This window comes from Robiginitalea aurantiaca, from assembly GCF_030380815.1.
GTDB lineage: Bacteria > Bacteroidota > Bacteroidia > Flavobacteriales > Flavobacteriaceae > Robiginitalea > Robiginitalea aurantiaca.
Genome location: NZ_JAUDUY010000001.1, coordinates 1 through 57,671, shown reverse-complemented (window position 1 = coordinate 57,671; position 57,671 = coordinate 1). Strand labels below are relative to the sequence as shown.

Sequence of the window (57,671 nt, the reverse complement as noted above, 5' to 3'; positions counted from 1 at the left end):
TGCGTGTGCGCAGCACAAGCCCGGCAAACACCAGCCCGGTCTCCGCTGCCTACCCCATGTACTTTCTCGATGTTAATTCAGCCCTAACGATACGTCCGCAAGGACAAGCAGACTTCGGAGACGGAACGGCCCAGGTATGTAACGGAAATGCCATTACCCTTGAGGTATACGGATTGCCAAACGCAAATACCTATCAGTATAATTGGTACCGAAGTGGCACTTTACTATCTCAGAAAACCCCTTCGATCAGCGTTACTCAGGGAGGGATGTACAATGTTGAGATCGATTACGGGTCTTGTTCCGGTTCGGGGAATACGCTTTCAAACCTCCTCGACGTAACAACGGGTTCCAGCCTTGGTGTTGCCATAAACCCCCCTGCATCCACAGCCCTTTGTGCCGGCGAAACTGCTTTATTGGAAGCGAATATTACCGGACAAGGGTTAACATACACCTGGTTTAAGGATGGAACAGCAGTTTCCACGCCTGCTGTAGACGACTCCAGCTTTCTGGTTGATGCCAGCAGTGCAGGATTTGAAGGGGATTACCAGGTAGAAATATTTGGTGCATCCGCTTGTATTGAAAGATCCGCAGCCATTACCATAACAAACGCAGGTAATTTTACAGTGTCCCGTAACAATCCTGCGAATTTGGTTGTGCTTCCAGGTCAAACGGTAACGATGACGGCCTCTTCATCGGCTTCAGGCGTCACCTACCAGTGGTACAAAGATGGTACAGCCGTGCCTGGGGCAACATCGGCTTCACTTACAGTAAATGAATCTGAAACAGGCGTGTATTTCGCGCGCGTAAGCCTTAGTGGTGGTAGCTGCGCTTCCTCTTCAAAAGATACAGAAAGCACGTCCGTTTCTGCGCCTGCGTCACTGGAGCTGGAAATAGCCTTTGGTTCCGGTTACCTGCCATGTGAAGCCACAAGTACGGTCTTGGAAGTAGCTGAGGTCCGAGCCATTGATGCTGGAGGTAATCGTACAGTAGTTACGAGTCAGATCCTCGGCGATATGAATTTCCAATGGATGAAAGACGGAAGCCCGATTTCAGGTGCCACAGGGTCCAGCATTAGTCTCACGGACACCTCTGAAAATGGAGCCTATTCCCTTGAGGGGAGTATATCAGGTTACCTCCCAGTGTCCAATATCCTAGATGCGCTGCTCAGGCCTAACGAAACCATTGCGATTACCAGTACAGACCTCACGGTATGCGGGCCATCTGAACCCGTAACCCTAACGACAACAAGGGACCTTACCGGAGAAACCTATGATTGGTATCGCAACGGCAGTCCTTTAAATGAAAACACTCCTGCTATTGATGTAGGGCTGCCAGGGTCCTACCAATTGATCCTGGAGCGAGACGGATGCCAGGTGCAATCCAATGCCATCGTTTTAAGTCCACTGGACGAAGACCTGATCAGCCTGGTGCCCGGGGACGATATCCGATTGCCTGAGGGAACTTCACAGTCGGTATCGGCCACTGGAGGAGATAGCTACCGATGGTTCGACGAAAACAACAATGAAATTGGTGCCTCAGCAACCATTACCCTGAGTGAGGCCGGGGAATATGTTGTCATGGCTTCGATTGGAAATTGCCAGGTCTTCAGAACCCTTACGGTTTCCTATCTGGATACATTCCGCGTTCCAAATGTTATCTCGGTAAACGGAGACGGCATCAATGAGCAGTGGATTTTACCCAATTACTATTCCGGCAAAACGGATGTATTCGTAACCATTTACAACGATAAAGGGGAGGAGGTTCTGAATCAGAACAATTACCAGAACAACTGGCCCTCTTCCTCTGCTGCTTTCAGCAGACAGAATATGATCTTCTATTACCGGATCAGAAATGCGGAGAAGACTCTAAAACAAGGTACAATAACAGTCATTCGATAGATTAAAAAATGAAAAGCAGATTGGTTCTCTTTTTGGCGCTTATAGGGTTCATTTCCTTTTCGGGATATGCCCAGGAGGATAGTCCCTTCATTGTATACGACGTGCCTTCACAGAATTTATTGAAATTCAATAGGTTCCTTATCAACCCGACCTTTTCAACGGCCCGGGAGGATAAATCATATATCAACCTGCTTCACAGAAACCAGTCGGTATCTTTTGACGATAACAACCAGAGCTACTTCCTGAGTTACAGCGGTAGGATCGGCGACAGGTCAGGTGCGGGACTTAGCATATATACGCAGAGAGAAGGAACGCTGAGTAACTATGGCCTGCTTGCAAATTACGCCTATGGTGTAAAACTGAGCGATAAAAGCAACTTTACTTTTGGAGCAAACCTTTCATACTACAATAGTGGCTTCGATGAAAGCCGGGCGAATCCCATTGAGGATGATCCTTTTTTAAGCGGCTTTCAGGATAGTTCCCTTCTGACGTTCCAACCCGGATTCAACATTTCTTACGACAAGTTTGATTTTGGGGTTTATGCAGAAAATCTGCTAGACTACAACCTTAAAACCAGCGAGTCTATAACCAGTTTTAGTGAAAAGACATTTTCCGGCCATTTACAATATACCCATCAGTTTGGGGCCAACAGAGGTGTTCTTGAAGGAGGGCGTTTGATGCCCCTGGCCCGGGTAAGAAGGGTAGGAGCAGATGAATTGATTTTAGGGGGTAACCTGATTATGGATCTTCCTAAAATCGGATGGCTGCAGGGAGGCTATGATAGTTTTTACGGTGCCTCCGCCGGAATCGGATTCAATCTGAATGAAAGGCTTTCTATTGGGTATACCATGGAAAAGGGAATGTCGAACAACTTCGACAACTTCGGGTTGACCCATGAAATCTCCTTTGCGTATTCCTTCACTCCAAACCTTACAGAAGACCGGGTTATGCTGGAAGATGGTAATGAGCCTACGGACAGTTATGTGGATGCCACTGAAGTCCCTGCAGCTGATAAAACGGAGAAAGATCAGGAAATCGCTGAGCTCAGACGACGTCTTGCCGAAAACGACGCGATTCTTGCTGAATTGATGTTCAGGCAAGATTCCATGGAACAGTCCCGTCAGAGTGACCTGGAAACCCGATTCGAAAGGGTAATGCGTATGGTCCGTCAGGAAACCAGCGGATCGAGACCAGATCTGGAAGAAAGGGCAGAAACCCTCTACTTCCTGAACAATCAAAATCCCGTAGCCGATAATTCGCACGAGCCGGAAGTAAAACAGGTAAACGAAACCATCACCTCTACGCCTGAGGCCTCATCCATTGCAGAGGCTCCGAAAACCGCGCCGGTTCAAAAGGTTCAGGATTTAATCCAGAAGGTGGACAGGCCATCTCAAAACACCCCAACAGTCAAGAGCAGGAAATTCCGGGATCTTCCGGGTGTAGCCGATGGCTACTACCTGGTTGCCAATGTCTATGGCGGGACAAAGTATATGGACAAATTCATGCAGGACCTCGAATCACGGGGTTTTGAACCCGAATTCATCGACAACAAGGGCAATGGGATGAAGTACGTATACCTCAAGCGATACGAAAACTGGACTCAGGCAGAAAACGCTGCACTTACGGGTATGGAAGGAAATTATGAGGGCGCCCTTTGGGTGATGAATGTCGCCAATCGATACACAAATGAGGCCTACGCCGCAACTTCAGAAAAAATACAGACCAAGGCCGCCCAATATGACGATGGTGTACTTCGCAAGAACGTCATTGAACGCGACCAGTTGACTTCCATCGAAAGTACTGAAAAAGAATTGGCGGTTTACGGGAAGGGATCTTCTTACTATATAATCGCAAACGTCTTTTCCAATCCAAAAAATGCCAATCGGTTTGTGAGGTATCTAAACTCTAAAGGCTTAAATGCCAGCTACTTCATAAATCCGGAGAACAATTATCGCTACGTGTATCTGAAGCGACATGAAAACTGGAACAGCGCACTGATCTCTTATTACTCCAAGCTAAACGACAGTTACGATGAGAAAATGTGGATTATGCGCGTTTCCCCCGGCCTGTTAACCTAACTGAGAATACACCATTGAGACATACTTATACTTCAAATAGAGTCCTTTTTGCGTTTTTGTGCCTTTTCGGGTTTTTCTCCCTATCGGCTCAGGAGGCAGTTCCCTTTACCCCCCGCCTAAACGGAGGAAATGTTGAGATCAGGGGAGATATCCTTTTTGTGGGGAACAACATTTTGAACCGTGCGTCAGAATCCAATCCCACACAGGCGAATACCCCCTACAATGGCACAGAGAATAACAATTCCCTGTGGATGGAGTATATCGACATCGATGGGGACCCCTCTACCTTTAGTTCGAGTAGCGCGGAGCTGTCCGTACCTGATGCGAATTGCTCCCTGGTCCGATATGCAGGCCTTTACTGGGCTTCTACCTACCCCAATGAGCGGAGCACCAATGGATCTGCAGCGTTCGATGGAACACCACGGTTTGAGGACTGGAATGAAATAAAATTCAGGGTGCCCGGAGGGTCGTATGTAGACCTGGTCGCAGACAACAATCCAGATCCTGCGGGTGAAGAAGACGATATTATTTTTGACGGGTACGACCCGGTAAACATCAACAATTCCTTTAAGGATTCCCCGATTATCTGTTATAAAAACGTTACCACCCTCGTACAGGGACTGGCCGATCCAAATGGGGAATACACCGTGGCAAATATTCGGGCCACAAAGGGCAGAAGACGAGGTTCCAGTTCCGCAGGATGGGTGCTGGTCATCATCTATGAAAATCCAAATGAGACCGGAAAATTTATCTCAACCTTTGATGGATACGCGGGAGTTCAGGGAAGTGTGCCTGCCGTAGATGTAAACATCAATGGCTTTCGAACCCTCCCTCCCGGATTTCCGGTACGCGCACGGATCGGGGTTGCCGCATTGGAAGGAGACAGAAGAATTACAAATGACCGCTTCCGGATTCGGGCAAACTCCGTTGCCGGGTTCACGGACCTTACCACAGGGCTTAACCCCGCGAATAACTTCTTTAACTCTACCATTACCACCAATGGGGCCGAGGTTCCTGCCCGGACTCCATTCGGAACCAACACTCTTGGGCTTGATCTGGATGTCTTTAATCTGGATAACCCTTTCAATTCCATACTTCCCAATGATGAAACGGGGGCAACACTTCAGTTTACCTCATCAGGAGACGGATATGGTTCTTTTCTGGCCACTTTTATGGTCGAAATCATCGAGCCGGACATCGCGCTTGAAAAGCGTGTGGAAGACATCGCCGGAAACGATATCACAGGACTTGGCGTAAATCTGGGACAGACCATTGAATATGTCCTGTCCTTCCAGAATATTGGGAATGACGATGCCACAGGCTACAGCATTCGGGATGTACTACCCTTAAATGTGACCCTGGACGAGAGCAGCATGAACCTGCCTGCCGGGGTGACCTATACTTATGACCCAGTCCTGAGAGAGGTGACGTTCAGCATTCCGGATAACCTGGTTGAAGAAAATGACCCTGCTTATGATATTCGGATGCGTGTGCGCGTTGCAGAAAATTGCTTTGATTTTGTAAATGCCTGTTCAGACGAAATTCAAAACCAGGCGTATTCCACATATCGGGGCTTCCTGAACAGCGCCGAAATCACGGATGACCCCAGTGTTTCGGATTTTGACAATTGCGGATTCGCTACACCGGGTGCCACCAATTTCCTATTAGACGACCTGGCCGCCTGCGACTTCAACCGGACCGTAGAGCTTTGCGGTAATGATGTTCTTCTTATAGCAGGAACCGGTTTTGATGACTATATCTGGTATGCCGACAACAACGGGGATGGCCTGATCGATGGCGGAGATACCCTCCTTAACGACGGGGATCCTGACGGTGACCCAGGTACTTTGAGGGTGACAGATGTAGGAATTTATATTGTCGATAAGATTGTGGCTGACCCCTGTAAAGGTTTTCAGGAGATTATCACCGTTGTATTGCCAGGTGTCACCCAGACCAATCCAATCGCTGATCTTATAAATGACCCTACAAACACGGTTGAGGGGGAAATTGTAATCTGTCCAAATGACGGGGAGCCCCTTCCCAAAGTTTTCCTTTGTGGGGTAAACGATAGCGAATTGATCGAGATCAATATCCCTGATGCAACCAGCATTGTCTGGGAGCGACTGGATGAAACCAGCTGTATGGATGCCGGGGATGACTGTGCAAATAAAAATTCAGCCTGTACCTGGAACACTGTAGACTCTGGCTTTGATTTTCTGGCTTCAAGTGCCGGTAAATACCGGGTCGTGATCAACTACCAAAATGGTTGCTTCACAAGGTTCTATTTTGATGTCTTTCAAAACCTTTTAGATCCACAACATACAGTAACCGACATTGTTTGTAATACCCCTGGGAATATTACCGTTACCAACATCCCGGCCAATTACGAATTCCAGTTGCTGGATGCCACCAACGGCAGCGTCCTAGTTCCGTATTCCGCAGGGAATGGGCCGAGTTTTGATATCGCTTCAAACGGAGCTTATACCGTCGAATTCCGCCAGTCAGGTGTTGTAGACGGATGTGTGTTCCGGATTGAAGACATCGGGGTTCGCCAGCGAAATTTCCAGGTTGATCTCGCAGCAAGCGATGCGAGTTGTAACACTCTTGGAGAAATCTCTGTATCTGTTCTGGATGTGAACCCCCAGTACTATTATGAAGTTTCTCAGGGAGGCAGTCCAATAGACACTTTTGGGCCCTCCACCGATAACAATTACACCTTTGAAAACCTTGGCGCCGGCGTTTACGATATAAACGTAAGGACGGATGACGGGTGCCTCTTTAACGACCAGATCGAAATCCTCGATTCCTCCGATCTGGAGGTAACCGCTCGTGTTTCACAGAATATTACTTGCAAGGAAGGAAACATCCTCATGGATTACTCTGGAGGAAAACCCCCTGTGAGCTATGCCATTTATGAGTTTGTCGATGAGTCCGGGGTGACGCAAATCTCTTATCCCTCTCCAACGGATATTCCGGCTTCCGAGTTTCAGACCAGTGTGATTTTTGATGTCTGGGATCCGGGAACCTACACTTTTGTAGTCGTAGACCGCAACAACTGTTTTGACCTTTCGAACCCGGTTGTAATCTATTTTGAGCCGCCGGTAGAATTTGCCCCTACTACAGTCATTGATGAGCAGTGTTTTGGAGATTCCAGCGGAACCATTCAGTTTAATGTCATTGATCGAAACGGATACCAGCTAACTTATTTCCTGATAGACGAGAGCGGGGTTGAGATTGACACAAACACCTCGGGGGTGTTTACAGGATTACCACAAGGGGATTACACGGTTCGCCTGAATTTCCGAAAAGGGAGTGCTTCTTGCGAATACTTCGAATACTACTCTATTTCAGGGCCTGCTAATGCGTTAACTTTTGACGCAAACATCCTGCAGGATTACAGTTGTATTCAGGATGGGATCATCGAAGCACAAAACGTTACAGGTGGAACTGCTCCATATGAATTTAGCATTGATGGTGTCAATTTTGTAAGCGGGGCAGGGGCAGAGACATTTTCAGGGCTCGCACCCGGCACCTACACCATTACGGTAAGGGATGCCAGTGGGTGTGCTACGGTTGCGCCTCCATTGACCATCGATCCGGTTGTTCCTCCAAGTGATCTGGCATTTACGGCCACAAACCCGACCTGTCCGGCCCTGGTGTCTGATATAACAACTACTGTTACCGGTGGGGAAGCGCCGTTTTCTTTTGAGATCATTGCTCCCGGAGGTCAGGTAGCCTCCAGCACCTCAGGCAATAGCGCAACCTTTGATAATCTCGCTCCCGACACCTATACCTTCCAGGTTACTGATGCAAACGGATGTGTTTACCAGGAAAATTACACAATAGCCCCTGTTGTCCCCATTCAGGTTTCCGGGACATTAGTGAGTAATGTCAGTTGCATAGCCGGAGCAGACGGGGAGGCTCGGTTTAATGTGGGTGGATTCAGCAATTCTTACGATTACAGCATTGCCGGGCCTACAACTTTTTCCGGAACCGGCGAAACAAACACCTCCATTGACCTGACCAGCCTGACCGCAGGAACCTATGATATTACCGTAACGGATACGGATACCAATTGTTCGGACACGGCTTCCATAATCATTGAGGCCCCTGTCGCGGCCCTGACTCTGACTTTAAGTGCCACTCAGCCCAGTTGTACGGCTGGTGGAAGTATTACCCTGACAGCCAATGATGGCTGGGGGGGCTATACTTATACGCTTACCCTTCCGGATGCCAGTACCCAAACCAACAGTTCTGGGGTTTTCACCGGACTCTCCCTTGACGGAACCTACAACGCGGAAGTGACAGACGCTAATGGATGCGTCGCACCAGCCACTATAGACCTCTTGCCGGCAATACCTCCGGTCCTCGATCTCTCCGCCAATGACATCTGTTACGATGACGCTACGGGTCTAACCCTTACGGCAAACGTAACCTCCGGAGGAGATGGAAACTACCTGTATCGCCTGAATGGCGGAGCATATGGTACTGCCAATGTGTTCAGTGGCCTCGGCCCTGGAACCTATGCCGTAGACGTTAGCGACGGGAATAATTGCGTTGATTCCGCCGTGATTACCATAGATCCTGAGCTAAGCCTGACTGCAACGGCAGACCCCATCACGGCCTGTGCCACGGATACCAATGTGGTCATTTCGGCCGGTGGAGGTGATGGCAATTTTGTCTTCGCAGTTGTGGCAGACGGGACGAGCCCGGTTGCCGGGGATTTTGGAGCTTCCAATATCATTGCAGTCAATGGCGCAGGCGACTATGACGTCTATGTGCGCGACAATAATGGAGGTGCGGATTTCTGTGAAGCAAGTGTAGACCTGTTGATCACACAGGACCCGCCCCTGGTAATTACCCCAACAGCAACTGATATTCTTTGCTTTGGCGACACTACAGGTGCCCTCTCGATTGTTGCCTCTGGCGGAAACGCCCCATATCTCTTTAGTATTGATGACGGCGCTACCTACCAAACGGGGTCGGATTTCGTCAACCTGCCTGCCGGGACATACAATATTCGGGTACAGGATGCCGAAGGCTGCGAGGCCACTGACCTTATCGCCCTTACGGAGCCTGCCGCACTGGCTGCGGAAGCTGCCGTTACCCAGCAATACACCTGTCTGCAACTTGGTGAAATCACCGTAGGAAGCATCACGCCCACAAGCGGAGGTTCGGGATCCTATCAATACCGACTCAGCGGAAGCTCGTGGAGCGCCGCAACCCCTGGTGGATTTGTCTTTACGGGCCTTGCCGAGGGCGCCTACATTGTCGAGGTGCGGGACGCCAATGCAATCGGTTGTGTGCTCAGCCTCCCGGCAATGATCATTGATCCACTGCCCACAGAACCTGCTTTAAGCACAAATATTTCTTACAATTGCAGTGGAACCGGCGATATCACGGTCTCCCCATCTGATCCCTCCTACACCTATTCTCTGGACGGAGGGGCTTTCCAGGCCTCCAATAGCTTTACGGGCGTTACTCCTGGAAATCACACCATTTCCGTGAACTACGGTAGTGATTGTACCGTGGATACCACGGTTATCGTGGAGGCCGGACTGGCGTTCGAGGCTGCAGTCCTCAGCCAGACCAACCTCCTTTGTAATGGGGATGCTTCTGGTGAGATCATTTTTGAAGTAGAAAATTTCGACCTGGTCAATGGGTTTGAATACCAGGTGAACGGAGGCGGATTCTCCGCACCCCAAACCAGCAGCCCGATCACACTGAGTGGCCTGCCTGCAAACGCCTACACCCTTGAAGTGCGGGATGTACTGGACCCAAGTTGTACCGTTACACTCAATGTAACCCTTACCGAACCTACCCCGGTCGATGCCAGTGCGGTAGTGACTCAGGAAGCGACCTGTACCAATACAGGCGCCACCATTACGGCCAGTGCGACTGGTGGCACCCCAGCATACCAATACCAGCTGGAGGATTCCCTGGGCGGTATTATTGCCCCGTACCAGAACGCTCCGGTGTTCAGCGCGGTTACCGCAGGGGATTATAACATAAGAGTCCGGGATGCCAATGGTTGTGAAGATGCTGCGAATAATACAATCACAATAATCCCTCCGGAGGTTATCGCCTTTACCGTGGCGCCGACTGTCTGCTACAGCGGAAACAACGACGCCAGTATTCTGGTTACCGCGACATCCGGTAATGGAAGCTACCAGTTTAACATCAATGGAGGGCCCTGGATCTCGCCCACCCCATCTGCGGACGCATTTTACACATTTGAAAACCTTTCGGCCGGAACCTACGACATCAATGTGCGCGATGGCTATGGGTGTGTGGGTGTTCCCCAAACTATCACCATCAACCCCGAGCTTCGGGCCTCAGCCCTCCTGACGGCAGACCTGACCTGTATTGCTCCGGCAACGATTGACATTTCAGCGACAGGAGGCTCCGGAACCTATTCCTACCAATGGTCGGACAATGGAGGAGCTACATTTGCGAGCACTGGTTTTACAGGAAGTACTTTTACGACCAATTCCGCAGGAACCTATGTTTTTCTGATTACGGATACGTCTGCACCCACAGCCTGTACCGCCCTGACCAACCCTGTGGTGGTAACACCCGCCGACACACCGGTGATCACCTCTGTAACACCCGCCGACATCCTTTGTTTCGGAGACCTTACAGGTTCCCTGGACATCGTGATAGACACAAGTGTCGGGCTGCCCCCATATACCATAAATGTTTTCGAAACCAACACTTCCACAGATTACGGGACCCAGACCTCCGGCCTGCCGGCAGGCGATTATGAAGTGACGATCACCGATAGCAAGGGCTGTGTTTCTCTCCCTTTCCCGGTGAGCATTATCCAGCCTAATGCGATCTCTTACAACATTAATTTACAGCCGATTACTTGTAGTTCTTTGACAGGAACAAACCCTGGATCCATTACAGTGGAAAACCTCAGCGGAGGAACCCCGGAATACACCTACTCCCTCACGGGCAACAACGGATATTCGGCTCAGTATAACACTACCTCCGGAGGTGAAGACCATACTTTTGCCATTTTGGAATTTGGAATTTATGAGGTGGATGTAGTGGATGCCAGCGGGTGTTCCGTACTGACTACGAATATTATCGCATCCCCACCGGACGATCTCGATATCGATGTGTCTTCACTTACCGCAGACTGTTCGGTAGGTGGAACCGCTATTGTGACTGTATCTTCCGTTGTGGGCAGCGGAAACTATGAATTCGCTATCCTGGAAACTTATTCGTCTCCCTATTCCAGCGCCTACCAGTTAGCAGATACTGCGGGAGGGGACACCGCCACCTTTACAGGTCTTATCCCCGGGATCACCTACACATTCGTGGTTCATGATCTCACCACAGATTGTTACTATTTCGAAACAGCAGACACCCCGATCAACAGTCCGTCCAATATGACCGTCAGCTCCATGCTGCCGAGAAATATCACCTGTACGGGAGCTGCAGATGGTAGCATTACTTTTGATATCGCCAATTTCGATGCCGGGGCTACCCAAGTACAGTATGAAGTATATAATTTCCAATCCAATGACCCGCTTACCCCAGCCATTTCGGGAAGTGTTTCGGTAAATCCCCCAGCCGGACCGGTGACAATTCCAAGCCTCGGGCCGCTGGACCAGGGAATCTATTATGTGCTACTGACAGAAGTAGGAGGCGCGTTCAACGGATGTTCCATTGCAACCCCTGAGTTTACGATCAGCCAGTCTACGAATTTGCTGGCGGTTACTGCGGATTCTCCTCAAAACGACAATTGTGCCCCGAATGCCGGGGTGATTACGGCAATAGCCCAATTTGGGACCCCTCCGTATGAATTCCAGTATCTGCCGGATACCGATCCGGCCCCAACAGCTTCTTCCGCCGGTTGGACCAGCGCAACCATAGCTAACGTGGAGGCAGGGGACTACATTGTTTACGTGAAAGACGCCAATGGATGTATTCAGAACGACCCGGTTACGGTTATTCTTGACCCGTCACCTGTAGTTTCTTTGGCTATTGTTGACGAGTGTGTTTCTGAAGGAAATTTCGAAGTGCTTATCTCCCTTACAAACCCTGGGGTAGGCCCATACCAGCTTAGTGTGAATGGGAGCGCGTATCAGAATATCACCTTTGACGTCAGCGGTCAGTACACGGCAAGCGGACTGAGCTCAGGGCCCGGACAGGCTTTTTCAGTTCGGGATGTAAATGGCTGTATCGACACACAGTCCATCGACATCCAACCCCCTCTGCAATTTAACGCATTCCTTTCGGCCTTACTGGACTGTGAGCCCGCACCCGCGAATAATGCAGAAATTACGATAGAGGTTACCTCCGGCTCGGGGAATTATGAGTATGAGATCAGCGGGCCGGTGTCTCAGGTTCGAACCAACCTGCCTTCCCTCTCGTTTGTCTGGGATTTGGCCAGTGCTGCCGGCACTTATACCATTACTGTTTATGATGCCGGAACCTCTGTTCCCAACTGTCTTGGCTCCTTCGATGTTGAAGTGCCTCCGGCTGTATTGCCTGAGTTTACGGAAACCCACCAGGATGTAAGTTGTTTCGGTGCATCTGATGGAAGCATCACCCTTTATCCCGTGGATAACGGTGTCACTCCGATTACCTTCAGTATCAGTCCGTCCGTAGGAACCTTCAATGCTGCCACAAATACTTTTGAAAATCTTCCCGCTGGGACTTACGACATTACAGGGACTGGCACCAATAATTGTCCGTTTATACTCCCGGGCATCGTCATTGGAGAGCCCTTGGCCATAGCTGTTCCGGCCCCAACTGTCATTCCTTTTGGATGCGTTACCGGGAACAATCCCGAGAATGCCTCCATTTCTGTGGATATGGCTTCAGTAACAGGCGGCAGCGGCATTTATCCCATCATTGAATTTGTGAACGATCAGGGCACTCCCTCCACGGCTGATGATGTGGTCGTGCAGTCAGGTAATACCTGGGTGTATACCGAGTCTAATCCTGCAGGAGGAAGTTATCTCGTGTATGTTTATGACACCAACGGATGTGTTGGAACCTCTGCTGCGGTAATCCCTCCGTACGATGAACTCCAAGACCTTTCGGCTGCCATTACAAACCTGCTGACTTGTGTGCCGGGAAGCGACGGGGAAATCACCCTTACGATTACTTCCACGCTGGGTGACCTTACGCGTTTCCAATACAGCATAGACAATGGCGCAACCTACCAGGTATCCAACGTTTTCAGTGGCCTTGATGCAGGAACGTACACTTTTCTGGCCCGCCATATAGACACGGGCTGCTCCTTGTCTGTGATCGAAACCCTGTTAGATCCAAACACCTTTGACGTGGTGGCCGATGTAGTGCAAAACGCAGTATGTTTAGGCACACAGAGCGGGCAAGTTACCCTTGAGCTTGTGGATGCAACGTATTCCGGGCCTTTCGACTGGGTGATCTACGATGTGAACGGGACACCTTTAAATACCGCCGACGACATATTGGTAGACTCGGGGCTCAGTCCATCCAATGGACCTACGCCTCCAATCGCCCTTTTTGCAGGAGAGTACAGGGCAGAAGTGTCACAAACCAACGCTCCCGAATGCGTCAATTCAACACGCTTCAATATTGCCGGTCCGGACGCGGCCATTACGGCTAATGTTCTTGTGACCGACATCACCTGTCTGGGCAATGACGGCATTATTGAGATCTACAACGTCCAGGGTGGATGGGGTGGATACTCCTATTATATCGGAACCAGCGCTCCTTCGTCACCTGGGGACTATAACCCGACCAGTGCGAGGTTTGAGAACCTTTCAGCCGGCACATACCAGGCATGGGTGGTCGATCAGGAAGGGTGTGAGCAACTGATCCAGGACAACATCATCCTGACCGATCCGGATCCGATAACTGCCACAATGCAAGTTAATCAGGAAAACTGTACCAGCTTCGAGGGAGAAATCGAAGTCGTCGGCACTGCCGGCGGACAGGGCGGTAACTATACCTATCAGCTCATCCTGAATGGGTCCGATTTCGGACCGCCTCAGGCCAGCCCGATTTTTAGCGGCCTTGGCACAGGAACTTATGAAATCCGTATCTCTGACCAGTGGTCATGTACCACAGTGGTAGGCCCAGAAACCCTGTACGAGCCAATTACCCTTACAGGTACAGTAGTAAAACCCCTTGATTGTACTGCCAGCCCGGAAGGGGAAATCACTGTCAATGTGGCCGGTGGTTCTTCAAACCTGGAATTCACTGTTGTTTATCCCGACGGCATCACCACTGACACTAATAATGACGGCATTTTCACAGGGCTAGACCAGGCGGGGACATACAATTTCACGGTAACCGACCTGGACACAAATCCGGTGTGTTTGAGCACGCTAGAAATAGCTCTGGACAACCCGACCCCGGTCACCCTGGATCCCGCCACTATAGTGAATGTAAGCTGTAACGGCGGAAGCGATGGAAGTGTAAGAGTAAACCTGACTCCTACCGCTCCAGGGGTAAATGACAATCCTCCCTATACCTACATATTATATCAGGGCGGTGTGCCTATTTCGGGTCCACAGGCAGACCCCCTGTTTGATGGTCTTTCAGCAGGAACCTACGTTGTCGAGGCGATCTCAGGCCTGAATTGCAGCCTTACCCAGAATATTGATATTACAGAGCCTGCTCCGCTTTCCATAACCGCCACAGCAACCGCTTTTGCATGTGCTCCCGACAACACCGTTAACACAGCTACCATCACGGCCATTGTGCCTGGGGGGGCCGGAACAGCGCCGTACCTATATAGTATAGACGGAGTGAATTATCAGAGCGGCAATACTTTTGATGTAGTGGATAACGGATTCGCTCAAAGCATTGACGTGTTTGTCAGAGACGCCAATAACTGTCTGGCCAGCACTACGCTGACTATAGATCCTCTGAACACATTTGATGCTGGTGTTTCTCAGAATATAGCGATTAGTTGCCTCAATCCGGAAGAAGTCCTGATATCGGTAGTCGATAATGGGAATCCGGCCAACACCTATACGTTTGAGTTGTTACCCCTCGGAAACCCGAATGGAATACTGACGGCGACACCGACCAATACCTCTGCGGTGTTTGAACTTTCGGCACCCGGAAACTACGTATTCCGTGTGACGGATACTTCTACAGGCTGCTATTTCGATACTGCACCGTATAATATTGCTCCTTTTGATCTCATCTCGGTAACGGCTACTCCGGCTAGTCCTGTAATCTGTTTCGGAGACTCGAATGGAGCGGTTTCCCTGGACATTAGCGGGTATAGTGGCGCTTATTCCTTTGAGGTGTATACCGATGCAGGAGTTGCCACCGGAATCACCGGTAACAACTCCACGTCCACCAACCCGTTCACAGTGACAGGTCTTTCCGGAGGAAATTACTTTGTCCGGATTCTCCAGACAGATGCGCCTTTCTGCCAGGAAGATTCGAATGTATTTACCATTGTATCACCAGATATGGCGCTTGCGGCGGCGGTTACGGAAGTTGCGAATGTAACCTGTACCAATGACCAGGGTGAAATTCTCGTTTCGGCAGATGGGGGTTACGCCCCGTACGATATCGTCCTTGTCAATACGACAACGGGCGACACATACAGCGCCAACGATGTGATTTCCAATGTTTTTACAGGCCTGTCTGCCGGATCATTTACCGTGCAGGTGACCGACTCAGAGGGGTGTGTTGTCAACGATGCCATCGTACTTTCGGAGCCTTTGCCGATAACTGCAGACATCACTGCAACTCCTACAACACTTGCGTGTTATGGAGATGAAAACGCTATCGTTTCCGCTATTAATGTGAGTGGGGGAGAAGGCAGTTATTCCTATCAATTAAATGTGTACGACGCCTCTGGGAGCACCATTGTTTTCACCTCGGGCACCCAGCCCAGCCAAGATTTTATGAACCTTGGGGCCGGAATCTACAGCATCACAGTTACAGACGGGTGGGCGTGTGCCGTTGAAACCGCTCAAGTAGTTATTTCTGAGCCGACAGATGTAATGAGTACACTTATTCAGACAGTTCAGATGACCTGTACGGGCAACGCTGAACTATTGCTGACGGCTTCAGGAGGAAACGGACCCTACCAATACAGTACAGACGGGATTACATACTTTGCAATGTCCGGTGGGAACTCCCACACGTTTAGTGTATCCGATGGAATCTATCAGTACTACGTAAGTGATTCTAACGGGTGTGAAGCCTCAATATCGAACCAGGTAAGCGTTGAGCCCATTCCTCCTATGGTACTGGATATTGACCAAAGCGCTGCCACCATAAATTGTGCGGGCGAATCCACGGCCATGATGGTTGCTGTGGCTACGGGCGGACTTGGGAATTATCAATATGAGCTCTATGGCGACAGCGCCCTGACTGCTTTGCTGGCTGGTCCTCAGAATACAGGTGATTTTTCCGGGCTGCCTCAGGGAAGCTACTGGATACGTGCTACCAGCCTCGATTGTGAAGTGGTTTCTGACGAAATCATAATAACCGAACCAGCGCCATTGCAGATTGACCGTGAGGAGTTTACTAATGTTACTTGTTCGGGAGAGGATAACGGAACCATTACTGTGGAGGTTTCCGGAGGAACAGGAGAGATTCTCTACGCGATCAGTCCAAATTTAAACCAGTTCGATACCACAAATCAATTCTTCGATTTGGAAGCAGGCGTATACGACGTAATAGCCCAGGACGAGAATGGATGCTTTATAACCTTTGAGTTTACGATCGCGGCTCCTGAACCTGTTGTGGTTAGCGCAACTACCTTACCCGAGCTTTGCTCTGGTAGCGAAGATGGATCTGTTGAACTCACAATTTCCGGAGGAACAGCTCCATACAGCACCGCCTTTAACTCGAATAATCCTGCAGACTACGTTCTGGGACAAACATCATTCAGCGGGCTTGCCTCTGGCACCTATGTGATTTTTGTTCTCGATGCGCAGGGGTGTGAAACCAATACCATTGTGGAAATTGGAGAAGGAGTCAACCTGAACGCTGTTGTAACACCAATTTATGAGTGTACAGAAGCGCTTCCGGAGAATCGTTTAGAAGTGCTGCTGGAAGACCCATCAGTCTCTGATGAGGTAATGTACGCCCTGGACTCTACAGACCCGGCCGACATGCAACTCGATCCGGATTTTGTAAACATCGCCCCCGGGCCGCATTATCTGGCCATTTCCCACACCAATGGTTGTGTGCTGACCATTGACTTCGAGATCGAGGCGTATGAGCCCCTGGAGCTTATCCTGGAGCAGCGTAACCTGAATGAAATAACCGCTATTGCAACCGGAGGCGTTCCTGAGTATACCTTCTACTTCAACGGGGCCGATAATGGAAGTGATAATACGTATTACATAAACGAAACCGGAACTTATACCGTTATGGTAATCGACCAGAGCGGATGTATGGTAGAGGCGCAAATATTCATGGAGTTTATTGACATTGAAATCCCGAATTTCTTTACGCCAGATGGGGACGGCATGAATGATTTCTGGATTCCGGAAAACATTGAAGGCTTCCCGCAAATACTAATCAAAATTTATGATCGTTATGGTAGAGTGGTAGACGAAATTTCTTACAATTATCAGGGGTGGGATGGAAACTACAACGGAAAGGAATTGCCCACGGGGGATTACTGGTATACCATGCAACTCAATGGGGAGAATGACCCCCGGGAGTTTGTAGGACATTTTACTCTCTATCGCTAAAGAATTAAATCATATTGCATAAATGCGTCTTAAACTAGTCATATTATTACTCTTAGGGGGTGTTCTGACGTCCTTCGGACAAGAGCTGAATTCTCCCCAGCTTTCCCAGTATCTGGCGGACAATCCGTTTGTGCTTGCACCTACCTATGCCGGTATTGGTGACCACGTAAAGATCAGGGTAAACGGGCTTAGCCAGTGGGTGGGTATTCAGGACGCACCCCAGACGCAATCCCTGGCCGCAGATGCCAGGATTGGAAATCGATCTGGAGGAGGTATTTTTCTCTACAATGACAGTAATGGATATACGCGCCAACAAGGGGCGCGGCTTTCCTTTGCTCACCACCTGACACTGGATCGGTACGAAGATGAATTTCTGTCCTTCGGAATTTCCTATAATTTCAACCAGTTTCGAATCGATATTGAGGAATTTGAGAACATCACCGGAGATCCTTCGATAACAGATGACCGGTCCACGTCCAATCACAACTTTGATGTGGGGCTGATGTACCGGAAAAATAAATTTTACGCCAGCATAAACGCCTCAAACCTCCTGAATAAAGATCTCACGAGCTTTAATCCTGTTTTTGAGCCTAACCAATTGAGGAATTACTACGTGTATACCGGGTTTCGCTATTCGAAAAACAAGAATAGTCGTCTGGAAATTGAGCCCTCTGTGTTGTATAAAATATTTGAAAGTGATGGGCGGTCAGAAACCGATTTGAATATGAAGTTCCGGTTTTATGACTTTGAGGACTATTATTACACCGGCGTCAACTACCGTTTTCTCAACGACCAAATTGGAAAACCCCTTTATATAGCCCCTTTTGTAGGTCTTAAAAAAGGAAATTTCTACTTTGCCTATTCCGTGCAGATCATCTTGAATGATATCCTTGCCTATAGTTACGGTACCCACGTAATCACGATTGGTGTAGACTTGTTCCAGGGTCTTAGTAATTGTCGTTGTACTTACTAATACGGGGCTGCTACAGAAAGAGGTCGGTTGTAACGCAAAGGAAGTCTGCGGTTTTTCTCTAGATTTGCAAAAAACAAGCTCTTGGGAAAAGTACGCCTGGACAACATCAGATTATTCGCCTTCCATGGCTGTCTTAAAGAAGAAGGTGTTATTGGCTCTGACTACAGGGTAGACCTGGAAATCAGTGCGGATTTAGATAAAGCATCCCAATCGGATCGCCTTTCAGATACCGTAGATTACGTGGTTCTCCATGCGATTGTACAAGAAGAAATGGCCATTAGAAGCCACCTGTTGGAAACCGTAGGGGCCCGGATTCTGGATCGGATATTTCAGCAGGTTGACACTGTTCGTTCTGCCGAAGTTTCAATCTCTAAAATTAACCCTCCAATAGGAGGAGATGTGCAGCAAGTTACAGTGGTTCTAAGTAAATCGAGGTGAAAGTTGTTTACAATGACAGGGAAAAACACTAAATTTGCTGCTTGAAAATACTGGCATCGTGGCCGAGTGGCTAGGCACAGCTCTGCAAAAGCTTGTACAGCGGTTCGAATCCGCTCGATGCCTCACAATTTAAATAAGAACCCCGGAAAACCCGGGGTTTTTTTATTCGCGGATAAGTTCAATTCCCTGCTCGATACTTAACTGATCTTTAGGAAGAAATCCCTTGATAATCAGCACTATCCCGCATATTATCAATATGATGCCCAATACTTTTTTCACGATCAATATACGATCCCGTGTCAGCTTTCGCCTCAGTTGTTTCGCCAGGAGAATCTTAAAAAGGTCGGTGAGTAAATAGGCTCCCAGCATTGCTGAGAAAAACGTGATGATCCGATTTGGTTGGTTATCCAGGCTGGGGCCTACGATTATAATGACTCCAAGCCAAAATACAAGCACACCAATATTGATGAAATTCAATAGAAACCCTTTGACAAACAGCCCGAGATAATCGCTTTTCCGGGTTACAATCCTGGGTTTTTTTTCCTTAAAGTCGGATCTGAAAAATGTAGTTAGTCCGTAAACCAGAAGAATAACCCCTCCAAACACATACAATCCCGGTTGGTTACTCAGGTTTTCCAAAAGCTGGAAACTACTGAAATAAGCAATAACCAGGAAAAGAATATCGGCCACTACCACTCCCATGTCCAGGGCTAAACCTGCCCGAAACCCCTTGGTAGCGCTCGTTTCCAACAATACAAAGAATACAGGGCCTACCATGAAGCTCAGTAAGAAGCCAAGGGGAATAGCTGCCTGAATATCCTCAATCATCGAAGTTTACATTCGTTTTATACTGCCTCCAAAAACAGTTTTTTCATCCATTTTTGACGGGTCTCCATAAACCAGTACTTCTCCACCCGCTTTCACTGTAGCTTTTACATAATCAGAGGCAAAAATTTCAGCCAGGGAGCCGGCATTGACATTTACCGTACAAAATCCTGTTTTAAATGCCTTTCCTCTATAACTGCCACCGGTATTTATCTGAACATCCTGGTTTTTTGAGTTGCCTTCTGCCTTAATGACGCCTCCTGTGACCGCTTTTACCAGGAATTGAGTTACCTCTGCACGAACCTGTATTTCTCCTCCTTCCTGGGCTTTAACCTCAAGGACTTCCTGTTTAATCGTCCCTTCGGAGATTATCCTTGCATCTTCATTAACATCGATAACCGCAATGGGTTGCTTGTAGTACACGTCCACAAAAGTCCGGTAACCGCTAAAAATCTTTGTTACTTTCATTCTGATTTTCAAACTGCCGTCTGTAACCAGGATAGCTACATCATTCACGTTAGCCCCTCGGATTACCGCTTCATTTTTATCACTGGAGATCAAATTCACAGAGACTCCGTCAAATGCCTTTATTTCTGAAAACGAGGTAAGGGTCTGATTTACGGTTTTATCCTGAGCCCTTGCATTTTGCTGCAACAGTCCAAGTAAAGAAAGCCATAATATGAACACATTCCGGTGCATCAGTGCGTTCGCTTTGATTAGTTATGCTTTTCCAATAAGGGAGAAATCCAGGTGTCTTTTCACAAGATCGGTATTCTTAACCGTCACCTCAACCTCATCACCTAATTGATATACCTTGCCCCTTCGCTCGCCTACAAGGGCGTATTGACGATCATCAAAGGTATAATAATCATCTTTTATATCCCGAATCCGCACCATACCTTCACATTTATTCTCGATGATTTCCACGTATATACCCCATTCTGTAACCCCGGAAATCACACCTCTGAAAACCTGATCCCGATGATCTTCCATGAATTTGATCTGCATATACTTTATCGAATCCCTTTCAGCACTAACCGCGAGATACTCTCTTTGTGAAGCGTGCTTGGCCTGTTCCTCGTATTTACCCGACTCCGGTGATTTTCCCCCATCCAGATAGTGTTGTAACAGTCGATGGACCATTACATCCGGATAACGGCGAATAGGGGAAGTAAAGTGTGTGTAATACTCAAAAGCAAGGCCGTAATGTCCAATATTGTCCGTACTGTAGACCGCTTTACTCATGCTTCGAATGGTGAGGGTGTCTACCATATTTTGTTCCTTTTTACCCTTAACATTTTCGAGAAGCTGATTCAGAGAACTATTCAGCGCTTTCTTATCACGGAAATTCAGTTGGTAGCCAAAACGTTTTATCAGCCCATTGAGTGCAATTAGTTTATCCTCATTGGGTTGGTCGTGGATGCGATATACAAAAGTCTTTTCGGGTCGTTGCTTCCCGATAAACTCCGCTACTTTCCGATTGGCGAGAAGCATAAATTCTTCAATGAGCTTGTTTGCGTCCTTACTCTCTTTAAAAAAAACGCCAACAGGTTCATTTTCGGTATTCAGATTGAATTTAACCTCAACTTTATCAAAAGAAATCGCACCATGATCCATTCTTTTTTGCCTCAGTTTTTTAGCCAGGACATCAAGTCTGCAAATAGCATCCACCACCTCACCCGGTAAGGTGTACCCCTTTTCCCGTATTGAAATCGAATCGGGAATCTCACCTGACTTGCTTTCAATCACCTGCTGCGCTTCTTCATAGGCAAGGCGCTCATCTGAATGCGTTACGGTCCTGCCAAACCACTGTTTTTGTATCCTTCCCTCTGAATCCAACTCAAAAACAGCAGAAAAGGTTAGTTTATCTTCCAGGGGGCGAAGGGAACATGCATTATTGGAAAGTACCTCTGGCAACATCGGAACCACACGGTCCACCAGATAAATACTCGTCCCCCTATCATAGGCCTCCTCTTCCAGAATCGTATCGGGTTGTACATAATGGGACACATCAGCGATATGGATCCCTATCTCAATATTCCCATTTTCCAATATTCTGAAGGAAATGGCATCATCGAAATCCTTGGCATCTTTAGGGTCAATAGTAAATGTGAGAATATCCCGCATGTCCCTGCGTTTCTCAATTTCCTCTTGATGAATGCGGGTATCCAGGCTGTTCGCGTAGTGTTCCACTTCCAGGGGAAAAGAATACGGTAAACCGTATTCTGCTAAGATGGAATGCATCTCAGTATTGTGCTCTCCCGGAACTCCAAGTACTTCGGTGATACGGCCATATGGGCTATCCGCATCTTCAGGCCAGCTTTCAAATGCAACAAGCACTTTTTCTTTGTGCTGTGCGTTCGACATTTGATCCAGTGGTACAAAAAAATCCGTATACATACGTGAATCTGAAGGCCTTACAAAGGCAAAGGCCTTGTAGAGATCGACAATACCTACAAACGATGTTTTATGGCGTTCGAGAACCCGGGTGATTTTTCCTTCAGGCCGGCTACCCCTCTTTTTTTGAAACAATTGAACTTCCACAAGATCCTTATGGAAGGCTTTATTCAGATTCGGAAAACTCACAAAAATATCCTCATCGAGTTCTTCTGTGGTTATATACGCATTCCCCTGGGTGTTAACATCCACGGTCCCTACATACACTTCTGGCACAAACAATGCTTTGTATTTTCCTTTAGCAACCTCTTGAATTCGCTTTTTTTGAGCAAGCTCGGATAGCCTTCTAATCAATAGGTTTCGTCCTTCGGTATCGGTAATTTCCTGTTTGGATGCAATTTGCTTATAGTTAAACGCTTTTTTGGGCTCTGATTCCAGAACAGTAAATATTCCTTTGGTTATTTCGTTTTTAATGTGGTTTTTAGCTCTCTTATTCTTCTTCGACATCAACACTTTTGTTTGCAGCGAAATTACGAATTATTCTTGCGGCATTACTCAAACCTCTCAAATCCACAGTTATTAACTAATTGACAATCCATATAATTACATTTCGTTTTTTTTAAATTCTAAAAAGAATATTTATTATAATGATGGCTTGTGAATAGCAGGTATAAAAAATCAGCCATAAAGTTGGAATTGTAGTTATAAAGGAAGTATTGACATTGTTTAAAGAACGAAACGATCAAGTCTTCAGTCTTTTACTATCCTTATCAACAGCTATTGGAAAGTGAAATAAACAGCTTAAACTGTATAAATAAAATTGGTTTATCGGTTCATTACTGTAGTTGTGGATGTCAGTAACCCGTGAAGTCAATTTCATAAATTCTACTTGTAAAGTATTGCGGTGAATCGTAATGAAGTATTTAATTGGAGTGTGCAAGTCTAAAGCTTCATTTCTTGTTGATGATTTATAAACAATTACCCAAAGCAAAAAAACCTTGTAAGCCCCGTGTTTGGGTTTTGGATAGTTTGAAATGTTAATTACATTTTATAAAGAGGTTTCTTTCCTGGTTTGTACCTTTATATCAATTATTTAAACGAGAGAAGATGAATATTTCTATAGGGAATGACCATGCAGGTACAGAGTATAAGCTGGCCATTGTTGGATTATTGAAGTCCTTGGGACACGAGGTGATCAACCACGGAACGGATAGTTCCGACAGTGTTGATTATCCCGATTTCGTCCATCCGGTTTCAGAGGATGTGGCGAATGGAACTGCTGAGTTTGGAATCATTATTTGCGGCAGTGGCAACGGCGCAGCAATGACCGCGAATAAACACCAGGAAGTTCGGGCTGCCCTTTGCTGGAACAAGGAACTCGTTTATTTGGCAAGAACCCATAACGACGCAAACATCCTGAGTTTACCCGCTCGCTATATCGCCATTCCACAGGCGTTGGAAATGGTCAAAACATTTATGGATACGCCCTTCGAAGGAGGAAGGCACGCCAGAAGGGTAGAGAAGATACCCTGCCGTTAGATTCCATGTAAGGGCACTACGCGTAATGAAATAGCAGATGGCGCATTCACATCATCATCACAACCACCACAGCCATGATTTAAAGGGGAGAAATCTGCTTATTTCAATAATTTTGAATGTTGTCATTACCGTCGCACAGGTTATCGGCGGAATTATCTCTGGGAGCCTTGCACTTTTGTCCGATGCGCTCCACAACCTTAGTGATGTTATATCCTTGGTCATTAGCTATGTAGCCAATGCACTTTCCCGTAAACAAGCCTCTACAAATAAAACCTTTGGATACAAAAGAGCAGAAATAATTGCGGCTTTCGTCAATTCGGCAACTTTGATTATCGTCGCTGTTTTTTTGATTATTGAGGCCATTGAAAGGTTTTTTAGTCCACAGGACATTGGGACTGGGATCGTAATTGCGTTATCTGTTCTCGGGATTTTGGCAAATGGTTTCAGTGTGTTACTCTTAAAATCAGACTCGGATAAGAATATGAATATGCGTTCTGCGTATTTGCATTTGCTCACCGATATGATGGCTTCTGTTGCCGTTCTGGCGGGCGGAATCCTGATGTATTATTTTCAGTGGTACTGGATAGATCCTCTCTTGACATTGGTTATTGCCCTTTACCTTATCTACATGGGATTACAGCTGCTCAGAACCTCCACCAAGGTTTTGATGTTGTTTACTCCGGATACCATAGAGGTACAGCAAATTGTTGCGGCCATTTGTAAACTAGGACCTATTGAGAATGTACACCACGTCCATATTTGGCAGCTCAATGAAGACGAATTGCACATGGAAGCTCATATCGATTTCAAAGAGGACATAGCCTTATCGGAGTTCGATAAAATACTGGTTGAAATAGAAGCTATGGTTTTCAGTGAATTCGGAATCAACCATATCAACATTCAGCCTGAGTTTGAAAAGTGCGATAGTAAAAATTTAATTGTACAGGATTGAGATGCGATTAGAGATAAAACCTTTTGAGGCCCTTACAGTCCCTGAGCTCTACGCTTTATTGCGTCTTCGCTCTGAAATATTTGTCGTCGAACAGGAATGCGTATATCTGGACCTGGATGGCAAGGACGATCGCGCCCTGCATGTTTTGGCATGGGAAGGCGAGGACCTGGTTGGGTATTGCAGGGTATTTCGGCCTGGCGATTACTTTGAAGAAGCGAGTTTTGGAAGAGTAGCGGTTTCAACGGAGTACAGGGGCAGGGGATACGGCGTTCGCATCATGGATTTTACAATAGATCGCATAAATAAGGAAATGGGCCCAATACCTATTGCGATTTCCGCTCAGGCGTACTTAAAACGCTTCTACGAAGAACTTGGATTCGAGCCAGAAGGGGAATTGTATACTGAAGACGGCATTCCGCATCTGCGCATGGTCCTCAAACCCCACAAAAAATAAAATCCTCCTACTTCTAAGTGATTTTGATCGGCTCCTTACTCCCCAGGTTTAATTCATTCAGCATGGTGTCGGTAAACTTGTAGTGTCCGCGAAATGTGATGATCCTGAATCGGTTGGATCTCATCCTGCTCAAGGTATCCAGGAAGAGCCATTTTGATTTAAGAAGGGTAGGCTTTTCAGATTTCAGACTGAGATCAAAAAAATAAGTGATGCCGTTCTTAGAAGCAGTAATGTCAGGGGTTACAGAGTTCCCTGAACTTTTCTTAAGGTAGGATTTGGGGCTTTCATATCCCGTCATATCCGCCTTGATATTGTCAAACCCCCGGGTCTGCAGGTGCTCTATTGATTTTTTTAGGAGATCGAGATTCTCCTTTTTTTCCGTTTGTATCATGGCTTAAGATATGAAAAAAGATGACAAGATCAAAGCCGGAATACGGATTAACAAATAATTAATTATTTAAAAATCAGTCGTTTATTTCGATTATTACTGTTTTTCCCTGCCGCACAGAGGCGTCTGCAGCAAGCACGATCTTAAGGCTGTTAACAGCACTTGCAAGATGTTTCGAAAGATCCTGTTTCTCCGTGATAGCCCTTAGGAACAACTCCTGTTCTAAAAGACAGAGTCCATCGTGGTCCGGCTCATTTTCGACTTCAATAAAGGCGTCCGGATGAAGAAACCGGCCCTCCCCATCGACGATATTATAGTGTCTTTGCAGCACACCTGACTTTGTATGCCCTTCAATATCACCGGAGGCTTCTTCGGGTAAATCCGAGATAGAAACAGAACCACCGGGCCCGATAACATCTTTAATAAAAAAGGCGGTTTCACTCATCATAGGACCCCATCCGGCTTCATACCAGCCAACAGAACCATCTTCGAAGCGCACTTGCAACTGACCGTAGTTATACATCCCCTCTGGGATTTCATCCGTTAGGCGGGCACCAATGGCACTGACACTTATCGGTCGGGATTCGGTCATCAGACACATGATGTCTACATAGTGTACCCCACAATCTACAATGGGCGACATGCTTTTCATAAGTTGCTTGTGCGTGTACCACTGCAAACCCGTACTCTGTTGGTTCAGGTTCATCCGCATAACAAGGGGTTTCCCAAGTTTTTTGGCGATCTGAACAAACCGCACCCATGCAGGGTGAACCCTAAGAATATAACCTACAAGGAGTATTTTCCCCTTTTCTTTTGAAAGGGCGACCAGGGCCTCGGCTTCGGCTACAGTTGTAGCCAGAGGCTTTTCTACAAAAACATGGCAATCGGCATTCAGCGCCTCCCGAATAAGGGCCGCATGGGAGTCGGGATAGGTGTTAATGGAAACAGCGCTAGCCTCAGAATCTGCCAGAGCCTCTGTAAGGGACGAATAGGTTGGATAGCCTCCGAGTTCTTCAGACAAACGCTCTCTGCTGTCCGAATGCCTGCTGACCAGACCGACGATTTCAAACCCCTTCATTTGTTTGTAGGCGCGGGCATGACTGCTACCCATATTCCCGCAACCGACGACGATAATACCAATAGGTTCTTTCATGGTTTGAGTGCAAAGGCGATTATTTTATTCCCCTTGGGTGTTCCCAATTTCTCACCCCCACAAGCAACGGCGATATATTGGACCCCGCCGACCTCATATAAGGCAGGGGTTGCGAAACCCGGGGCGGGAAGGTGATATTCCCACAAAAGCTTTCCGGAATGGCGGTCAAAGGCACGAAAATATCCGTCCTTGGTTGCTGCGATAAACAAGAGACCATTTTCAGTAATTACCGGACCCCCATAGTTTTCTATGCCGGTAGGCGGCGCGCCTTCTGCACTGAGCCCGGGTGTGTTGCCCAAAGGAATACTCCAGAGGTATTCACCCTGATTCATGTCTATGGCGTGCAGCGTCCCCCAGGGAGGCGTTATGGCGGGCAATCCATTGGCATCCAAAAATTTGTGATATCCCCTGTGCTGATACGGTGTTTTTGATTCCGCGGACAGGTCTGCCGGGGGCTCTGACACTTCTACCTTTCCTTCTTCCTGGCCTAAAATATAACGGATAACGGACTTCCTTTCTTTTTCGGTTAACTGCGGGAATCCGGGCATCATCCCTTTTCCTCTTTGGAGCAACACTTCAATTTCCGCAAGATTTTTTCGCGTATCCAGGTCGATGAGGGAGGGATATCCACTGGCCGGTACGCCTGCGTGATCGCTCTGATGGCAAACTACACAGTACTTGTTATAGACTGTTTCTCCTGGACTTTGAGAGGTTGAAAGCTCTGTTTCCGTCATTTGCAGGAACCAGGCCATTTCGTTGGAATTAACGTAAAGAATGCCATTTTCCGGATCCGCCCCTGCGCCACCCCATTCTGCCCCTCCATCGTAGCCAGGCAGAAGCAGTACCGGATCGACCCCAGGAGGGCGATACTCCCGTCTATCTGAATTGAGTAAGAGGTTCTTCAGTTCTTCCCGATTGGGGGCATAGGGACTGATGTCCCCGGTATCCAATTCATGTGCCTGCCTGGCAAAGGGTTTTGGTTTTACCGGGATTGGCTGTGTAGGCCAGGCGGATTCTCCTGTTAGGCGGGATGCCGGGAAAGGTCGTTCCTGAATTTCGAAAAGAGGCGCACCGTTAACGCGGTTAAAAAGAAAAACATATCCCTGTTTCGTGATTTGAGCAATTGCGGGAATCTCTTCACCGCCTTGGTTTATCGTGATCAGATTTGGTGGCGCAGGGGGATCCCGATCCCAGAGATCGTGGTGTACAAGTTGATAATGCCATTTGTATGCACCCGTATTTGCATCGAGAGCCAGTAGGGTGTTTGCAAATAAATTCTGTCCCTTTCGATCCCCGCCATAGAAATCCGGGGCTGCGGAACCCGTGGGCACATAGAGCATTTCGAGCTCAGAATCAAGTGCCATCCCTGCCCAATTATTTGCGCCCCCCACTTTTTTATTCAAATACGCTTCAGGGTCTTCCCAGGTTTCATGCCCGTATTCCCCTGGATGGGGAATCGTGTGAAAAACCCATTCCAGGACGCCCGTCTTCACATTAAAGGCCATAATGTCTCCAGGAGCTGCCCCGGCAGATTCCGCCACCCTTAAGGGCATTATTATCAGGTTTTTGTGAATGGTTCCAGGCGTATTGGAGATCACAAACTTGGAACCGGCGGATTCGGGCATACCTGACCTCAGATCGATTTTCCCCCCATCTCCAAAAGAGGCAACTGGGACCCCTGTGAGGGCATTCAGAGCATAGAGACTGGGGCCTACTGTATAGAAAATGCGTTTGTCATTTCCTTCTGACCAATAGCTGACCCCCCGGCTCGTGGAATGGGCTTCTACCAGCGAATCCCCAAAGACCCAGAGGGACACTCCGGTTCGGGCGTCCAATGCAAAAGCCCGCAAAGCAGCAGTTACTCCATAAAGTATGGAATCCACAACAATCGGGTTCATTTGCATCTGCCCATAGTCCTGGAGCCCATGCTCCCACGCAACTTCTAATGCCCCCACATTTTCAGGCGTGAAGCCACTGAGGGAACTGAAATGGGAGCGACCCGCATCCCCGAGATAATTGGACCAGGCGGTGTGCGCTACCACATTGGGATCTGATGTGCTTTGTTCTTTACAGCCAAGGGATAGGAACCCCGGAATAAGGATAAGCAGAAGGAAAGCCGGCCTAAAAGAGTTCATTGAAGGAGAAATTCTCTTAAATGTAGAAAATTAGACTCAATTTCCTCCGAAAATCCGTTTGGAAGCCTCTAAAACCGAATCTCTGTAGGACAGGCCAAAACAATTCAAATGCACCAAAAGATAGTAGAGTTGGTAGAGCGTTATTCTTACTTCCATACCAGGCTGGGGCGGGCAGATTTCAAAATAGGCATCGTAAAAAGCGGAAGAGAATCCACCGAATAACCTGGACATCGCGATATCTACTTCGGAATGTCCGTAATAAACCGAAGGGTCAATGAGGTAGGGGGTGTGCTCCGTTGAAATAAGATAGTTGCCGCTCCATAAGTCACCGTGGAGGAGGGAAGGTTTTATTTCAGGCAAAAGGGCTTTAATTTTTTGGGTCATATGACCTGTCTGAGGAATCTCGTGAGCCGCCAACAGCCCCGAGGATACGGCCATATCAAACTGAACCTTCAGGCGATACCGGGCAAAAAAGACAGGCCACTCTGTTTCCCATCCATTCTTTTGTGGAAGGCGACCGATAAAGTTATCGCAGTGCCAGCCGTAGACCTCGTTTGTTACCCGGTGTAAAAAAGCCAGTCCGCGACCCAGTGATTCATGGGAGGCCCTGGATCCTTTTTGGGCCCGGACATACTCCATCAGCAGGGCAGCCCCGGAGGAGGTCCTGGCACAACCGTAAACCCGTGGAACGGGGAGACTCGCAGCTTTTTTGAGAGCCTTAAGCCCATCGGACTCAGCGCTCAGCATTTGATAGGCAAGCGGACCGCTCAGGGTTTTTACAAAGAAGTCGCCTTCGGGGGTTTTTATGGAGTAACTATCGGCTACATCGCCTCCACGCTCAGACTTGTGCCCGATGATCCGGAGGCCAAACGCTTTTTGCAGGTCTTCGACTAAACCTCCTGTGAGCATTGTCAAAGTTTAAATCGATCTCCGGACCTTGCGATCCGGAACCCCAAATCAGTTACTCTGGTCGTTTCCCGACTATCCGGGTCCAGTAGCGGGTTGGTATGATTCATATGGATGAAATAAACCCGGTTGCGGAGTGTGGGCGGCAAGGCTTCCAGGAGGGCGAGGGATTCGACGACAAATGGGTGCGGGATTTCAGCGATGTCCCGGTATCCGATTTCGGCATTGTCATAAAAAGTAGCATCGATAAAGACCAGGTCTGTAGACTTCACACGGTCGATAAGCGAGACCTCCCATTTGGCCCATTTGTCGATGTCCGGGATAAATAATGCCTTTCTTTCAGGGCCGACAATCTCGTATGCTGCGGTCTCTGAATACTCGTCCCGATGCGGGACCTGCAGGGCATTGACAGATAATCGGGGAGACAACGCCACAGATGTTTCTTCGCGGATCGGCCTCAGTTCGATATTGTTTAATTGGACCAATTGATCCCAGGGCCCATTATTGGCAATAAAGTCTGTGAACCGCGGCAGGCTGTAGACAGGAACACTTTTAGCATTCATGGATTCCCTGCCCAGATACATTAACCCGGTGTAATGACCGATATGGGCATGGGTAATGAAAATCCCATCTGGCGCCACACCCGATGGAAACGGGGCCATCTTCCGGAGCATGGCCATTTGTTCGGCAATATCCGGGGTTGCCTCGAACAGATATGTTTTTGAAGATTGGGCGTCCAGCAGTCCAAGGGAAACAACCTTTAGGTTGGGATTGGGCGCCTCGTACAAGGGGGCACAGCAAGATTTTTTACACCCCATCTGGGGTGCACCAGCATCCTGAACCGTCCCAAGCACGATCAATTCAACGTCAAAGGAACCGCCCTGGGCAGAGGGCTTTCCTTGTCCGAAAGAGGTTGCGGAAAGGAACACTATAGCAATGACCCCGGCAATCCTGTTGGGTTTCATTCTGGCTTATTGAAGGGTTTCAAGATATTTTTTGGAGTTTCCAAGGAGTTCCCGCGCAGCGAGGATGGACGGATCGTTGTCGAGATAATATTCGTACAACCCCTCCCTGTAGAAATACCGCTTGATAATCTCATCCTCCAGAAGTTTCCTGATTTCGGACGAATGCGCGTCCAGTGCCTTGAGCTTTTGTTTTTCTACCTCTGCCAGCAGGGACTTGAAATCGGACTCAATGGCATCGGTAAACACAACCTCATCCCGATGCGTAAGGGCCTCTTTCAGGGATTTTTCCGTTTGGGTTTCAAACGAAAAGTCGCTTTTTGAAACAAATTCCCGGAACGCCTTCAGGGTTTCAGGGGGAAGCTGGAACTCCGAGACATCGACATAGCTGTTCTGATACGAAAAGGCAGTAGCATAATCGAAAATCAATTGGTTCTGCTGCAGTGCTTTGATAAGGTCATTGGACCCCAGTTCCCGTACGGCGATATCCGGAAGGACTCCCCCTCCGTCTGTTACAATCCGCCCATTTCTTGTCTTGAATTCCCGGTATTTTGTGTTTCTCACAGCATTTCCCTCATTGTCCCTGTTCCAATAATCCAGGGATTGAATACACCTTCCGGAGGGTGTGTAGTACCTGCTTATGGTCACTTTAAGCTGTGTGCCATAGGTGAGCTTGAGTGGACGCTGTACCAGGCCTTTGCCAAAACTGCGGGCACCCATAACTACGGCCCGGTCCAAGTCCTGCAGACCCCCTGAAACAATTTCACTCGCTGAGGCACTTTGCCCGTTGATCAGGACTACGAGGGGGATTTCGGTATCCAAAGGCTGTTGGCGTGTCTTGTACTCCTGATTGAATTTCTTCACCTTGGACCGTGTCGTCACAATTAATTCTCCCTTTGGAACAAAGAGGTTGGTGACGTTGATCGCCTCTGAGAGCAAACCTCCGGGATTGTCCCTGAGATCGAGAATCAACTGCTCGGCGCCCTGCTCTTTGAGTTCCTCCATGGCTCGCCTGGTCTGTTCACTGGCTTTTGCGTTAAAGCGTGACAGAACAATATACCCGGTACGCTCGTCCGCCATTCTATAGAAGGGCACGGCATCGATTTCTATGGACTCCCTTTTAATTTCAGCCATACCTGTTTTTCCCTGCCTGAGGTAGGTCACTGCAACGGTTGAGTTGTCTGCCCCCTTGAGCAGTTCCCCGGCGTCTTCCTTGAAATCCGCCACGGAAATATCACCGATTTTAACGATTTCATCCCCGGCTTTCAGCCCTGCTTTGTCCGCGGGATAGCCCTTATAAGGCTCCACAATGACAAGTTTATCCTTGTAAGAACGCACCAGTGCACCAATGCCCGAATACTCCCCGGCATTGCTTATTTTAAAGGCTTCCACATCCTGTTCGTTCAGGAATTGGGTGTAGGGGTCAAGGTCGTCCAACATGCTTTTGATGGCCGTGTCCATAAGGGCTGCCGGATTGGTCTCATCCACATAATTCATGTTGAGCTCCTTAAACAAAGTTGTGAAAATCTCAACCTGTTTTGCTATTTCGAAGAAATCACTCTTGAATCCCGTGGCCGTCAGGAAGACGGTCAGGGCCAGGAGCGGAATGATCAGCTTTGATTTGAGAAGTCGCTTCATAGGTTTCAAATTTTTTTAAAACGGCCTTCATGGCCGTGGTCACCTGCCCAAAGTCCGGGATGTCTTTTCCAAGGTATAAAAATACCAGGGCAAAGGGTCTTTCCAATGTGTTAAAATAAGCCTGCCTTTCCAGCCGATACGCCTCTCTCATGAGTCGCTTGACCCGATTGCGCTGCACGGCTTTTCGAAAGTTGCGCTTCGGTACGGCAAAACCAGCCTGAACAGGAACGGCCCCCGGGAGCGGCGCCTGAAGCACATAAAGGGCAAGCGGATACGCTTTTAAACGCGTCCCATTCTCAAACACCGCTTCCCATAGCTTTTTACGGGATAGACGCTGACTCTTTGGAAACCTGTTGGAGGACATGTCCAAAAATAGCAATAAATTAGGCGTCGGCAGGAATGATAATTATCATAGATAACGCCGACACCATATGCTAAATTGCCTGAATGGGTAATCCGATCAAAAACCAAATTATATGGGGACACATACGGTTAAGCGATTAAGCAACTCAGAGGAAAGACAAAACTATTTTTACCGGTTACTTACGGATTTGGAGGCCTTGGAAAAGATGCTTCAGGAGGGTGCTTTTTCCACCGACCCTATGCACATCGGGGCTGAGCAGGAGTTTTGCCTGGTCAATGAACACTGGGAGCCTTCCGACCAGGCCGTTGAGGTTTTAGAAACGATCAATGAGGAGCATTTTACCCCCGAGCTTACCCGTTATAATCTGGAGATAAACCTGGACCCCCGACCGCTTACCGGAACCTGCTTCTCTGACATGCACCAACAATTGAACAAACTCCTCGACCACGCACAAAAGGCGGCAGAAAAGCACAAGAATAATATTATCATAACTGGAATCCTGCCGACGATTAGCACTCCCTATCTCAAGCTGGACTATATGACCCCAAAGGAGCGGTATAAAATACTGTCGGACGCGATAACCGAAGTCCGGGGTAGCAATATGGAACTACACATCAAAGGCGTGGATGAGATTAACCTGCATCACGACTCCATTATGTACGAGGGTTGCAATACGAGCTTTCAGACCCACCTGCAGATAGACCCTGATGACTTTGCAAACACCTATAATTGGGCCCAGGCGATTTCCGGTCCGGTCCTCAGCATATGTACGAACTCTCCCATGCTCATGGGGAGGGAGTTGTGGGAGGAAACGCGGATTGCACTGTTTACGCAGAGTGTCGATACCCGTAAAAGCACATTCCTTTTGAATGAACGCGAACCCCGGGTGGGTTTTGGCGCCGGCTGGGCAGAAGGAACTGCAGCGGACTTTTTTAAAGAGTCAATCGTGAGGTTCCGCAGCCTGATTTCGACGGATTTTGAGCCGGAAGACAGCCTGGAACAGCTCAAAGAAGGGATAACCCCCAAGCTGTCGGCCCTAAACCTGCACAATGGCACGGTGTATCCCTGGAACCGATTGTGCTATGGAAGGACGCATGGGAAACCGCATTTGAGAATCGAAAACCGATACCTTCCCTCCGGCCCCACCACCTCAGATGAAATAGCTAATATGATGTTTTGGGTAGGGGTTATGCTCGGACGCCCTAAAGAGTGGGACAACATTCATGAACGTATGGATTTTAAGGACGCGAAAAAGAACTTTTTCAATGCCGCGAGGTATGGAATGGCCGCGCAATTTCACTGGGAAGACAAGATTATGCCGACGAAGGAATTGATTCTGCACCACTTTCTGCCGATGGCTTATAAAGGGCTTAGCCGGGCCAATGTGAGCAGGAAGGATGCGGAGCATTACCTGGGCCTTATCGAAAACCGGGTCAATTCTCAGAACGGGTCGGAATGGATGGTGAAGACATATCGGGAGCTCAGAAAAGAATACCATGCCCCTGAGGCCTTGCGCCGGCTTACGGCAACCTTGTTCGACCGCTCCTACAAAGGGTACCCGGTAGACGCCTGGAAACGGGGACGGCGTTTTGAACTCAAGGACACCAAGAAAACACGAAAGGTCGGGGATCTTATGAGCACCAAGATCATAACCGCTCAGGAGGACGACAGTGCTGCCCTGGTCCTCGGTATGATGAAATGGAACGACATTCACCACCTGCCCGTTCTGAACGACGCGAACAAACTCGTGGGGATGCTCACCTGGAAAGCCGTTGAAGTCCTCGGGGAGGACAAGCGAGTATATGATCTCAGCATTCAGGAAGTCATGAATAGAGATCCGGAATGGGTAAGCCCGGAAACCCTGATAAGCGAGGCAAAAGACATCATGAAGAAACACAATTTAGAAGGCCTTCCTGTAGTGATGGAAAACACACTAGTTGGGATTCTTACATCCAATGACATCCATTGATATGGTAAAAACCCATGCGGAACAAACAGGAGCCTTAGCGGGAGAGCGCATTCTGGGCAGCATTAACACAGGGAAACCTGGCCCTACGGTAGTCTTTTTTGGCGGAATACACGGGAACGAGCCCGCGGGCGTAGAAGCGCTTTCCGAGGTCTTTAGGACACTTCAGGAAGAAGGAATCACTTTAGATCGGGGCTCCTTAATCGGTATCCGGGGAAACCTTCCTGCCCTGATTCGAAAAGAGCGCTTTCTGGACCATGATCTCAACCGGATTTGGAGCCGGAGACGCCTTGAAAGTGTTTTGGCTAAACCTGAAGAAGAACGCTCCTGCGAAGAAAAGGAACTCGTTCTGATATACGGTTGGATACAAGAGTTGTTAAAAACCCATTCCCCCCCTTTTTATTTTATAGACCTCCACACCACTTCGAGTAAAACCAAGCCCTTTATCACCATCAATGACTCGATTATCAACAGGTTTTTTTCGAGGGAATTCCCGGTACCCGTAATCCTGGGGATCGAAGAATATCTCGAAGGACCCTTACTGAGCTACATCAATGAATTGGGTTACGTGGCCCTGGGGTTTGAATCCGGGACGCATCAGGACCCGGCAGCAGTTCGAAATGCCGTGGACTTTATCTGGCTCACCCTTTGTTATACCGAGCTATTATCGGCACACCCCGGAAAGCAAGAGAATTTTGAGCGCCTGGACCGGGCTGCGGAGTCGGACCATGATTTTTATGAAGTGTTTTATAGGCACGAGTTGTCGGAGACCCATACCTTTAAAATGAAAGATGGTTTCGAAAGCTTTCAACCCCTTCCGAAAGGAACGGTCCTCGGCTCGGACGAAGGCGGCCCGATTGAAATGCAGAAAAAAGGGATCCTCTTTATGCCGCTCTACCAGAAACAGGGAGAAGAAGGTTTTTTTCTCATTCGTAAAACCCCTGCCTGGGCCCTGAAACTTTCTGCGAAGCTCCGGAAATGGAAAATACATGAAACACTCATCCGCTTACCTGGGGTAAGCTGGGCCGATAAAGAGCACAATGCGCTTATTGTCAATCTCAACGTGGCCCGTTTCATGAACCGTCCAATCTTCCACCTCCTCGGATACCGAAGCCGTCAGCGGGATCAGACGCATCTTATCATCAGCAACCGGGAGCACAAAGCGCGGAACGAAGACTACAGAAATACCTTCTGGTTTTCAGAAGACTAAAATACTACTCGGCCTGCCAGCCATTGTTTTCAGGAGCGATGTCGGCCATCAATTGAGAAGGGTCTATCAGAATGGCCAAAATCTGGTCTTTTGGCGCATTTACCTCAATGGTGTATTCCGATTGTGCCCATGGCCAGTCTTCCAGCACTTCCCGGTCAATTCCAGGATAGGGATTTTCCTTTTCCCCATACATCATCCTCAAAGGCGCATAATAGGTTTTTTGTGAATTGTCTTTGAAAACCACCAGGACATCTATCGGCATCGGCATCAACCCGATGCGCTTCAGGGTGATGGAGGTTGCATTCCCGTTCGCCTCGACACTTTCAATCCCGTAATCAATGGTATTGGTTGTCTGGGTCCAGTCCGTGAGGTACCATTCCAGCTCCATCCCGGAGACTTTTTCAGCAGAGCGGATAAAATCATTCGGGGTCGGATGCTTAAACTTGAAATCGTTGTAATACCTCTTCAGGGTAGCAATAAGCTTGTCCTGCCCGATAATATATCCAAGCTGTGCCAGAAAAACAGCTCCTTTGCTGTAGGCTGAGATCCCATACCCGGAATTAAAACTATACCTGTCCGCATGCGTCGCCATGGGTTGCTCCCTGCCTGAAGTCGCCAAAGACAGGTATCCATTGTAGGAACCCGAAAACGGATTTTCGTTGTCGCGAGCCATGATTTGGTTCATACACAGGGATGAAATAAATGAAGTAAATCCTTCATCCATCCATTCGTGCCGTGATTCATTGGTTGCCAGCACGTGCTGAAACCAGGAGTGGGCCATTTCGTGAACCATTACCCCTACAAGGCTTTCAAAGCTCCGCTCCCCGGTAATCAGCGTACTCATGGCATATTCCATGCCCCCGTCTCCTCCCTGCACCACAGAATACTGCTCATAAGGGTACGGGCCGATGTTCTTGTTAAAAAAGTCCATGGCTTCGGCTGTTTTTGGTTGCAGGTTTTTCCAATTTTCCAGAAGCTCAGGCTTGTTCTTATAAAAGAAATGGAGGTCGGGACCATTGGGCATCGGATAGATGTCGTGGATGTATTCCGGATCTGCCCCCCACATAAAATCATGTACGTTCGGCGCTTTGAAATGCCAGGTCAGTGTCTTGCCTTTCTGACGGGATACTTTTGACCCTGGTTTCTCGTATCCGTGTCCGATTTCCTGAGGGTTCTGCAAATACCCGGTTCCTCCAACCACGTATTCCTTGTCAAGGGTTAGTTTTACATCGAAGTCGGCCCATACCCCGTGGAATTCCCTGGCGATATACGGATCTGCATGCCACCCTTCAAAATCGTATTCGGCCATTTTGGGGTACCACTGACTCATTGAAAGGGCAACTCCTTCACTGCTGTTGCGGCCGGAACGACGGATCTGAAGCGGAACCTGACCTTCGAAGGCCATCTCAAAAGTTGTTTTACCTCCTGGAAGAATCGGCGCATTCAGCGGAACGACCAGTACGGTGCCCTCCAGGGTACCCTCCACGGGAACCCCATCCTGCTTTAGAGCAGATGCTCTGAGATAACCGATTTCCTCCGGACTAAGTGCCGCGATCCTGCTCCTTCCTTCTGTGGTCATCCTCCGATCGGGGTCTTCTACGCTTTGCAGACGCATATCCATTTCACTTCCAGGCTGAAAGGCATTGAAATACATGTGGTAGAATACCCGGTTAAGGGTATCCGGAGAATTATTGGTGTAGACCAGTGTTTGGGCCCCGGTGTATTGGAACGTCTCGACATCCATGGACACCTCCATGTCGTAATCGGCATGTTGTTGCCAGTAAGCGTGGTTTCCCTGTGCCTGGAGTCCAAAGACCCCTGCAAGGAATAGAATACAAATAAGTCTCATGTGATAGGAATTATAATGATATTTTGCCTCTGGAGACCTGGTCTGCCAGCAGCAAGGCGTTATAGGCATTAGCAATTTTTCCGGTGCGGGAAATGGCTTTCAGGGGTTTTTTAGCCGACTCATCTCCGGCGACATTCACCTCTATGCTTATCGGGACCCCGGACTGCATAATGATCTTTTTGACCTGAGAGGCTGACAGCTTGGGATACCTCGAAAGGATCAGTGCCGCAATACCACTGACGGCAGGGGCCGCCATGGAGGTGCCTCCCTGAAACTCGTATTCATTCCCGGGCATGGTGGAGTAGATCCCGCCCCCAGGGGCAAAGATGTCCACGTTGCTGAGTCCGTAATTTGAAAAGGCGGACACCATTTCAGGACCATAGGTGTCGTTAAGGGAACCGATAGTGATTACGTTGTCTGCCATTTCAGGCCCGGTGAACACCTGGTCGTTAGGGTAGTTCGCGTTGGCCGCATCATCCAGGTCCAACCCGTCGTTCCCGGCGGCGTGGACAAAGAGCACGTCTTTCTCGGCGGCGTATTTGATCGCCTCATAAACCCACTCCTTATTCGGGGAAAACGATTTTCCAAAACTTGCATTGATAATACGGGCCCCGTTGTCCACAGCGTAGCGGATTCCCAGGGCGATGTCTTTATCGTACTCGTCCCCGTCAGGAACGGCGCGGATGCTCATGATTTGAACGTGGTCAGCCACCCCGTCCACACCGAGGCCATTACCGCGTTCGGCAGCGATAATTCCCGCAACATGCGACCCGTGTGACTCATCTTCGGACCGGTTCATGGGGTTCCCGTTCCCATAACCCCTGCTGTTGATGTCATAAGGTTTGTCCCCGACTACCGTACGGCCGTCAAAATCCTTGTTGAGGTGGTATTTTACCTGCCCGTCAAAATATTTTACCCCTTCCTGAATCTGTCCTTTGATCACATCGATGGGGGCGCCATAGCCGAGCATCTGCTGGAGCACGCCCACATTTTGTTGCAGCCCTGCATCGGAGGGGATGCCCGCAAGGTCTTCCGCGGTGTAGGTGCTTTTACCGAGGTATTTTTTTACCGCCTCATCCGAGGTCTCAAGCGTACTGAAGAGCTGGTCATACCGCGCCTTGTTCGCTTTGGCTTCTTCCAATTCCTTGTTCAGGGTTGAAAGGGCTTTTGCCTGCATTTGAGAATCACCCAGATTCAGCCGAACAATACGGGTGTATTCCAGATTCTCATGCAGGGACTCTCCCAGAAAGTTATACCCGTGGACATCATCCACAAAGCCATTGTTGTCATCGTCTTTGTCATTTCCGGCAACTTCATCTTTGTTGGTCCAGAGCACGCCATCTAAATCTTCGTGTTTCAGGTCGATACCGGAATCCAGAACCGCAACGATAACTTTTTCCTGAACTTTCAGGTTTGGAAGAAGCTCTTCATAGGCCCGTTCCACACTCATCCCGGGGATGGTATCTGTAAGCAGGTCTGCATGGCCCCACCTTTTAGCCTCTGCCTCGTCGAGTTCGGCAACTTTCACCGGAAGGCTTTCGGTATTTTCAATCGGGGTTCCTACCAATGCCTTTGAACCACACCCGGCCAGGGTGATGGAGGTAACCAGTAAGAAGGATACGGATTTTAGATAATTCAGGAAGGATACTTTCATAATCAGACAATTCATTTTGGCTAAAATACTATCATGCGATCAAATATTCTCTTAAAGAACTCAAAACTTGTACCCTTGAGGAAATTGGCGGCCTTTAACAAGAGGCTAAAAAAGGGCGTCAAAACGGAATGTTTTATCCAGTCGCGGCCCCTTTTCCGTCTGCCTGAGGGTACAGCACTCGTTATGGGCATCGTGCTCCATAAACAACACGTATTCCTTTTCGGTTGCCTGTTTAAGAAAAACAGCTTTTTCCTCCATAGTCTTCAAGGGGCGGGTATCGTAACCCATGACATAGGGGAGTGGTATGTGACCTGCCGTTGGGATGAGGTCGGCCATAAAAACCAGCGTCTTTCCCCCGTATTCAATATGGGGGATCATCTGTTTGTCTGTATGCCCGTCAACAAAAAGAATCCCGAAACCGAGCGGGCTTTTTTGCAGGAAGGCGCCTGAACCCCGCGAAATAAATTTTAATTGTCCGGAGTCCTGCATCGGAAGGATGTTCTCCTTTAAGAAAGAGGCCTTCTCGCGCGCATTGGGCTGGGTCGCCCACTTCCAGTGCGCTTCATTGGTCCAGAAAATGGCATTTTTAAAGGCGGGCTCATATCCGGTCCGGTCTTTATTCCACTGAATACTCCCACCGCAATGGTCAAAATGAAGATGGGTAAGGAAGACATCGGTAATATCATCCCGGTGGAACCCCAGCTTTTTAAGGGAGGCATCCAGGGAGTGGTTGCCCCATCTGTGATAATGGCTGAAGAACTTTTCGGATTGCTTGTTTCCAAGGCCGGCGTCGATAAGGATCAGCCGGCCCCCATCCTCGATCAGCAGGCTGCGCGCTGCGATATCGATCAGGTTGTTTTCATCCGCAGGATTGGTCCGTGTCCACAGGACCTTGGGTACCACACCAAACATGGCGCCACCATCCAGCTTGAAATTTCCGGTTTCAACAGGGTAAAGAGTCATAAATCATAAAATATGGCCTAAAATACAAATTCACCCAAAGGATACCTCTATTCTTAAAACAATTGAAACTCCGGGTGGTAGGATGTTCTTAAATCCCTATTTTTGAAATTCACCTTGTTTGAAAGGAAAACGGATGATTGAACTGGCGGGTATAGTAATCTTGGGGATCGTAGCCCAATGGGTAGCTTGGAGAATGAAGCTGCCGGCCATATTGCCTTTGATCCTGATAGGACTCCTTGTGGGGCCGCTCTCAACCCTGTACACCAAGGACGGGAGCAAACTCATAGAACCCGTTTACAACGGCACAAACGGCTTATTCCCTGGCGAGCTCCTCTACCATTTTGTTTCGCTTGCGATAAGTATTATCCTTTTTGAGGGAGGTCTGACCCTGAAACGCTCAGAAGTTGAAAATGTAGGGCCAACGATCACTAAATTGATCACCCTGGGGTCGGCAGTTACTTTTTTTGGGGCAGGCATCGCCGCACATTTTATTTTTGATCTCAGCTGGCAGATTTCATTCCTGTTCAGTTCGCTGATAATTGTAACCGGACCGACAGTAATTACCCCCATCCTCAGGAATATCCCCCTTAAAAAGGACGTTTCTGCAATCCTTAAATGGGAGGGGATTCTGATAGACCCTATCGGGGCCCTGGTTGCGGTTTTGGTCTTTGAGTTCATCAGCGTTGGAGAGGGGCAGGAATACACTCAGACCGCCCTTATTGAATTTGGTAAAATCCTCCTCTTCGGATTCACATTCGGATTCACATTTGCCCATGGCCTGGCCTTTGCCATAAAAAAGAATTTGATCCCCCACTACCTGCTCAATGTGGTCTCCCTTTCGGTGGTTTTGCTGGTCTATATCGAGTCGGATATTTTCGCACATGAATCGGGTCTGCTTGCCGTTGTGGTAATGGGGCTTGTGATGGGCAACCTCAACCTGCCGAACATCAAGGAGCTCCTGTATTTTAAGGAATCCCTGAGTGTGTTGCTGATTTCAATTTTATTTATCCTGCTTGCGGCCCATATCGATTTGGCAGACCTGCAGCTCATCTATTCGTGGAACACGGTCATCCTGTTTGCGATTATCGTTTTTCTCATACGGCCTATTGCCGTTTTTCTGAGTTCCCATGGATCGGATTTAAACCTTTCAGAAAAAATCTTTATCAGCTGGGTGGGCCCAAGGGGGATCGTCGCTGCCGGTATTGCCTCTCTGTTTGGGTCCAAACTTATAGCCCGGGGGGAGCCCGGGGCAGAATTTATTACCCCTCTCGTTTTTACCGTCGTGCTGGGAACCGTACTCCTGAATGCCACCACGGCCCGCCCCTTCGCCAAACTTATAGGGGTTTTCCTCACGAAATCGGAAGGCATCCTGATCATTGGGGCCTCCAAAGCCTCTAGGCTGATCGGGAAGTACCTGAAACGCAATAACCGGCATGTCGTTTTAATCGACAGCAACCAGGGCAATATAGACAAGGCCAAAAAACTCGGCCTTGAAGCCTTTTCAGCAAATATTTATTCGGACAACCTGGGCGACAACATTGAACTCAATGATGTGGGATACCTCATTGCCATGACTGCCAACCCGGACATCAACAATTACGCAATCGAAAAGTTCAGGGATGAGTTTGGGGAAAATGGTTCCTTCAGAATCGTGGGCAGTGAGGAAATCAACAGCCCTGAAAGCCACGACAACCAAAGCCTGTTTTCAACTACCGATGATTTTGTTCGGTTTATGGACGCCGTTCGATTTAACCCTGCGATTCACGAATTGGAGTTGCGCGACTACGCCCATTACGAGGAATTATCTCAGAAGGCACGGGCAGACGATGCCATTGTGCAATTGTTTATAAAGTCCCCCGATGGGCAGCTGCACATTATCCCATCCTTTTTCCGGGATTCGGGAACGATTACCGACGGGTACAAACTGGTCTATATGGGACGGTCCCTGGGCGAAGGCGAAAAACAAGACACAAAAGTGAAGACGCTTCCGGAAACGGCTGGTTAAATCAACCCCGGGAGCGCTAATCGTTTAGCTTGAGAACAGCCATAAAAGCCTGTTGCGGGATCTCAACATTACCTACCTGCCGCATCCGCTTCTTTCCCTTCTTTTGCTTTTCGAGCAGCTTTCGTTTTCTGGAGATATCCCCCCCGTAGCATTTGGCGGTAACATCTTTACGCAGGGCTTTAATCGTTTCCCTGGAGATGATCTTAGCGCCAATAGCCGCCTGTATCGGAATGTCAAATTGCTGACGCGGGATCAGTTCCTTGAGCTTTTCGCACATTTTTTTACCGATGTGGTAGGCATTGTCGGCATGCACCAATGCGGAAAGGGCATCCACCATCTGGGCGTTGAGCAGGATATCCACCCGGACCAGTTTGGAAACCCGCATCCCGATTGGGGCGTAATCAAAAGAGGCGTATCCCTTGGACACGGTCTTCAGACGGTCGTAGAAATCAAAGACTATTTCCGCCAGGGGCATATCAAAGTTCAGTTCCACACGATCCTGGGTGAGATAGGTCTGATTCGTTATTTGTCCGCGTTTCTCAATACAAAGCGACATGACGTTCCCTACAAAATCAGCTTTGGTGATTATCGAAGCCTTGATATAGGGCTCCTCTACACGGTCCAGGGAGGAAGGGTCCGGCAGGTCGGAGGGGTTGTTAACGATGATAATGGCATCAGGGTTCTTCCTGGAATACGCGTGATAACTCACGTTGGGGACGGTCGTAATTACCGTCATATTGAATTCGCGTTCCAGGCGCTCCTGAATGATTTCCATATGCAGCATGCCGAGGAAGCCGCAGCGGAATCCGAATCCGAGGGCCGCACTGCTCTCCGGGGCGAAAACCAGGGAGGCGTCATTGAGCTGCAGCTTCTCCATAGAAGCCCTGAGCTCTTCAAAATCTTCTGTGTCTACAGGATAAATCCCGGCAAAGACCATAGGCTTTACGTCTTCAAAGCCTGAAATAATTTTTTGGGTCGGATTTGCCGCATCAGTAATGGTATCCCCCACCTTCACTTCGCGAGCATCCTTTATTCCCGTAATCAAATAGCCCACATCGCCTGTGGAAATCACTTGCTTTGGATGCTGTTTTAGCTTTAGGGTTCCCACTTCGTCCGCGGAATACGTTTTCTCAGTGGCCACAAACTTAATCCGCTGCCCTTTCCTGATTTCTCCATCGATGACCCGGAAATAGGTCTCCACCCCGCGGAAGGGATTGTAAACAGAATCGAATACCAGGGCACGAAGGGGCTCTGAAGGATCTCCCTGGGGGGCAGGGATCCGCTCTATTATCGCCTTGAGGATGTCTTTGATTCCGATACCTGTTTTGGCGCTGGCGGGAATCACTTCTTCAGGCCGGCAGCCGAGTAATTCCACGATGTCATCGGTAACCTCCTCCGGGTTTGCACTCGGCAGGTCCACCTTGTTGAGGACGGGAATGATCTCCAGGTCATTTTCAAGGGCCAGGTACAGGTTAGAAATGGTTTGCGCCTGAATACTCTGGGCTGCGTCCACTACCAGTAAGGCGCCTTCACAGGCCGCAATGGACCGGGAGACTTCATAGGAAAAGTCCACGTGACCAGGAGTGTCAATCAGGTTAAGGATGTAAGTTTCACCTTCAAATGGATATTCCATCTGAATCGCGTGGCTCTTTATGGTTATCCCCCGTTCGCGCTCAAGGTCCATATTGTCCAGCAGTTGATCCTGCTTTTCCCGTTCCGTTACCGAACCCGTTGCATCGAGCAAGCGATCGGCAAGGGTGCTCTTCCCGTGATCGATATGGGCAATAATGCAGAAATTCCGAATGTTTTTCATGCGCAAAAATAGGGTGCAAAGATAGCGGAAATACGGCTTAATCCTGCCACTCGGCGATAAACAAATTGGTATCCCTTGTACCCCCGTTGTTTCGGTTGCTGGAAAAAATCAAATGTTTGCCGTCGTTGGAGAAAACCGGAAAAGCGTCAAAGGTCTTTCCGTGGGTGACCCGCTCTATGCCGGTGCCATCCGTATTGATCATATAGAGGTTAAACGGAAATCCGCCTTCGGCCTCAAAATTACTGGAGAAGAGAATCTTATCTCCGTCCGGATGAAAGAAAGGACTCCAGTTGGCATTGCCCAGGTAGGTGAGTTGTCTCAACTCGCTCCCATCGGCATTGCAAATGAATAATTCCATATTGGTGGGTTGCACCAGGCCGCGCTCCAGCAGGCCTTTGTATTCGGCGATTTCTGCATCGGTTTTCGGGCGGGAAGACCGAAAAATGATTTGGGTGCCATCCGGAGAAAAGAAAGCGCCACCGTCGTAGCCCAGTTCATCCGTGATCTGCTTAACACCGCTGCCATCCAGGTTCATGGTATAAAGCTCAAGGTCCCCGCTGCGGTCTGATGTAAAAACGATTTTATCACCTTGAGGCGAAACGGTTGCCTCTGCATCGTAACCGGGCTCATCGGTGAGCTGGGCCGTGATGTTCCCTTCCAGGTCCGCCACAAAAATGTCGAAGGAATCGTAGACGGGCCAGACATAATTACCGTTTTCCCGCAACGGGACTTCCGGACAGGCTTCGTCCCGAAGGTGGGTTGAAGCATAGACGATGTGCTGGTTATCCGGCAGGAAATAGCCACAGGTGGTTCTCCCCATGCCTGTGCTCAGCATGGGAGGCGCCTTATCCGAAAAGGTCTCGCCAACGTTCATCAAAAACATCTGATCGCAATTAACGCCCCAGGCGTCATAATTGGATTGAAAAATCACCTTGCTGTCGTCGAAACTCCAGTACGCCTCGGCATTGTCCCCCCCGAAGGTTATTTGGCGAATGGAAGAAAAGTGTTTTTCGCCCGGGTATATCAGGGTGTCGGACGCATTGGCCATAGGGCTTTCTGAAGGGGCCTGCTGGGTTTCCCCGGTTTTTGGGTCGCCTTTACAATTGGTCAGAAGTATTCCCAACAGGACAAAATAAAAGATTCTCATAGGTTGTGTACTTTTGACAAAAGTATAAGCTAGTTATGAAGATCAGCACATTTTTGTTGGGAATTCTTTTATTGGGGCTTTCCTGTAAGGATAAGGAATTGCCAAACATCTCCATGGAGGAGGATGTTCGTATTTTGGCCAGTGATTCATTGAAAGGGCGTGAAACGGGCAGCGAAGGCGCGCAAATGGCCGCCGAATACCTGGAGGGACGAATTAAGGCCCTAGGATTAAAACCCATTACTTCAGAAGGGGACTTCGACCAGGAATTCAGCTTTAAACCGAGGCGCGATCCGCATTCTGAGATTGAATTCGGATCAGTTAGCGACAGCAGCCTGAACGCCCAGAATGTACTCGGCCTGATTGACAACGGCGGAAAACGCACGGTAATCCTCGGCGCCCATTTTGACCATTTAGGCTTGGGCGGGGAAGGTTCGCTCTACAGGGGTGAGCCTGCAATCCACAATGGTGCCGACGACAACGCCAGTGGGGTAGCGGTACTCCTGAAGCTGGCAAAAATGCTCAAAGAGTGGCCGGAGGCCAGGGATAATTACCTGATCATCTTCTTCTCCGGGGAGGAAATGGGTCTTTTAGGTTCCAACTATTTCGCCAAAAATCCGGAGCTCAATCTGGAGGAAGTGCCCTATATGATCAATCTGGACATGGTGGGCCGCCTCAGGGACGAGAAAACGCTGTCGGTAAGCGGTACAGGGACTACCCCGGTCTGGAGTCAACTACTCAATAGCCTGAACCCGGGCTTTGAACTCGTGCTGAGTGAGTCCGGAGTGGGCCCCTCAGACCACACTTCCTTTTACCTGCAGGACATTCCTGTTCTGCACTTCTTCACCGGGCAACACGAAGACTATCACAAACCCTCGGATGATGCCGAGCTCCTGAATTATGAAGGGATGGATTTGATCGCCACCTACATCCTGGACCTGGCAAAGGCCATGGAAAAACAGGAAGAGGTTGCCTTTAGAACCACAAAAAATGAAAGCGAGGAAGTTCCCCGTTTTAAGGTTGCCTTGGGGGTGATCCCGGATTACCTGTTCTCCGGGGAAGGGATGCGCATCGATGGTGTCAGTGAAGACAAGCCCGCCCAGAAGGCCGGCCTTAAGAAAGGGGACGTGGTCATACAGATGGGCGACAGTACTGTCGTGGACATGATGAGCTATATGCGTGCACTTTCCGTCTTCGAATCCGGGGATGAAACCACCGTTGTGGTGGAGCGGGATGGGGAGAAAGTAAGCGCCAGGATTGTATTTTAAGACCTGACAGGCCTTCCCGGCAGGGCTTGAAAATCAGAATGCCGCGCGCTGCTGATGTGTATATTGCGTTTTCCTGTGAGGCACAATTGTAAGCACCGCCGGGACTTTTGTAGGAAAAATGTTATAGATTTAGCTCTGGCCATTCAAAACGTGAAGCTCAAAATCCTACTTATCGTTGGGTTGTTCCCCCTGCTGCTGACCAGCCAAAGCTTTCAAATCTCAGGATCCGTAAAGGATACGGACGGGATTGGGCTTCCCCTGGCCAATGTCCTGCTTTTAAGGGCATCGGACAGTGTACAGGTGAAAGGCACTTCCGCAGATGACCTGGGCCGTTTCACCCTCAAAAACATCGCTCCGGACCTCTATTTTTTAAAGGCCACCTATTTTGGATATCAGTCCGTACTGGTCCCACTGGAAGTGCAGGGCGACATCCGAATAGGCGCCCTGATCATGGAAGAAGACGGGACGGAACTGGATGAAGTTGTCGTTACGGGACAGCGACCCACAGTTGAGCGCCTGTCCGACAGGGTGGTTTTCAAGGTTGAAAACACCGTTATAAGTGAAGGGAGTACATGGGACATCCTTAGAAATGCCCCCGGGGTAATTCCCGTACAGGACAACCTGGAGATTCGCGGGCAGAGTGCCACAGTCTATATAAACGACCGGAAGGTCCAGTTGTCGCAGGCCGAAATACTCGACCTCCTCAAAGGCCTCGATGGCAATGTCATTTCCGCAGTAGAAGTTATCCCGGTTCCCCCGGCGAGTTTTGAGGCTGCTGACGGGCCGGTGCTCAACATCCGAACCCGGCAGAATATCGTCCCCGGGTATAAAGGGAGCGTCCGGGCACAATACATTCAGGCTGTTTTCCCCAAGTATGCTTTTGGGACCAGCCATTACTACAAATCAGGCAAATTCGGGGTTTTTGCGAATTACTCCATAAGTCCAAGGAAGGAATTCAGAGAATCTGAAAACAACATCAATTTTATCGATGACCAGAACACGGTGTTTTCGCGCTGGAAGACGGATACAGACCGGACCTCCCGCACACAGGCACAGCAGCTCAACCTCATCCTGGATTACGACATTTCCGACCGGGATCAGCTAAACTTTACCTCCAACCTCACGTTTTCCCCGAATAAGACCTATGGTTACCAAATTGAAACCGTGATGCGCAACGGCCAGGGCGTCGTGGATTCCACGCTGAACACGCTTCAGGATACCAAGGAAGACCAGGTGAATACCTCTTACGACCTGAACTACACCCGCAAACTTAAAAAGGAGGGAGCCTTGCTTAAGGCAAACGGGCATTACACCTATTATGAAGAGAAAAGTGCTCAGGACGGCCTAACGAGTTACTTCGATCCTGCTGGCGTCCTGCTTCGGGACTTTCTCTTTAACACCGATGCCAAACAGAACATCGACATCTTTACGGGCCAGGCAGATTTTTACACCCCCATTTCCTCAGGCAGCTTCGAGGCAGGGATTAAGACCTCGGTGATCCGGTCGAGGAACCGGATCGATTACCTTGTGGGAGAGGACAACCAGCGTTCCTTTGATATTGCCCTTTCGGACCGCTTTAACTATGACGAGGAGGTTTATGCCGCTTACGCGAGCCTGAATAAGACCTGGGATCCCTGGACGATGAAGGTAGGTTTGCGGGCTGAACAGACCGAGGTCGAAGGCCGGTCCCTGACCCTGGAAGAAGTGAACCTGCAGAGCTACCTGGAGTTTTTCCCCTCCCTATATGTCTCAAGGGACCTCACAGAGGACCAGAGCATGGCTTTTAGCTACAGCAGGAGGCTGACCCGCCCAAATTATGCCGACCTGAATCCGTTTCGTTTCTTCCTGAATGAAAATGACTTTGTTGAGGGGAATCCGAATCTGGTGCCTGCCTTCAGCCACGAATTCAACCTGAACTGGACCCTGAATGACACCTTTTTTGTGGATCTTTATTACCGGGACAATGGCAGATACCTGAGCACCATCAGCTTTCAGGACAATGAAAACCTGACCCTCAGGCAGACCAAGCAGAATGTAGAGAGCGCCGTTTCTTACGGCCTGGATTTTACCATTTCCACCTCGATTACCCCTTTCTGGTATCTCTACTCCTATAATTCTGTGTTTTACGAAGACAACACCTTTTTTGCGGAAGAGAGCGACATCGAAACAGCTACCAACAAAGTGACGGGGTTTTACGGGTATTTAAACAATTCCCTGACGCTTTCAAAGGACGGTAGTTTAACCGGAGAAGTCAGCCTGCTCTATCTGAACAGGTTTTTGGACGGCGCCTCCGTGATGTCGGAAACGATCACCCTTAACCTGGGGTTGCGAAAAACGCTCTGGGAGGACCGGGCCATTATCTCCCTCACCGCAGAAGACTTGCTCGGCAGGGCAAATGCGACCTTTACCACACGGTACGCCAATCAGGACCACACCTATTTTGCCCGTCCGGAAACCCAGTTCGTCCGCCTCGGTTTCACCTATAAATTTGGGAACTTCCGTTTGCAAAACCGGGATTCGGATCTGGATAAGGACGAGCTCCAACGTATTGAAAATGAGTAATCCCACTGGAGTTTCGGGGTAATTCGTAATTTTGCACTTCCAAAACGTCAGTCATGCCCAGAATAGGCAGTATTGAACTTCCGGAATTTCCCTTGCTGCTCGCGCCCATGGAGGATGTGAGTGACCCCCCTTTCCGCACCCTTTGCAAAGAACAGGGAGCCGACGTAATGTACACGGAGTTCATCTCCTCAGAAGGGCTTATTCGCGATGCCGCCAAGAGTGTCATCAAATTGGACATATACGAGAAAGAACGCCCGGTGGGCATTCAGATTTTTGGAGCGGAACTCGATTCGATGCTTCAGGCCATCGACATTGTAACCGAGACCAATCCGGATATCATTGACATCAATTTTGGATGTCCTGTTAAAAAAGTGGTTTGCAAGAATGCGGGAGCAGGAATCCTGAGAGACATCCCCCTGATGGTCAAGCTGACTGAGGCCATGGTTAAGCGCACACATCTGCCTGTTACGGTCAAAACCCGATTGGGGTGGGACAGCGATTCCATTAAGATCGTAGAGGTGGCTGAACGCTTGCAGGACGTGGGCATACAGGCTATTTCCATTCACGGGCGTACCCGGGTGCAGATGTACAAAGGGGAGGCGGACTGGAAACCGATTGCCGAGGTTAAGAACAACCCCAGGATGCATATTCCCGTTTTCGGGAATGGGGATGTCAACAGCCCGGAGGCTGCCATGCGGATGCGCGATGACTATGGGCTTGACGGGGCGATGATCGGGCGGGCCGCCATAGGATATCCCTGGTTTTTCAAAGAGGTAAAACACTTTTTTAAAACCGGCGAACATTTGCCGCCACCCACCATGGAACAACGGGTAACCGCTGCGCGGAGGCACTTGCAGATGTCTATTGACTGGAAAGGCGAGACCCTTGGCGTGCTGGAAACCCGACGGCACTATTCCAACTACTTTAAAGGGATTCCAAACTTCAAACCCTACCGGATGAAAATGGTCACCAGCGACGACGCTGCAGATGTCTTTGAGGCATTCGACCAGGCGATGGAGGCCTTTTCCGACCACGTTTTCGCTTAAAAGCCTACCCTGCCTTGAGGAGCTTGTAATTGATCCGATTGCTGGCGATTTTTGCCGCAATAACTCCCAGGACGATGATGGTTCCCAGAACGAGAAGGATATTCAGCAGTTGAAATTCCACAGGGTACGCCAGGGATGGGGTGATCATCAGCCACCCAAAATACTGCTGCGAAAGAATAAGGATACTGCCGATGACCAGGCCGATAAACCCTCCCGCACTTGTAACCAGAACGCCCTGCACAAAATAGATTCGCCTCAGGTCTTTTAAGGTTAGCCCTAGGGAATACAGGGTGCGCGAGTGTTTTTGTTTGTCCAGGACCATCATGATAATGGCACCCACCACATTAAAGAGCGCAATGATAAGCACGAGGGTAAAGATGAGGTATGTGGCCAGGTTCTCCGTATTGAGCATGCGATACAAGGTCTGGTTGAGCTGCCGCCGGTTTTTAAGCACGATGTCCGGGCCCATGATTTTTTCGATCGCCTCTCGTGCGCTATTTTCATCAACGCCCGGGGCCAGTTTGAAATTAACGGCAGACACCTGTTCATAGTCCCTTTCGAGCAATGCCTGTACCAGGGGCAATTCGGCAAAGACGTATTTCTGATCGAGGTTTTTTTCCAGTTGATAGACCCCGCTGAGCACAAGGGAAAGCTGGTTATAGGGTTTTTCACCTAACCCGCCGCTTCCCAGCCCGCCTTTCCCGGGTTTTGGGGCAAGGACGATCAGGGGGCTGCGGTAATCCTGTACACTAAGGCTTAGCAGGTTTGCCATCCCGATGCCTGTAACGGTTTGCTGTCCGATCAGGTCCCACTGTCCGGTAAATAGGGCGCTATCGATTCCCGTGGTCAGCGTATAGGCACTGTCCACTCCTTTGATATAGGCAATACTGCTTTTCTGGTTGTGGGTGAGGTACACCCGTTCTTCCAGTTCGGCAGAGAGGGACGCAATTTCCGGAAGCGCGTTCAGGGCTTCGGCTGTGGAAGGGGGGAAGGTGTATATTTTGCCGTTTGCGGGAAGGGCCTTGAGATCCGGATCGAAGGTATTGCTAAAGGATACGCTGAAAGATTTTAAGCCCGAAAACCCTGAAAGGACGATGAAGAGTGCAGCCGATCCAATCACGATCACCGCAAAGGTGACCATGTTGATTATATTAACGGCGTTCTGACTGCTTTTTGAGCGGAGGTATCTTTTGGCGATGTAGAGTGGAAATCTCACCCTCAGGACTTTTTACGGCGATCCAGCAAGTCCGGATTTTCTATGGGGTCTTCTCCGTCCTTCAGGGATTTCTCAATGTTTTCGATATAGTCCAGGGAATCATCCAGGAAAAAAAGAAGCTCAGGGACTCGTCTGAGTTGGTGTTTGGTACGCTGGGCGAGTTCGTGCCGGATAACGACCTTATCAGCCTGAATGCCCTTCATCAGCGGGGCCGCCTCTTTGGGGGGAAAGATGCTCACATACACCCGGGCATTCGAAAGGTCCGGGGCCACATGGACCTTGGAGACCGAGAGGATGACACCCTTTAGCCCCCCATCCGTTGCCAGGCGCTGTAAAATCTCAGCCAGATCCTGCTGTAAAAGTCCAGCTATTTTTTTCTGTCGTTGACTCTCCATGGGGTAAAAATACAGACAAAGTGTGTAATTTCGCAGGAGAACACGGGAGAATGCGAAAAATTGAACATATTGGGATTGCCGTCAATGACCTGAACGCCTCAAATGCGTTATTTGAAAAGTTGTTTGGGACCCCTCCGTATAAAACGGAAGAAGTTGGCAGCGAAGGGGTGCGAACCTCGTTTTTTAAATCGGGACCGAACAAGATTGAACTCCTGGAAGCGACCCGTGAGGACAGCCCGATTGCCAAATATTTGGATAAAAAGGGAGAGGGGATACACCATATTGCTTTTGACGTGGAGGATATTCATGCGGAAATCGCCCGTCTGAAGGAAGAAGGGTTTATCGTTTTAAACGAATCCCCCAAAAAAGGTGCGGACAATAAGCTTGTGGCTTTTCTCCACCCGAAAACCTCAAATGGGGTATTGGTTGAACTTTGTCAGGAAGTCCCTTCGGAATAGGCACGCCGGCAGTTGCGGCCTCCGAAAAATAGTTTTAATATTGCAGACGCTTTTGGATGATCAAAAGCATCGACATACTGAATACCAGCCTAAATAACGGTCCTATAGCTCAGCTGGTTAGAGCACCTGACTCATAATCAGGGGGTCCCTGGTTCGAGCCCAGGTGGGACCACATCACTCAGAAAACCCACGCCTTCCGGCGTGGGTTTTTTCATTCCCGGAAAAAACCCAAGCTTGCTTGAGGTTTCGGACGGGGATGGAAAAACGCGCTTCGCGCCAGCGAAGTGCTCTGTTTCTATTTGCAGGAGCGGGCCTTCTCTGGTCGCTTTCGACGCAGGAGAAAGCAACCCAGGTGGGACCACATAAAACCTCGTAGACATCCAATGTTTATGGGGTTTTGTTTTTATAGGGTGCACGTAAGGGTGCTTTTAAATCCAAAAACTATATATCAAAGGGGGCACCCAAAAAAAAGACATCGACCGGGGGGGTCTTGCTCAGGGGTAGGCCGAGAGTGTCGGAAACATATAGCTTCAGAAAAACCCAACCGCCTCACTCATGCTGTACCGGTTGAACGGAGTCATCTGTTCAGGTGAGTAGATGTGGATCTGCTGTAGCTGAAACCTTTTAATGCACCAGGCGAAGAAAGCCTTGCTTTTAATAGTTGGATTGGTGGCTCGCTGGCATATCTGCTTGTAGCGTTGACATTTCAACAATTCCTGTTCTGCGTATTCCACAAATTCTGATTTAACCATCTTCTTTAAGCACATCTTCTATTGCTTCTAATATTCCATTATGCATTTCTTCCAACTGATCATAACGTTGTATTTGATTTTCCTGACTTCGATAAGCTATCTTTAAAATATTCCTCGGTATTGGAGATTTCAGAAGCCTATTTAAAATCACGGTGGCGGTTTCATCATTTTGAAGCGTACGGAGTCCTTTTACATAATTAAATTCATAAGAGTCCTGTTCATAACGCCAAAATTCATCTGATTTATGCATCCTTTTTTCTAATCTTATTTCATAATCCTTTTGCCAGAAAATTGTGTTTTCATAGTAGTAAGTTATGTATTCTACAACAGCTGTATATTTTCCATATTCAGTAATTCCAGATTGCCTAAGGTTTTGGTAACCAGCCCCTCGCCAAGAAGACTTCATTACTTCAGTTTCCAGGCCATTTTCGAGACTGTCACGGTTAAATCCAGTGTAGTCGTCATGATTTAAAAAAGCTTTTATCCTTTTATTTTCTTCAACATAAAATTTCCTGTCTTGCTCGAGAAAATACTGATTCTGCTTGATGTCATCTACAATGCTTTGAAATATATTCCTTAATTCGATTTGGCCTTTCCGCCCCTCATTCCAGTTATTTACTTGTAATGCCAAAAGGATACCGACCATAACGAGAAAAATTTCGCCCACAGCATAGCGGAGGTATTTTAGAGGTTTGTTTTGATCGGCGAATTGCCTGCGGATTTTGCGAAAGAAGTTGATCATGAGAAAGGTTTTAGTTTCTCAGAAGGTACAACATATAAAACCCCTGGCACCCTCAATCTGACAAGGGATTTAACAATTAACACGACTCCATAGGTCAGGATTCAGGCTGTAAGTGCTTTTCAGATTATAATTTCCTTTTTCGTACTTTGAAAGAGTAACGGCCAACCCAACCATGCCACGCTTCTTCAATCGAATCCGAAAACAACTCGCCAAAGAAAACAAGTTCTTTCAGTATTCCAGATATGCCATTGGTGAGATTGCACTGGTGGTGATTGGAAAGTCATATTCCCCAAAGCCTGGTGTTTATTGGAAAAAAATAGTATCTGCTTTGCACCTATCATTAAGTGGAGTTGAGGACACCCCCCTTTTATAACACTAACCCCTGAATTCTTAGTCACGATCCGAATATTATAACCAGGCACAGTAGGGAACATTTCTTCTATTCTTGGTATATTAAGCAATTCCAGTGAATGCTTTTCTAATGGATTTAAAAACGCTTCAATGCTCGAAACGGACTATTTAATTATTGGCAGTGGAGCCGTTGGCATGGCCTTCGCAGACACCCTACTCAGTGAAACCGATGCGCGGATACTTATGGTTGATCGTTATGCCAAACCCGGCGGCCATTGGAACGTAGCCTATCCCTTTGTAAGCCTGCACCAGCCCAGTCAGTTCTATGGGGTGAGCTCCAAAGAATTGAGTAATGGTCAAAAAGATACCACGGGACTGAATAAAGGACTACTCAGTTTAGCCTCAGGGACTGAAGTGAGCACGTATTTTGAAGCAGTGATGCGCGATACCTTCCTGCCGTCAGGGCGGGTGGAGTATTTTCCTTCCTGTAATTATTTGGGGAATTGCAAATTTGAATCTGAGACTACGGGAGAAGAATATGAGGTAAAAGTCCATAAGAAAATAGTGGACTGCACCTATTTAAAAACAAGTGTTCCGGCCACGCACACCCCAAATTTTGAAGTGGCCAAAGGAACTGTTTTTATACCCATAAACGAGTTACCCAATACAGCCACTGATTCAGCCGAATATGTCATCATCGGCGGAGGTAAAACAGGTATTGATGCCTGCCTGTGGTTGCTGGAGAACAAAGTAAGTCCGGATCGGATTACCTGGATCGTTTCCCGGGACGCATGGCTGATCAATCGACAAAACATTCAACCTGCAGAGGAGTTTTTCGACACCACTTTCGGGGCTATGGCCAATCAGTCTGAGGCAATTTCCAAAGCAAATACTGCTGGGGAGATCTTCGAAAATTTAGAGGATGCAGGCGTGCTTTTGCGACTTGACAAAACGGTTCGACCTACAATGTTCCATGGGGCTACGGTCAGTCCAATGGAACTGGCCGCATTACAGGAAATTAAAAACATTATTCGCCTTGGGCGTGTTCAGCGAATTGAAAAAACGCAAATAGTACTGGATCAGGGGATATTACCTACTACCCCAAACCACATTTATGTAGATTGTTCGGCATCGGCCATTTCAAATGCTGCTGTTAAAACGATTTTCCAGGGAAATACAATAACGCCCCAGACGGTTCGCTCGTATCAACCTGTTTTCAGCGCGTCCTTCATTGCCTATGTCGAAGCAAATTATAAAGACGAGGACACCAAAAACAGGTTATGCCAGGTAGTTCCCTTGCCCAATCACGATACAGATTGGATTTCAATGACGGAAGCTCAAATGGTCAATCAATTTATTTGGTCTCAGGATAAAACCCTCCGCGCCTGGATGCGAAAGAATCGTTTGGACGGGTATAGCAAATTGCTGACAAGCGTTGATAAAACCGATGCCAAAAAAGGTGCCATTTTAAAGAAGATGCGAAAGTATAGCTTACCGGCCATGCTCAAGCTGCAGCAGCTGCAGAGGGAGTTGGATGCCAATAACCGGACTCCGATTAAAAACCCGCAGCTCGAAGTCAACAAAGATGTGTTTTTTAAAAACCGCATTTCAGAAACCCCGGACGCGGAATTGGAACTGAAAAATGGAGAGGTGTTGCTGAAGGTGGAAAAATTCGCCTATACCGCCAATAACATTACCTATGCCGTGGCGGCGGATATGGTCGGGTATTGGCAGTTCTTTCCCTCCAGGGGTGAAAACGCTGCACGTTGGGGCGTGATACCCGTTTGGGGTTTTGCCCGGGTCGTAGCCTCAAGGTCGGAGGGCATCCCTGTTGGGGATCGGTTGTTTGGGTTTTTCCCACCCGCGAAGCACGTGAAAATGACTCCTGTAGGCATCTCTGAAAGACGTTTTATAGATGGAGCTGCACATCGCACTAGATTGCCCAAAGGATATAACAGCTATCAGAGGATTCTTAATGAAAAGAACTACAACCCGGCCTTTGATCGGGAGCGGATGTTATTTTTCCCGCTTCTGGTGACCTCCTTTTGCCTGTGGGATAGCTTAAAGCAAGCAAATTGGCACGGGGCTAAAAGAATTATTATCCTGAGCGCTTCGAGTAAAACCAGTATTGGCCTGGCCTATGCCCTGGATGCAGATGCAGAAGCCCCGACCTTCATGGGGATTACTTCTGACCGCAACCTGCCCAAGGTGGAGGGATTGGGCATTTATGACCAATGTTTAAGCTATGATATGATTTCAAGCATTGATGCGGACATCCCTACCGTAATAGTCGATATGTCCGGAAATTCGAAAGTTCTGGCCGCCCTGCATACCCGTTTGGGAGCCAACATGAAATTCACCCATAATGTGGGACTCACACATTGGCTCCATACGAAAGCCCACGAAGGGATCATCAGGGAAAGGAGCGCTTTTTTCTTTGCACCCGATCATATACAAAAACTAATTCAGGAATGGGGACCGGATCGTTTTGAACAAGAAACTTCTGCCTTCCTGATGACAACCGTGAAGAAGACCAGAGCCTGGCTCAATTTCAGGCAAGTCAATAGCCTGGAAGCGTTGGCAGCATTGCATCCTGCAGTTTGCCAGGGGACTCTACCTCCTGATGAAGCTTTGGTGGTAGAGCTGTAGGACGTCGAATGCCATTTATCTTGACACCCCAGGCCCGGCGCACAACCCTCACCAGCTCAATTATCCACCGAGAATTCCATATCTTTAAGTTTGGATACCCACCCCTAAAACCAAATCACCTCCTTACCAACCTGAAAAAAATATGAGAACAGCCGCCTTCATTTTAGCCTTTATACTACTGATCGGATGCAAACAAAACACTCCCAAAACGGAATTTCTGGGAATGGTAAACCTGGAAGTTACCGGAAACTCCAAAGCAGTTGCCCAGTTCGAAAGAGGCCTGCTTTTGCTGCATTCTTTCGAATATCAGGATGCCCGGGAAGCGTTCAGGGAGGCCCAGGAACTGGACCCTCAAATGCCCATGGCCTATTGGGGGGAAGCCATGACCTATAATCATAGCTTATGGCATGAACAAGATTATGATGAAGGGGCGGAGGTGTTGAAAAAACTGGACGCCATAGACCTGGAAAAAAACGCCACGGAACTGGAGCAGGATTTCATCGCAGCGGTGGGGATTCTATTTCAATCCGAAACTGAAAAACAAGAGCGGGACTTAGCTTACGCAGGCTTTATGGAGGGACTGTCCAAAAAATACCCAGACAACCACGAGGTGGCCGCGTTTTATGCACTATCGCTTTTGGGCTCTGTCCCCGATGGCCGTGATGAGGAGTTATACGGAAAGGGCGCTAAAATAGCCCTGGGAATTTTGGCGGAAAACCCCAGCCATCCCGGGGCCCTGCACTATACCATCCATTCATACGACGACCCCAAGCACGCCGCATTGGCCCTGGAGGCCGCCCACGCCTATGCTGAAGTCGCTCCGGATGCCAGTCATGCTTTGCACAT

35 protein-coding genes, 2 tRNA genes and 1 pseudogene (1 of these 38 running past the window's edge) are annotated in these 57,671 nt (G+C 48.6%); 20 read left to right on the top strand and 18 right to left on the bottom strand.

Annotated features, from left to right (window positions below; all coding sequences use genetic code 11):
* The 6 genes from QU605_RS00190 to QU605_RS00165 form a co-directional block, all read left to right on the top strand.
* Positions 1-1,898 carry the 3' portion of an immunoglobulin domain-containing protein gene (locus tag QU605_RS00190; protein WP_289723238.1) on the top strand. Its footprint begins 355 nt before the window's first position, so the window shows 1,898 of its 2,253 coding nt (coding positions 356-2,253); its start codon lies off the left edge, out of view; its stop codon occupies positions 1,896-1,898.
* A gap of 8 nt (positions 1,899-1,906) precedes the next feature.
* On the top strand, positions 1,907-3,976 hold the full coding sequence (locus tag QU605_RS00185) for a PorP/SprF family type IX secretion system membrane protein (RefSeq protein ID WP_289723237.1): 2,070 nt from the start codon (positions 1,907-1,909) through the stop codon (positions 3,974-3,976).
* Positions 3,977-3,990: 14 nt separating this feature from the next.
* Positions 3,991-17,658: a T9SS type B sorting domain-containing protein gene (locus QU605_RS00180; RefSeq protein ID WP_289723236.1), complete on the top strand. Its 13,668-nt coding sequence runs from the start codon at positions 3,991-3,993 to the stop codon at positions 17,656-17,658.
* Between the two features lie 22 nt (positions 17,659-17,680).
* A complete protein-coding gene (locus QU605_RS00175) occupies positions 17,681-18,631 on the top strand; it encodes a PorP/SprF family type IX secretion system membrane protein (protein WP_289723235.1) in 951 nt (316 codons plus the stop codon).
* 81 nt (positions 18,632-18,712) lie between these two features.
* Entirely contained in the window at positions 18,713-19,069 is a 357-nt protein-coding gene (gene folB, locus QU605_RS00170) for a dihydroneopterin aldolase (RefSeq protein WP_289723234.1), read from the top strand.
* Between the two features lie 52 nt (positions 19,070-19,121).
* Positions 19,122-19,192 (top strand) — tRNA-Cys (locus QU605_RS00165).
* 39 nt (positions 19,193-19,231) lie between these two features.
* On the opposite strand, the gene QU605_RS00160 is transcribed toward QU605_RS00165, so the two are convergent.
* From QU605_RS00160 to rnr, 3 genes are read right to left on the bottom strand one after another with little or no spacing between them, the layout of a single operon-like run.
* Positions 19,232-19,897, bottom strand: coding sequence for a LysE family translocator (locus tag QU605_RS00160; protein ID WP_289723233.1), 666 nt, complete (start codon positions 19,895-19,897; stop codon positions 19,232-19,234).
* 6 nt (positions 19,898-19,903) lie between these two features.
* Positions 19,904-20,593 carry a head GIN domain-containing protein gene (locus tag QU605_RS00155; protein ID WP_289723232.1) on the bottom strand — a complete coding sequence of 230 codons (690 nt, stop codon included), beginning with the start codon at positions 20,591-20,593 and terminating at the stop codon, positions 19,904-19,906.
* 21 nt (positions 20,594-20,614) lie between these two features.
* Positions 20,615-22,798: a ribonuclease R gene (gene rnr / locus QU605_RS00150; RefSeq protein ID WP_289723231.1), complete on the bottom strand. Its 2,184-nt coding sequence runs from the start codon at positions 22,796-22,798 to the stop codon at positions 20,615-20,617.
* Positions 22,799-23,398: 600 nt separating this feature from the next.
* Here rnr and rpiB point away from each other — a divergent pair.
* From rpiB to QU605_RS00135, 3 genes are read left to right on the top strand one after another with little or no spacing between them, the layout of a single operon-like run.
* Positions 23,399-23,830 carry a ribose 5-phosphate isomerase B gene (rpiB, locus tag QU605_RS00145; protein ID WP_289723230.1) on the top strand — a complete coding sequence of 144 codons (432 nt, stop codon included), beginning with the start codon at positions 23,399-23,401 and terminating at the stop codon, positions 23,828-23,830.
* A gap of 37 nt (positions 23,831-23,867) precedes the next feature.
* Positions 23,868-24,782: a cation diffusion facilitator family transporter gene (locus tag QU605_RS00140; protein WP_289723229.1), complete on the top strand. Its 915-nt coding sequence runs from the start codon at positions 23,868-23,870 to the stop codon at positions 24,780-24,782.
* Position 24,783: 1 nt separating this feature from the next.
* Entirely contained in the window at positions 24,784-25,236 is a 453-nt protein-coding gene (locus QU605_RS00135) for a GNAT family N-acetyltransferase (protein ID WP_289723228.1), read from the top strand.
* Positions 25,237-25,249: 13 nt separating this feature from the next.
* Here the strand turns inward: QU605_RS00135 and QU605_RS00130 are convergent, their stop codons facing one another.
* From QU605_RS00130 to rnpA, 7 genes are all read right to left on the bottom strand, one after another.
* Complete coding sequence (locus tag QU605_RS00130; protein WP_289723227.1) at positions 25,250-25,627, bottom strand: hypothetical protein; 378 nt, start codon at positions 25,625-25,627, stop codon at positions 25,250-25,252.
* Positions 25,628-25,700: 73 nt separating this feature from the next.
* Positions 25,701-26,777, bottom strand: a complete 1,077-nt coding sequence (locus QU605_RS00125; RefSeq protein ID WP_289723226.1) for a Gfo/Idh/MocA family protein — start codon at positions 26,775-26,777, stop codon at positions 25,701-25,703.
* Positions 26,774-28,912, bottom strand: coding sequence for an outer membrane protein assembly factor BamB family protein (locus QU605_RS00120; protein ID WP_289723225.1), 2,139 nt, complete (start codon positions 28,910-28,912; stop codon positions 26,774-26,776). The genes QU605_RS00125 and QU605_RS00120 overlap by 4 nt, the downstream gene beginning before the upstream one ends.
* A gap of 36 nt (positions 28,913-28,948) precedes the next feature.
* Positions 28,949-29,821: a fructosamine kinase family protein gene (locus tag QU605_RS00115; RefSeq protein ID WP_289723224.1), complete on the bottom strand. Its 873-nt coding sequence runs from the start codon at positions 29,819-29,821 to the stop codon at positions 28,949-28,951.
* Between the two features lie 2 nt (positions 29,822-29,823).
* Positions 29,824-30,783 carry an MBL fold metallo-hydrolase gene (locus tag QU605_RS00110; RefSeq protein ID WP_289723223.1) on the bottom strand — a complete coding sequence of 320 codons (960 nt, stop codon included), beginning with the start codon at positions 30,781-30,783 and terminating at the stop codon, positions 29,824-29,826.
* Positions 30,784-30,789: 6 nt separating this feature from the next.
* On the bottom strand, positions 30,790-32,418 hold the full coding sequence (locus QU605_RS00105) for a S41 family peptidase (RefSeq protein WP_289723222.1): 1,629 nt from the start codon (positions 32,416-32,418) through the stop codon (positions 30,790-30,792).
* Positions 32,336-32,782 (bottom strand): ribonuclease P protein component, encoded by a 447-nt coding sequence (gene rnpA, locus QU605_RS00100; RefSeq protein WP_289723221.1) that lies wholly within the window; start codon positions 32,780-32,782, stop codon positions 32,336-32,338. The genes QU605_RS00105 and rnpA overlap by 83 nt, the downstream gene beginning before the upstream one ends.
* A 112-nt stretch (positions 32,783-32,894) precedes the next feature.
* Between rnpA and QU605_RS00095 the strand changes: the two genes are divergently transcribed.
* Positions 32,895-34,751, top strand: a complete 1,857-nt coding sequence (locus tag QU605_RS00095) for a glutamate-cysteine ligase family protein (RefSeq protein WP_289723220.1) — start codon at positions 32,895-32,897, stop codon at positions 34,749-34,751.
* Positions 34,738-35,958: a succinylglutamate desuccinylase/aspartoacylase family protein gene (locus QU605_RS00090; protein WP_289723219.1), complete on the top strand. Its 1,221-nt coding sequence runs from the start codon at positions 34,738-34,740 to the stop codon at positions 35,956-35,958. Before QU605_RS00095 ends, QU605_RS00090 begins: the two co-directional genes overlap by 14 nt.
* Before the next feature lie 4 nt (positions 35,959-35,962).
* On the opposite strand, the gene QU605_RS00085 is transcribed toward QU605_RS00090, so the two are convergent.
* The 3 genes from QU605_RS00085 to QU605_RS00075 form a co-directional block, all read right to left on the bottom strand.
* Entirely contained in the window at positions 35,963-37,807 is a 1,845-nt protein-coding gene (locus tag QU605_RS00085) for a M1 family metallopeptidase (RefSeq protein WP_289723218.1), read from the bottom strand.
* 10 nt (positions 37,808-37,817) lie between these two features.
* The gene (locus QU605_RS00080; protein ID WP_289723217.1) at positions 37,818-39,461 is read right to left on the bottom strand and encodes a S8 family peptidase; all 1,644 of its coding nucleotides are present in this window, start codon (positions 39,459-39,461) and stop codon (positions 37,818-37,820) included.
* Between the two features lie 105 nt (positions 39,462-39,566).
* Entirely contained in the window at positions 39,567-40,424 is an 858-nt protein-coding gene (locus QU605_RS00075) for an MBL fold metallo-hydrolase (protein WP_289723216.1), read from the bottom strand.
* Positions 40,425-40,557: 133 nt separating this feature from the next.
* Here QU605_RS00075 and QU605_RS00070 point away from each other — a divergent pair, with 133 nt between their 5' ends.
* The gene (locus QU605_RS00070) at positions 40,558-42,429 is read left to right on the top strand and encodes a cation:proton antiporter (RefSeq protein WP_289723876.1); all 1,872 of its coding nucleotides are present in this window, start codon (positions 40,558-40,560) and stop codon (positions 42,427-42,429) included.
* Positions 42,430-42,445: 16 nt separating this feature from the next.
* Here the strand turns inward: QU605_RS00070 and lepA are convergent, their stop codons facing one another.
* On the bottom strand, positions 42,446-44,242 hold the full coding sequence (gene lepA / locus QU605_RS00065; RefSeq protein WP_289723215.1) for a translation elongation factor 4: 1,797 nt from the start codon (positions 44,240-44,242) through the stop codon (positions 42,446-42,448).
* Positions 44,243-44,279: 37 nt separating this feature from the next.
* The gene (locus tag QU605_RS00060) at positions 44,280-45,389 is read right to left on the bottom strand and encodes a TolB family protein (protein WP_289723214.1); all 1,110 of its coding nucleotides are present in this window, start codon (positions 45,387-45,389) and stop codon (positions 44,280-44,282) included.
* A gap of 35 nt (positions 45,390-45,424) precedes the next feature.
* On the opposite strand from QU605_RS00060, the gene QU605_RS00055 reads away from it, so the two are divergent.
* From QU605_RS00055 to dusB, 3 genes are all read left to right on the top strand, one after another.
* Entirely contained in the window at positions 45,425-46,654 is a 1,230-nt protein-coding gene (locus QU605_RS00055) for a M28 family peptidase (protein ID WP_289723213.1), read from the top strand.
* A 150-nt stretch (positions 46,655-46,804) separates the two neighbouring features.
* Positions 46,805-49,216 (top strand): outer membrane beta-barrel family protein, encoded by a 2,412-nt coding sequence (locus QU605_RS00050; RefSeq protein ID WP_289723212.1) that lies wholly within the window; start codon positions 46,805-46,807, stop codon positions 49,214-49,216.
* Positions 49,217-49,269: 53 nt separating this feature from the next.
* A complete protein-coding gene (dusB, locus tag QU605_RS00045) occupies positions 49,270-50,262 on the top strand; it encodes a tRNA dihydrouridine synthase DusB (RefSeq protein ID WP_289723211.1) in 993 nt (330 codons plus the stop codon).
* 4 nt (positions 50,263-50,266) lie between these two features.
* Here the strand turns inward: dusB and QU605_RS00040 are convergent, their stop codons facing one another.
* Positions 50,267-51,478 carry an ABC transporter permease gene (locus QU605_RS00040; protein ID WP_289723210.1) on the bottom strand — a complete coding sequence of 404 codons (1,212 nt, stop codon included), beginning with the start codon at positions 51,476-51,478 and terminating at the stop codon, positions 50,267-50,269.
* Positions 51,479-51,480: 2 nt separating this feature from the next.
* Positions 51,481-51,873 (bottom strand): 30S ribosome-binding factor RbfA, encoded by a 393-nt coding sequence (gene rbfA / locus QU605_RS00035; RefSeq protein ID WP_289723209.1) that lies wholly within the window; start codon positions 51,871-51,873, stop codon positions 51,481-51,483.
* A 50-nt stretch (positions 51,874-51,923) separates the two neighbouring features.
* Between rbfA and mce the strand changes: the two genes are divergently transcribed.
* A complete protein-coding gene (gene mce, locus QU605_RS00030; RefSeq protein WP_289723208.1) occupies positions 51,924-52,331 on the top strand; it encodes a methylmalonyl-CoA epimerase in 408 nt (135 codons plus the stop codon).
* A 98-nt stretch (positions 52,332-52,429) separates the two neighbouring features.
* Positions 52,430-52,503 (top strand) — tRNA-Ile (locus QU605_RS00025).
* A 572-nt stretch (positions 52,504-53,075) separates the two neighbouring features.
* Here QU605_RS00025 and QU605_RS00020 read toward each other — a convergent pair.
* Positions 53,076-53,825: a DUF6090 family protein gene (locus QU605_RS00020; protein WP_289723207.1), complete on the bottom strand. Its 750-nt coding sequence runs from the start codon at positions 53,823-53,825 to the stop codon at positions 53,076-53,078.
* A 172-nt stretch (positions 53,826-53,997) separates the two neighbouring features.
* On the opposite strand from QU605_RS00020, the gene QU605_RS00015 reads away from it, so the two are divergent.
* From QU605_RS00015 to QU605_RS00005, 3 genes and pseudogenes are all read left to right on the top strand, one after another.
* Entirely contained in the window at positions 53,998-54,198 is a 201-nt protein-coding gene (locus QU605_RS00015) for a hypothetical protein (protein ID WP_289723206.1), read from the top strand.
* A gap of 128 nt (positions 54,199-54,326) precedes the next feature.
* Positions 54,327-56,825: a DUF2855 family protein gene (locus tag QU605_RS00010; protein WP_289723205.1), complete on the top strand. Its 2,499-nt coding sequence runs from the start codon at positions 54,327-54,329 to the stop codon at positions 56,823-56,825.
* Positions 56,826-56,967: 142 nt separating this feature from the next.
* Positions 56,968-57,671, top strand: a pseudogene (locus QU605_RS00005) (tetratricopeptide repeat protein); the annotation flags it as partial.

Coding starts and splice junctions, on each gene's coding strand:
- QU605_RS00185 (WP_289723237.1), top strand. CDS start 1,907: ATGAAAAGCAGATTGGTTCTCTTTTTGGCGCTTATAGGGTTCATTTCC.
- QU605_RS00175 (WP_289723235.1), top strand. CDS start 17,681: ATGCGTCTTAAACTAGTCATATTATTACTCTTAGGGGGTGTTCTGACG.
- QU605_RS00160 (WP_289723233.1), bottom strand. CDS start 19,897: ATGATTGAGGATATTCAGGCAGCTATTCCCCTTGGCTTCTTACTGAGC.
- QU605_RS00155 (WP_289723232.1), bottom strand. CDS start 20,593: ATGCACCGGAATGTGTTCATATTATGGCTTTCTTTACTTGGACTGTTG.
- rnr (WP_289723231.1), bottom strand. CDS start 22,798: ATGTCGAAGAAGAATAAGAGAGCTAAAAACCACATTAAAAACGAAATA.
- rpiB (WP_289723230.1), top strand. CDS start 23,399: ATGAATATTTCTATAGGGAATGACCATGCAGGTACAGAGTATAAGCTG.
- QU605_RS00140 (WP_289723229.1), top strand. CDS start 23,868: ATGGCGCATTCACATCATCATCACAACCACCACAGCCATGATTTAAAG.
- QU605_RS00135 (WP_289723228.1), top strand. CDS start 24,784: ATGCGATTAGAGATAAAACCTTTTGAGGCCCTTACAGTCCCTGAGCTC.
- QU605_RS00130 (WP_289723227.1), bottom strand. CDS start 25,627: ATGATACAAACGGAAAAAAAGGAGAATCTCGATCTCCTAAAAAAATCA.
- QU605_RS00125 (WP_289723226.1), bottom strand. CDS start 26,777: ATGAAAGAACCTATTGGTATTATCGTCGTCGGTTGCGGGAATATGGGT.
- QU605_RS00120 (WP_289723225.1), bottom strand. CDS start 28,912: ATGAACTCTTTTAGGCCGGCTTTCCTTCTGCTTATCCTTATTCCGGGG.
- QU605_RS00115 (WP_289723224.1), bottom strand. CDS start 29,821: ATGCTCACAGGAGGTTTAGTCGAAGACCTGCAAAAAGCGTTTGGCCTC.
- QU605_RS00110 (WP_289723223.1), bottom strand. CDS start 30,783: ATGAAACCCAACAGGATTGCCGGGGTCATTGCTATAGTGTTCCTTTCC.
- QU605_RS00105 (WP_289723222.1), bottom strand. CDS start 32,418: ATGAAGCGACTTCTCAAATCAAAGCTGATCATTCCGCTCCTGGCCCTG.
- rnpA (WP_289723221.1), bottom strand. CDS start 32,782: ATGTCCTCCAACAGGTTTCCAAAGAGTCAGCGTCTATCCCGTAAAAAG.
- QU605_RS00095 (WP_289723220.1), top strand. CDS start 32,895: ATGGGGACACATACGGTTAAGCGATTAAGCAACTCAGAGGAAAGACAA.
- QU605_RS00090 (WP_289723219.1), top strand. CDS start 34,738: ATGACATCCATTGATATGGTAAAAACCCATGCGGAACAAACAGGAGCC.
- QU605_RS00085 (WP_289723218.1), bottom strand. CDS start 37,807: ATGAGACTTATTTGTATTCTATTCCTTGCAGGGGTCTTTGGACTCCAG.
- QU605_RS00080 (WP_289723217.1), bottom strand. CDS start 39,461: ATGAAAGTATCCTTCCTGAATTATCTAAAATCCGTATCCTTCTTACTG.
- QU605_RS00075 (WP_289723216.1), bottom strand. CDS start 40,424: ATGACTCTTTACCCTGTTGAAACCGGAAATTTCAAGCTGGATGGTGGC.
- QU605_RS00070 (WP_289723876.1), top strand. CDS start 40,558: ATGATTGAACTGGCGGGTATAGTAATCTTGGGGATCGTAGCCCAATGG.
- lepA (WP_289723215.1), bottom strand. CDS start 44,242: ATGAAAAACATTCGGAATTTCTGCATTATTGCCCATATCGATCACGGG.
- QU605_RS00060 (WP_289723214.1), bottom strand. CDS start 45,389: ATGAGAATCTTTTATTTTGTCCTGTTGGGAATACTTCTGACCAATTGT.
- QU605_RS00055 (WP_289723213.1), top strand. CDS start 45,425: ATGAAGATCAGCACATTTTTGTTGGGAATTCTTTTATTGGGGCTTTCC.
- dusB (WP_289723211.1), top strand. CDS start 49,270: ATGCCCAGAATAGGCAGTATTGAACTTCCGGAATTTCCCTTGCTGCTC.
- rbfA (WP_289723209.1), bottom strand. CDS start 51,873: ATGGAGAGTCAACGACAGAAAAAAATAGCTGGACTTTTACAGCAGGAT.
- mce (WP_289723208.1), top strand. CDS start 51,924: ATGCGAAAAATTGAACATATTGGGATTGCCGTCAATGACCTGAACGCC.
- QU605_RS00020 (WP_289723207.1), bottom strand. CDS start 53,825: ATGATCAACTTCTTTCGCAAAATCCGCAGGCAATTCGCCGATCAAAAC.
- QU605_RS00015 (WP_289723206.1), top strand. CDS start 53,998: ATGCCACGCTTCTTCAATCGAATCCGAAAACAACTCGCCAAAGAAAAC.
- QU605_RS00010 (WP_289723205.1), top strand. CDS start 54,327: ATGCTCGAAACGGACTATTTAATTATTGGCAGTGGAGCCGTTGGCATG.